Source organism: Desulfovibrio desulfuricans, assembly GCF_004801255.1.
GTDB lineage: Bacteria > Desulfobacterota > Desulfovibrionia > Desulfovibrionales > Desulfovibrionaceae > Desulfovibrio > Desulfovibrio desulfuricans_C.
Genome location: NZ_CP036295.1, coordinates 1650866 through 1708536 on the forward strand (window position 1 = coordinate 1650866; position 57671 = coordinate 1708536).

The 57671-nt window shown below is 56.9% G+C and carries 46 protein-coding genes, 1 tRNA gene and 1 pseudogene (2 of these 48 running past the window's edge); 36 read left to right on the top strand and 12 right to left on the bottom strand.

The window, feature by feature from the left end; genetic code table 11:
• The 7 genes from DDIC_RS06880 to DDIC_RS06910 all read left to right on the top strand — a co-directional run.
• A protein-coding gene (locus DDIC_RS06880) for a vWA domain-containing protein (RefSeq protein ID WP_136399759.1) crosses the window boundary here: on the top strand, nt 1-935 show its 3' end. 1042 nt of this gene lie to the left of the window's left edge; the window shows 935 of its 1977 coding nt (coding positions 1043-1977); the start codon falls outside the window, past its left edge; it ends in the stop codon at nt 933-935.
• An 84-nt stretch (nt 936-1019) separates the two neighbouring features.
• Entirely contained in the window at nt 1020-1832 is an 813-nt protein-coding gene (locus tag DDIC_RS06885) for an ABC transporter ATP-binding protein (RefSeq protein ID WP_136399760.1), read from the top strand.
• A 1-nt stretch (nt 1833) separates the two neighbouring features.
• On the top strand, nt 1834-3093 hold the full coding sequence (locus tag DDIC_RS06890; RefSeq protein WP_247647406.1) for an ABC transporter permease: 1260 nt from the start codon (nt 1834-1836) through the stop codon (nt 3091-3093).
• Nucleotides 3083-4798, top strand: a complete 1716-nt coding sequence (locus DDIC_RS06895; RefSeq protein WP_247647407.1) for a formylglycine-generating enzyme family protein — start codon at nt 3083-3085, stop codon at nt 4796-4798. The genes DDIC_RS06890 and DDIC_RS06895 overlap by 11 nt, the downstream gene beginning before the upstream one ends.
• A 17-nt stretch (nt 4799-4815) precedes the next feature.
• Complete coding sequence (locus DDIC_RS06900) at nt 4816-5721, top strand: NAD(P)-dependent oxidoreductase (RefSeq protein ID WP_136399761.1); 906 nt, start codon at nt 4816-4818, stop codon at nt 5719-5721.
• A gap of 203 nt (nt 5722-5924) precedes the next feature.
• Nucleotides 5925-7862 carry an alpha-amylase family glycosyl hydrolase gene (locus DDIC_RS06905; RefSeq protein ID WP_247647408.1) on the top strand — a complete coding sequence of 646 codons (1938 nt, stop codon included), beginning with the start codon at nt 5925-5927 and terminating at the stop codon, nt 7860-7862.
• A 54-nt stretch (nt 7863-7916) separates the two neighbouring features.
• Nucleotides 7917-7993 (top strand) — tRNA-Pro (locus DDIC_RS06910).
• Between the two features lie 153 nt (nt 7994-8146).
• Here DDIC_RS06910 and DDIC_RS14145 read toward each other — a convergent pair.
• A pseudogene (locus DDIC_RS14145) lies at nt 8147-8295 on the bottom strand (transposase); the annotation flags it as partial.
• A gap of 193 nt (nt 8296-8488) precedes the next feature.
• Between DDIC_RS14145 and DDIC_RS06920 the strand changes: the two are divergent.
• Nucleotides 8489-9169 (top strand): outer membrane protein, encoded by a 681-nt coding sequence (locus DDIC_RS06920; protein WP_136399763.1) that lies wholly within the window; start codon nt 8489-8491, stop codon nt 9167-9169.
• Nucleotides 9170-9454: 285 nt separating this feature from the next.
• Here DDIC_RS06920 and DDIC_RS06925 read toward each other — a convergent pair whose 3' ends face one another.
• Nucleotides 9455-10282: a hypothetical protein gene (locus DDIC_RS06925; protein WP_211088853.1), complete on the bottom strand. Its 828-nt coding sequence runs from the start codon at nt 10280-10282 to the stop codon at nt 9455-9457.
• 560 nt (nt 10283-10842) lie between these two features.
• Here DDIC_RS06925 and DDIC_RS06930 point away from each other — a divergent pair.
• The 17 genes from DDIC_RS06930 to DDIC_RS07005 all read left to right on the top strand — a co-directional run bounded on the left by DDIC_RS06930 (nt 10843) and on the right by DDIC_RS07005 (nt 32410).
• Complete coding sequence (locus tag DDIC_RS06930; protein ID WP_136399764.1) at nt 10843-12021, top strand: branched-chain amino acid ABC transporter substrate-binding protein; 1179 nt, start codon at nt 10843-10845, stop codon at nt 12019-12021.
• Nucleotides 12022-12096: 75 nt separating this feature from the next.
• Entirely contained in the window at nt 12097-13020 is a 924-nt protein-coding gene (locus DDIC_RS06935) for a branched-chain amino acid ABC transporter permease (RefSeq protein ID WP_211088854.1), read from the top strand.
• A 2-nt stretch (nt 13021-13022) separates the two neighbouring features.
• The gene (locus DDIC_RS06940; protein ID WP_136399765.1) at nt 13023-14180 is read left to right on the top strand and encodes a branched-chain amino acid ABC transporter permease; all 1158 of its coding nucleotides are present in this window, start codon (nt 13023-13025) and stop codon (nt 14178-14180) included.
• The gene (locus tag DDIC_RS06945) at nt 14180-14977 is read left to right on the top strand and encodes an ABC transporter ATP-binding protein (RefSeq protein WP_136399766.1); all 798 of its coding nucleotides are present in this window, start codon (nt 14180-14182) and stop codon (nt 14975-14977) included. Before DDIC_RS06940 ends, DDIC_RS06945 begins: the two co-directional genes overlap by 1 nt.
• Nucleotides 14964-15680, top strand: coding sequence for an ABC transporter ATP-binding protein (locus DDIC_RS06950; RefSeq protein WP_211088855.1), 717 nt, complete (start codon nt 14964-14966; stop codon nt 15678-15680). Before DDIC_RS06945 ends, DDIC_RS06950 begins: the two co-directional genes overlap by 14 nt.
• A gap of 49 nt (nt 15681-15729) precedes the next feature.
• Entirely contained in the window at nt 15730-16851 is a 1122-nt protein-coding gene (locus tag DDIC_RS06955; RefSeq protein WP_136399767.1) for a M20 family metallopeptidase, read from the top strand.
• Between the two features lie 126 nt (nt 16852-16977).
• The gene (locus DDIC_RS06960) at nt 16978-18297 is read left to right on the top strand and encodes an amidase (RefSeq protein WP_136399768.1); all 1320 of its coding nucleotides are present in this window, start codon (nt 16978-16980) and stop codon (nt 18295-18297) included.
• A 969-nt stretch (nt 18298-19266) separates the two neighbouring features.
• Complete coding sequence (locus DDIC_RS06965) at nt 19267-20148, top strand: hypothetical protein (protein ID WP_136399769.1); 882 nt, start codon at nt 19267-19269, stop codon at nt 20146-20148.
• A 437-nt stretch (nt 20149-20585) separates the two neighbouring features.
• Nucleotides 20586-22337 (top strand): methyl-accepting chemotaxis protein, encoded by a 1752-nt coding sequence (locus tag DDIC_RS06970; RefSeq protein ID WP_136399770.1) that lies wholly within the window; start codon nt 20586-20588, stop codon nt 22335-22337.
• A 479-nt stretch (nt 22338-22816) separates the two neighbouring features.
• On the top strand, nt 22817-23542 hold the full coding sequence (locus DDIC_RS06975; RefSeq protein WP_136399771.1) for an MIP/aquaporin family protein: 726 nt from the start codon (nt 22817-22819) through the stop codon (nt 23540-23542).
• A gap of 92 nt (nt 23543-23634) precedes the next feature.
• A complete protein-coding gene (gene glpK / locus DDIC_RS06980) occupies nt 23635-25131 on the top strand; it encodes a glycerol kinase GlpK (RefSeq protein WP_136399772.1) in 1497 nt (498 codons plus the stop codon).
• A gap of 599 nt (nt 25132-25730) precedes the next feature.
• On the top strand, nt 25731-26405 hold the full coding sequence (locus DDIC_RS06985) for an HD-GYP domain-containing protein (protein ID WP_136399773.1): 675 nt from the start codon (nt 25731-25733) through the stop codon (nt 26403-26405).
• A 471-nt stretch (nt 26406-26876) separates the two neighbouring features.
• Nucleotides 26877-28496 (top strand): peptide chain release factor 3, encoded by a 1620-nt coding sequence (locus DDIC_RS06990; protein ID WP_136399774.1) that lies wholly within the window; start codon nt 26877-26879, stop codon nt 28494-28496.
• 387 nt (nt 28497-28883) lie between these two features.
• The gene (locus DDIC_RS06995) at nt 28884-29921 is read left to right on the top strand and encodes an SGNH/GDSL hydrolase family protein (RefSeq protein WP_168732490.1); all 1038 of its coding nucleotides are present in this window, start codon (nt 28884-28886) and stop codon (nt 29919-29921) included.
• On the top strand, nt 29921-30331 hold the full coding sequence (locus tag DDIC_RS07000; protein ID WP_136399776.1) for an SxtJ family membrane protein: 411 nt from the start codon (nt 29921-29923) through the stop codon (nt 30329-30331). The genes DDIC_RS06995 and DDIC_RS07000 overlap by 1 nt, the downstream gene beginning before the upstream one ends.
• A gap of 24 nt (nt 30332-30355) precedes the next feature.
• Entirely contained in the window at nt 30356-30505 is a 150-nt protein-coding gene (locus DDIC_RS13785) for a DUF5989 family protein (protein WP_168732491.1), read from the top strand.
• A gap of 45 nt (nt 30506-30550) precedes the next feature.
• Nucleotides 30551-32410, top strand: a complete 1860-nt coding sequence (locus tag DDIC_RS07005) for a carbamoyltransferase family protein (protein WP_136399777.1) — start codon at nt 30551-30553, stop codon at nt 32408-32410.
• 113 nt (nt 32411-32523) lie between these two features.
• Here DDIC_RS07005 and brnQ read toward each other — a convergent pair whose 3' ends face one another.
• Nucleotides 32524-33822, bottom strand: a complete 1299-nt coding sequence (gene brnQ, locus DDIC_RS07010) for a branched-chain amino acid transport system II carrier protein (protein WP_136399778.1) — start codon at nt 33820-33822, stop codon at nt 32524-32526.
• Between the two features lie 270 nt (nt 33823-34092).
• The gene (locus DDIC_RS07015; RefSeq protein ID WP_136399779.1) at nt 34093-34521 is read right to left on the bottom strand and encodes a TOBE domain-containing protein; all 429 of its coding nucleotides are present in this window, start codon (nt 34519-34521) and stop codon (nt 34093-34095) included.
• Between the two features lie 452 nt (nt 34522-34973).
• Here DDIC_RS07015 and DDIC_RS07020 point away from each other — a divergent pair, with 452 nt between their 5' ends.
• Nucleotides 34974-36347 carry a dihydrolipoyl dehydrogenase family protein gene (locus DDIC_RS07020; RefSeq protein ID WP_136399780.1) on the top strand — a complete coding sequence of 458 codons (1374 nt, stop codon included), beginning with the start codon at nt 34974-34976 and terminating at the stop codon, nt 36345-36347.
• Between the two features lie 210 nt (nt 36348-36557).
• Nucleotides 36558-37907: an NADP-specific glutamate dehydrogenase gene (gene gdhA, locus DDIC_RS07025; RefSeq protein ID WP_136399781.1), complete on the top strand. Its 1350-nt coding sequence runs from the start codon at nt 36558-36560 to the stop codon at nt 37905-37907.
• Between the two features lie 99 nt (nt 37908-38006).
• Here the strand turns inward: gdhA and DDIC_RS13870 are convergent, their stop codons facing one another.
• From DDIC_RS13870 to DDIC_RS07035, 3 genes are read right to left on the bottom strand one after another with little or no spacing between them, the layout of a single operon-like run.
• Nucleotides 38007-38240 (bottom strand): GNAT family N-acetyltransferase, encoded by a 234-nt coding sequence (locus DDIC_RS13870; protein ID WP_211088856.1) that lies wholly within the window; start codon nt 38238-38240, stop codon nt 38007-38009.
• Nucleotides 38241-38248: 8 nt separating this feature from the next.
• A complete protein-coding gene (locus tag DDIC_RS13875; protein ID WP_211088857.1) occupies nt 38249-38581 on the bottom strand; it encodes a GNAT family N-acetyltransferase in 333 nt (110 codons plus the stop codon).
• A 35-nt stretch (nt 38582-38616) separates the two neighbouring features.
• Nucleotides 38617-39126 carry a nitroreductase family protein gene (locus tag DDIC_RS07035; RefSeq protein WP_136399782.1) on the bottom strand — a complete coding sequence of 170 codons (510 nt, stop codon included), beginning with the start codon at nt 39124-39126 and terminating at the stop codon, nt 38617-38619.
• A gap of 339 nt (nt 39127-39465) precedes the next feature.
• Here DDIC_RS07035 and DDIC_RS07040 point away from each other — a divergent pair, with 339 nt between their 5' ends.
• Nucleotides 39466-40020, top strand: coding sequence for a ferredoxin domain-containing protein (locus tag DDIC_RS07040; RefSeq protein WP_136399783.1), 555 nt, complete (start codon nt 39466-39468; stop codon nt 40018-40020).
• Between the two features lie 51 nt (nt 40021-40071).
• On the opposite strand, the gene DDIC_RS07045 is transcribed toward DDIC_RS07040, so the two are convergent.
• The 4 genes from DDIC_RS07045 to DDIC_RS07060 form a co-directional block, all read right to left on the bottom strand.
• Complete coding sequence (locus DDIC_RS07045; RefSeq protein ID WP_136399784.1) at nt 40072-40482, bottom strand: winged helix-turn-helix transcriptional regulator; 411 nt, start codon at nt 40480-40482, stop codon at nt 40072-40074.
• A 183-nt stretch (nt 40483-40665) separates the two neighbouring features.
• Entirely contained in the window at nt 40666-42963 is a 2298-nt protein-coding gene (locus tag DDIC_RS07050; RefSeq protein WP_136399785.1) for an FAD-dependent oxidoreductase, read from the bottom strand.
• A 20-nt stretch (nt 42964-42983) separates the two neighbouring features.
• Nucleotides 42984-44615, bottom strand: a complete 1632-nt coding sequence (locus tag DDIC_RS07055) for a glutamate synthase-related protein (RefSeq protein WP_136399786.1) — start codon at nt 44613-44615, stop codon at nt 42984-42986.
• Nucleotides 44603-45709, bottom strand: coding sequence for a glutamate synthase (locus DDIC_RS07060; RefSeq protein ID WP_136399787.1), 1107 nt, complete (start codon nt 45707-45709; stop codon nt 44603-44605). The genes DDIC_RS07055 and DDIC_RS07060 overlap by 13 nt, the downstream gene beginning before the upstream one ends.
• A 623-nt stretch (nt 45710-46332) precedes the next feature.
• Here DDIC_RS07060 and DDIC_RS07065 point away from each other — a divergent pair.
• The 4 genes from DDIC_RS07065 to DDIC_RS07080 all read left to right on the top strand — a co-directional run bounded on the left by DDIC_RS07065 (nt 46333) and on the right by DDIC_RS07080 (nt 52322).
• Nucleotides 46333-48057 carry a methyl-accepting chemotaxis protein gene (locus DDIC_RS07065; RefSeq protein ID WP_247647409.1) on the top strand — a complete coding sequence of 575 codons (1725 nt, stop codon included), beginning with the start codon at nt 46333-46335 and terminating at the stop codon, nt 48055-48057.
• A 242-nt stretch (nt 48058-48299) separates the two neighbouring features.
• Nucleotides 48300-49865, top strand: coding sequence for a carboxylesterase/lipase family protein (locus DDIC_RS07070; protein ID WP_211088858.1), 1566 nt, complete (start codon nt 48300-48302; stop codon nt 49863-49865).
• A gap of 100 nt (nt 49866-49965) precedes the next feature.
• Entirely contained in the window at nt 49966-51579 is a 1614-nt protein-coding gene (locus tag DDIC_RS07075; RefSeq protein WP_136399789.1) for an aldehyde dehydrogenase family protein, read from the top strand.
• A gap of 245 nt (nt 51580-51824) precedes the next feature.
• A complete protein-coding gene (locus tag DDIC_RS07080; RefSeq protein ID WP_136399790.1) occupies nt 51825-52322 on the top strand; it encodes an AAA family ATPase in 498 nt (165 codons plus the stop codon).
• Between the two features lie 368 nt (nt 52323-52690).
• Here the strand turns inward: DDIC_RS07080 and DDIC_RS07085 are convergent, their stop codons facing one another.
• On the bottom strand, nt 52691-53503 hold the full coding sequence (locus DDIC_RS07085) for a phosphodiesterase (protein ID WP_136399791.1): 813 nt from the start codon (nt 53501-53503) through the stop codon (nt 52691-52693).
• A gap of 242 nt (nt 53504-53745) precedes the next feature.
• On the opposite strand from DDIC_RS07085, the gene DDIC_RS07090 reads away from it, so the two are divergent.
• The 4 genes from DDIC_RS07090 to DDIC_RS07105 form a co-directional block, all read left to right on the top strand.
• The gene (locus DDIC_RS07090; RefSeq protein ID WP_136399792.1) at nt 53746-54798 is read left to right on the top strand and encodes an ABC transporter ATP-binding protein; all 1053 of its coding nucleotides are present in this window, start codon (nt 53746-53748) and stop codon (nt 54796-54798) included.
• Between the two features lie 155 nt (nt 54799-54953).
• On the top strand, nt 54954-56237 hold the full coding sequence (locus DDIC_RS07095; RefSeq protein ID WP_136399793.1) for an ABC transporter substrate-binding protein: 1284 nt from the start codon (nt 54954-54956) through the stop codon (nt 56235-56237).
• Nucleotides 56238-56312: 75 nt separating this feature from the next.
• Nucleotides 56313-57197 carry a carbohydrate ABC transporter permease gene (locus tag DDIC_RS07100; RefSeq protein ID WP_136399794.1) on the top strand — a complete coding sequence of 295 codons (885 nt, stop codon included), beginning with the start codon at nt 56313-56315 and terminating at the stop codon, nt 57195-57197.
• Nucleotides 57194-57671, top strand: the 5' portion of a protein-coding gene (locus DDIC_RS07105; RefSeq protein ID WP_136399795.1) for a carbohydrate ABC transporter permease. It continues 359 nt past the right edge of the window; only the first 478 of its 837 coding nucleotides appear in the window; its start codon is at nt 57194-57196; its stop codon lies off the right edge, out of view. The genes DDIC_RS07100 and DDIC_RS07105 overlap by 4 nt, the downstream gene beginning before the upstream one ends.

Genomic DNA, 57671 nt, shown 5'->3' on the forward strand with positions numbered 1-57671 from the left:
ATGCCGGGCCGCTCAAAAGCGGCGACAAATACGCTTCGGTGAGCATGGGGCCGAGCGAAGTCAACGACTTTGCCCGGCAAAAAGGCATCTGGATTACCGCCCTGCACCTCAAAAGCCCCGGCGGCCACGCCAATCACGCCTATGCCGAGCAAAGCTACCGCGCCCTGAGCAAGCTTTCGGGCAACCGTTCAAACTATCTGGTGGTTGCCGCGCCGACCCCGGCCAAAGGGGCGGAGCAGTTTGCCGCAATTACCAAAACCCTGGCCTCCGGCATGGTGGATATGGTCAAAAACACCGCCGAGGGCAAAATAATGACCAAGCCCAAGGACGAAAAGCCGCAAACCGCCTCGGCGGAGGATCAGGCCGCCAACATGGCGGCTACCCTTGGTTACGCCATGCAGCTGGAATATCTGGGCAAAAAACACGAAAATGCCGCGCCATCGGTGGTCAACTCGTGGATTGCCGACATGGACCTCAACCAGCTGGCCAAGAGCAGGCAGACTCCCTGCGTGGACGTGGCCGTGCTGCTGAGCAAAAACCAGCTCAACGACCTGAGCTCGCAGCTCAAAGCCATCATCGATAATGCCGAGCGCACCAAAAAGACCGACGCGCGCGATTTCTTTCAGGGCGTGCTGTCTGCCTCCACCCGCATGGCCCGCGACCCCAACATGCCCACGCAGGGAAAAAATCTGGCAGAGCTTGGCGTGCTTTCCGAATTCCTGGACGGCCTGCCGTACAAGAGCGACGTCATGCTGCTGCGCGAGGAAGACTGGTACCGCATGAGCGTGGGCGAGCAGACGGCCTTTATCAACCGGCTGAAATCCCGCCTTGCGCGTTATGAGGAATACGACCGCGACCGCGCCAACTGGGAGAGCTTTGGCCAGTCAAACTCTGGCGACTGGGTGTACCGCGTGCCGCTGAGCATGCTGCCCTAGTCTGTTGCCGACACAAATCGCGTTTTAAACCGTTGAGGTTTTGGGCGGGGCAAGGGTTAGCCTTGCCCCTGCCTGGGAGTTTTGATGTCCGACATGGTTTTCAGCCTGCACAACATCGCCAAGACCCGGCCCGGCGACGAGGGCTTTCGCCTGCGCATCGAGCAGCTTGACGTACAGCGCGGCAGCCTGCTGGCGCTGGTTGGCCCCAGCGGCTGCGGCAAAAGCACCGCGCTGGATATGCTTGCCTGCGCCCTGAGCCCCGACCTGACGCCCGAGGGCTTCGCCCTGCCCCACCATGCAAACATCCCTCAGGGCACGTTGCCTGCGGCGGCCAATGCCGCCCCCCAGTTTACCTTTTACCCCACCCAGGCAGCGCCGGTAGACATCCTGGCCGCATGGCGCACAGGCGGTACGGACGCGCTGGCCCTGCTGCGCCTGCACCATCTGGGCTATGTACTGCAAACAGGCGGGTTGTTGCCCTTTTTGACAGCGTACGAAAACATCGTTCTGCGCTGCAAAAGCCTGGGAACCCTTGCCCGGCGTCAACAGGCTGTGGATACGGTTGTGGCGCGCCTTGGCATCGGGCATCTGCTTGCGCACTACCCGGCAACGCTTTCGGTTGGCGAACGCCAGCGCGTGGCCATAGCCGGAGCACTTGCGCACGGCCCGTCGGTGGTGCTGGCGGACGAGCCCACAGCCGCCCTTGACCCCGCCCACGCGGCCAACGTGCTGCGCCTTTTTGCCGAGCTGGCCCGTCAGCTGGGCATCACCGTGGTGATGGTCACGCACAATATCGACCAGGCGCGTCAGGCGGGTTTTGCGCTGGCGCGGGTACTGGTTGGGCAGGATGCCGGCGGCAGCGTTTCGGTACTGCGCTGGTCCGGGGAGGCAGCCTGATATGTCGGCAAATACCTGGACAACCATGCTGCGGCTGGCCTGCAAGGATTACTGGCACGAATTTTTGCTCTCCGCCTGCGCGGTTCTTGGCCTGGCTGCTGTTCTTACGCCTTTGCTGGTGCTCTACGGCGTCAAGTTTGGCGTGGTGCAAACCCTCACCGAGCGCCTGCGCAACGACCCCCGCAATCTGGAAATTTCACCCGTTGTCAGTGGCCGCTACACGCCGGAGTATCTGGCCAAGCTGGCCGCGCACCCGGATGTGGCCTTTGTGCTGCCGCGCACGCGGTCCATTGCCGCCACCATGGATCTGAGCAAGGGCGAGGGAGACTCCCGTACGTTGGTTGTTGCCTCGCTTGAGCCGACAGCAGAAGGCGACCCCCTGCTGCTGCGCTTTGGCGCGGCTGCTCCGTCCATGCCGCAAAACCCGGCTACTGATGCGATTGGCATTACCCTGTCTGCCTCCGCTGCGGAAAAACTGCACGCCAAGCAGGGCGACAAACTTAATGGAAAGGTTGAAAGACGCTTTCAGGGCAAGGTGCAGACAGCGCGTGTAGCCCTGCGCGTTGCAGCCGTACTGCCGCTGGCCGCCCAGCAAAAGGATGTGGCCTATGTGCCGCTGCCGCTGATGGAAGCCACCGAGGACTACCGCGACGGCCGCGCCGTGCCGGAGCTTGGCGCGTCAAACGGCTGGCTGGGCGACCCCCGCCCGCAAGGCGAGCGCATCTACCCCGGATTTCGGCTGTATGCGCGCAGCCTCGACGACGTTACGCAGCTGCGGCAGGCCTTTGCCGCCCAAAAGCTCGACGTGTACACCCATGCGGAAGAAATCGAGCAGGTTACAGCGCTGGCGCGCGCCCTTAACCTGATATTTGCGCTTATATGCGCGGCGACGGGCATTGGCTTTCTGGCTTCCACTGTCAGCAGCGTCATGGCGGGCATCAAGCGCAAGGAGCGCATACTCGGGCTGCTGCGTCTCAACGGCTTTACCACGGGCAAGCTTTTGCTCTTCCCTCTTGCGCAGTCGCTGCTGACGGCCCTCATGGGCACGGCGCTGGCCGCCGGGGTGTACGCGGTGGCCGCCTTTGTCATCAACCGGCTGTTCAGCGCCAGCGTCACCGGCATGGAGCAGGTATGCCTGCTGCTGCCCCAGCATTTTTTGCTGGCCTTTGCCGCTGTTTCGGGGCTTGCCCTGCTGGCCGCCTTTGGCCCCGCGTTGCGGGCTGCCCGCATTGAACCTTCGGAGGTTATCCGTGAAATCTGATCTGCGCCCTTATTTTCATGCCCGCCCGCACTGGGCGTGCGCGGCTGCGGCCTGTCTGGCGCTGTTGCTGGCTCCCTGCCTCGCAGGCACGGCGCTGGCCGCTCTGGCCCGCAAGGCCGACGTAAGCGCTGCGGATGCATGCAACCCCAAGCCAGCGGATAACGACATCATACTGCCCATGCCCTGCGGGCTGAGTATGGCCTTCAAGCTTGTCGCCGTACCCGCCAAGGGCCTGCTGTGGGATATGCCCATGCGTCCCGGCGTTGACGACACGGCACATCAGGACCGCGCTTACTATGACCGTCGCTACAATACGGCGCTCTCCGGGGCGTTTACCCTTGAAGATCTGCCTGCGGCCTGGCGTAAACAGGCTCCCCAGGGTCAAAACTATTTTTATCTGGTGGCCAAGTACGAGGTCAGCAACCTGCAGTGGCACGCGGTTATGGACAATGCCTGCCCCGACACGGCCCAGCCCGGCGCGGAAGCCGCCCGCCCCGCAACCGACGTAAGCTGGTACGACGCTGTGGACTTTACCCGCCGCTACACCACGTGGCTGCTGCAAAACGCCCCCGACGCGCTGCCCCGCTTTGCCGGTGACCAGCGCAACGTGGGCTTTGTAAGGCTGCCTACCGAAACAGAGTGGGAATACGCCGCCCGCGGCGGCCAGACCGCAGGCAGCCAGCTGCTGTTGCAGGAAGACTTTTTTGCCCTGCCAGCAGGCGAAAGCAAGGCTGACTACGCCGTTTACCGGCCGGAGCAGGGCCCCCGAGCCGAGAGCATGGCCAACATAGGCTCGCGCAAGCCCAACCCTCTTGGGGTCTATGACACGGCGGGCAATGCGGCGGAGATGGTTCTGGACGCCTTTCGCTTTTCCATGGCCGGGCGTTTGCACGGCTCGGCGGGCGGCTTTGTGCGCAAGGGCGGCTCGTACCTCTCAAGCGATGCGGAGATTCTGCCTGGCCGCAGGGAAGAAGTGCCCTTCTTTCTCACCGACGGCCCGGCCCATGCCCGCGATCTGGGTTTCAGGCCCGTAATATCAGGTATCAATACCCCCGGCGGCCCCCGCCCGCAGGAGCTGACAGCGGAATGGAGCAAGGCGGGCGAAAAGCTTGCCCCGCTGGCGCAGGACGGCCAGACGGCCCGTAACCCTCTGGACGAGCTGGACCGACTGCTGGCAGCCGCACCCGACGAGGCGTCGAGAAAAAACCTGCAGGATCTGCGCAATACCATCAAAGACAACAACATCATGCTTGAACGCCAGAAGCAGCTTGAGGCGCAATCGCTGCTGCGTACCGGCGTGTATATGATTGAAACCATACGAAACTACTCAAGCAGACGTAACAGCCTAAAAACGCAAATAGAAAGCATGGGCCGTGAAAAGGCCTCCGCAAAAGGCGCTGACCTTGAAAAGCTCAAGCAGATATTAGATACTGCAAACCGGGGGCTGGTCATGCTGGATACCAGCCTGGAAAAATCCCTCACCTTCTACCGCAGCAAGGTAGAGGATGGCGCTCTGCTTGCTCCGGAAGTCTTGTCCGCCGCCTATGATTCACTGGTAAAAGATTTTAACGGCAATGATCCTTTCAATCAGAACATGCATAAAAACCTTGAGCTGTATCGGCTTCACATCGACATGCAGCGCAAAAACAAGGCTGTACCGCGTGATGCCATGCAGAAAGAAATTCTTGAACGCCGTTTTCAATAGGTAAAAGGAGAGAATCAATGTCTGACAAACTGCGCATTGGCTGGATTGGCACTGGTGTTATGGGCCTCTCCATGGCGGGGCATCTCCAGGCCGCAGGCTGGCCGCTGACCGTATATAACCGCACCAGGGCCAAAGCCGACCCCCTGATTGCCAAGGGCGCCAAGTGGGCCGATACCCCCCGCGCCGTGGCCGAAGCCTCTGACGTGGTCTTTACCATTGTGGGCTACCCCCACGACGTGGAAGAAGTAACCCTGGGCGAAAACGGCGTGCTGCGCGGCCTGGCCGCTGGCGGCATTGTGTGCGACATGAGCACCTCAAGCCCCATGCTGGCCGAGCGCATCGCCGCTGCCGCCAAAAAGCAGGGCTGCGAAGCGCTTGACGCCCCGGTTACCGGCGGCGACGTGGGCGCGCGCGATGCCAAGCTCTCCATCTTTGTGGGCGGCGACGAGGCCCCGTACAAGCGCATTCTGCCCTGCTTCAACAAGATGGGCGCCAACATACTGCACTGCGGCGGCGCTGGCTTTGGTCAAAAGGCCAAGCTTGCCAACCAGGCAGCCATTGCGGGCGTGATGATCAGCACGTGCGAGTCCTTCCTTTTTGCGCAGGAGGCAGGCCTTGACGTGGCAAAATGGATGGAGCTTGTGGTTGCCGGTTCTGGCGGCAGCTTTGCCATGAACACCCTTGGCCGCCGCATGCTCAAGGGCGACTTTGCCCCCGGCTTTTTCATCGACCACTTTATCAAGGACCTGGGCCTCTGCCTTGAGGAATGCCGCCGCATGAAGCTTGTGCTGCCCGGCATTACCCTGGCTGACCAGCTGTACCGCACCATGCAGGCCAGGGGCCAGGGCAGCAAGGGCACGCAAGCGCTGGTGGAATGCCTTGCCGAACTCTCGGCCAAAAAGTGGAAGACCTGCTGCAAATAGTTTGAAGTACGGCCCTGTGCGGCCATATGCCCGCCCGGCTGCAAAGCCGGGCGGGCAACACAGCATGACGAGCCTGAGCCCGCCTCTTTTGGGCAACCGTAAACAGGAGATCCGCCATGCCCCCCACCTGCTCCGGCAGTCCCTTAAATGACCCAGCCCTGGAGCCATACCGTCCTTTTCTGCAACGCCGCATCCGCACGTATATGGCAGAAGCAGAACGCATCCGTACCCACTACGGGTCGTTGCATGCGTATGCCGATCTGCATCTCAGCCTTGGCGCGCACCTTGTCCAGACCTCCGCAGGCTCAGTATGGCGCTGGCGCGAGTATATGCCCAATGCCGAAAGCCTGTGGCTGACCACCGACCGGCTCAATTTTCAGCGCCACGCCAAATACCGCTTTACGCGGTGCTCCGACAATATTTTTGAACTGGAGCTGCCCCACGATGCCCTCGAACACGGCACGTACGTGGAGCTGCGCCTGATTCCGTCGCAGAGCGCCGCCAAGCCCAACGGCAAGGCGCTCAAGCGCGTGCCTGCCTTTGCCGCCTGGGTGGAGCAGAACGCCGCTGTGCCGGAGCAATGGTGCGCCCGCCTGTGGTTGCCGCAGACCCCCTACCGCTTTAGGCATCCACGGCCCGCGCGTGCGCCCTTTCCGCGTATTTACGAGGCCCATGTGGGCATGGCCCAACCGGCGCAGCAACACCACGGCGACAGCATGGGCAGCTACGAGGCCTTCAGCCGCGACATCTTGCCCCGCATCAAGGCCAGCGGCTACACGGCGGTGCAGCTCATGGGCATACTGGAGCACCCCCTGTACCGGTCGTTTGGCTATCAGGTGAGCAGCTACTTTGCGCCGTCGTCGCGATACGGCACACCAGATGGCTTTAGAGCGCTTGTAGATGCCGCCCATGGTCTTGGTCTGGCCGTGCTGCTTGACGTGCCCCACGGGCACGCCAGCGCCAATACGGAGCAGGGTCTGGCACAGTACGACGGCAGCCGGTACTTTTTTACCGGGCAGCATAACCAGTGGGGTACGCCCTCCTTTGATTTCAGTCAGGAGATGACGCGGCGTTTTTTGCTCTCCAACTGCCGCTACTGGCTGGAGGAGTTTCTGGTTGACGGTTTTCGCTTTGATGCGGTCGGCAACATGCTGTACCGGGACTTTGGCGAGGACGACGATTTTTCGCACGTGGGGCGCTGCTTTTACGACCAGCACAGCGAGCCCCGCGCCAATGTGGACGGCGAGCTGTACCTTAACCTTGCCAATGCCCTGGTGCACGAAACCTGCGGCAATGCCGTAACCGTTGCTGAAGAATTTTCGGGCATGCCGGGGCTTACCTGCACGCCTGCACAGGGCGGTCTTGGCTTTGATTACCGCTTTGCCATGGGTATTCCCGACTATTGGGCCAAGTGCATAGCCGAGCCGCGCGATATGGGCAGCCTGTGGTACGAAATGACCAACCACCGGCCCTACGACCGCACCATCAGCTATGTGGAGTGCCACGACCAGCACATCAACGGCAGCGACGCCATGATCTGGCGGCTGCTGGGCAATGAAATGTACAACCGCATGGGCCTGCGGGATGAAAGCTGGAACATCTCGCGCGGGCTGGCCTATTACCGGCTTATGCGCCTGATGACGCTGTCCACGGCTGATGCGGGGTACCTCAACTTTATGGGCTGCGAATTTGGCCACCCCGAATGGCTGGACGCCGAGGCGTACGCCCACCGCCAGTGGGCGCTGGCCGACGACCCCATGCTCAAGTACCACGCGCTGGGCGACTGGGACAAAGAGCTGATGGAGCTTGTGCAGCGGCATTTGCAGGACTTTGCCCAGCCCCCGCTCTTTCGGTTTATCCATGAGGATAAACGCCTGCTGGCCTTTGAACGGGGGCAACTGCTCTTTGCCGTCAATTTTCATGAGCTGAACGCCCAGCAGGACCTGCGCTTTGCCGTTACCCCCGGAAAATATATCGAGCTTGTTTCGTCGGACGAACTGCGCTTTGCCGGGCACGGCAATCTGGCGGTCAAAAGCCCGGCAGCCGCGCATTTTACGAGCCCGCTGCCAGACAGAAACGAGGGGGATATTGCCCTCTATCTTCCGCCGCTTGTGGGACTAATTTTAAAAATTGTAAAATAATTTTTAAAAATCGTTGACAGGTCGGGTGGTTCCGCGTAGTTACTCTTCTCGCGTCGGGATGTAGCGCAGTCTGGGAGCGCACTTGAATGGGGTTCAAGGGGTCGAAGGTTCAAATCCTTTCATCCCGACCAGAGATTTAAGGGAATTCATGGAAACATGAATTCCCTTTTCTCGTTTGTGAGACCTACCCGGCTCTGCCCTACACGGGTCTACACCAAAGACAGGGGCAAGCCCCTTCAACGGGCAGTTTTCCCGACAGGTTTCTGATCAATTCACCAGCCATTTCAGCAGCACAAAACGCGTACACGCAGGCGGTAGTTTTCGAAGTTACGGAAGCCATACGCACGCCGCTGGATCAACTTCATTTTTCGGTGAAAACCTTCTGTGATGCCGTTATTCCGGATAAACGGAACATCCTGGCTACTTCTTCGCGCCCATTATGGCTCTACACAAAATCTCCGCCAAATTTCATACTTCACCCCAAGAAGTCAGATTCATCGACTGTCCTCATCTGCTTTTGACACATTCACTATATTAATCTATTTTTTACTACTATTGTTATTAAGATAAAAAGAGTTTACTTTCATCATAAAAGTTATATCTGATTTGAAACAAAGGAGAACATCATGTTTAAGCGTGCTGTGCTTGCATTAGTTCTGTCCCTGGCTCTTGCTGCCCCTGCGGCGGCGGAAACTACCGGCGTGTATGCTGGTGCAAAATTTATTGATTCTATTCAAAGCACGGGGCCTTTCTCGCTCAGCGGGGATGTAAAAGGCATTGGCATAGGCCAGTATTCACAAAATTCTGTGGGCGGCGGCATTTTTGTGGGCTATGATTTTTACCCGCAGTTTCAGGTGCCCATGCGCGCAGAACTGGAATACGCAATCAGAAGCAACGTTACCAAAACATGGGATGCCAGCGGAGCTGACGGCACAGCATCTTTTAAAGGCGAATGGGGCCTGCAAACGCTGTTTGCCAACGCTTATTGGGACTTTCACAACTCCACGGCCTTTACCCCCTACATTGGGGGCGGCCTCGGCCTCGGATTCATCAAAACCAAGTATACTGCCGACGTTGACGGCGACGGCGATTCTAGCAGCCTGACGCAGCACGATACCGTTTTTGCCTGGAATCTGGGCGCGGGCTGTTCGTATGCATTTACCGAGAATCTGTCGGCAGATCTGGCCTACCGCTATGTGGGGCTTGGGTATACAGATATCAGCAAGCATGTTGACGACAACAGGGTATCTATCGGCAATACCCCTTATGCCAATGAATTCAGCCTTGGCCTGCGTTACACCTTCTAAGCGTGACAAAAATATCTAGCGATTAGCCAAAGCCAACGGGCCGGGGATTTCTCCGGCCCTTTTATTTTGAACTGCAATACCATAGCTCATGGATATAACGGTGGATAAATTGAACGTAATGGATATATACAGCTAATAATCTATTGCGCTCGATTAGGCCTATCGCATGGAATGCAGCGCAGGATAAAACATTCTTGAATTCGTCTAAGTGAATAGTTAAATCGTTCAAACATGGAAAAATATTTAGATGTAACGCGCCACCCAGATTATCAGGTTTTGGCCCTGCTAGGAGCGTTTACGTGATAACTTTGGCTTTGCATTGACGTGATCAATGTATTCTTGCCTAAAATTACCGATCTTTCCGTTTTTACCAAGGTTTATATGCTTGTCCAGCCTGCCGCTCCCAATCAGCCAAAACAACTTGTCAACGTTGTAAGGGGAGACATTGGCGGCTTCAGCAATTCTAACTATGATCTTTTGTATCATATAGGGGCCATGCGCTTCCTCACATAGCCCTATTCCAGCAAAAATTTTGCTTATGTGGACATCCGGCTTGCCGTATTCAATAAAACCCAGTTCCTTAAGAAAATCACAGGAGAGCGGGTAACCAAGACCAACAACCTCTTCGGAAATTATCAAGGGGAGCGCTGCCATCGCCTGCTTGTTTTCGTAAAAAAGCCTTGTCCATTGATAAAATTCATCACCACTCCTGAACTGGCTAAGAAACAAGGCAGCTGACAATATGGTTTTGCAGTACATTGGCCAAATGCTTCTTGGTTCTTTTCTGACCTGTCCCCTTGGCTTAAGTTTCTTTTCTATGTCTGACAAAAGCTTTTCTGGCTTGCCCGAATATACTTCCAGGGTTCTGGCTACATCAAAATCGAATAATACTTTTCCCAGGTTATGCACATTACCTATTGATTTTCCAATAACGCCTTTTTTCATATTTGCATTCTGAGCCGACCTCAGCAACCGCTCAAAAAGTTCCGGCATATCTACTGGCTTTGCGCTGGCATCAGGCCGTTCCAGATAACTTTGCAGGATTTCTATTCGCTGTTGTGATGGAATCTTTTCAAGAAAAAACTGCTTTGCATCATTATAAATAGCCAACATAGAACTCTTCACCGTATTCGTCTCCCATTTATCATACTTATTTTATATAGTTATTTATTAATTTTTAATACTACTTCATCTTGTACCACAATGCAATATTTAAAAGTAAAAACAAGTAAATGCCATTTAAAAAATATCGATATAGTAGTAAATAAAACATTTCCGTGGAAACAGTGTGAATTTTATTAATCGCAATACGAATTACCGTGAACGAATCATTGACAGAATTGGTGAGGGGAGAAGCTGTTGCACTTCTTCGGAGCAGGCAACAGCACAACTAAGGGCAGTGGTATGGGCGATGCAGTCTTTTGGGTCTAGCCAGAGGGGGCACACCCTCTTGCCTGAGCGCTTATATATATCCGTCGGGCTTCTGCCTCGGCGTACTTACGCCATAAATTGATACAAAAATGTTTTCATAAAACCGTTAAAATAACAAATTCGTACTGCTTAAACTCCCGCATATTCAAATAAATAGTAATATATTGAGTAGTTACAAGTAAGTTTAGACATGGCACAAAACTTGCTGTTTGAGAGATCAAACAAACACGTGGAGGATTGCCATGTCCCGTATCTCGATCAACTGGCGCAAAGCGCTTACCTGCTGCGCCGCAATTTTATGCCTCGCCACCTCCGTACAGGCCCGCGAGACCGTCAAGGTTGGCTTTGTGGGTCCCCTTACCGGCGGCGTGAGCGCCATTGGTGTTGGCGGGCGCAATTCTGCCGAGCTGGCCGTCAAGGAACGCAACGAAGACCCCGACCGCAAATTCGACTACCTCTTTGTATCGTACGACGACGAATGCAAACCCAACATCGGTATTCAGGTGGCTACCAAGCTGGCCTCCGACCGCAAGGTTGCGGCTGCCGTAACCCACTACTGCTCCGCCGTGGCTCTGGGCACGGTTGATATCTATCACCGCTTTCATATGCCCGCCGTTGTCTGGGGCGCGGTGCATCCCGGCATTACCTACGGCAACGACTACAAGGAAATTTTCCGCACGCCCGGCACCATGATCAACCAGAACCAGGTTGCGGCCAAATTTATGAGCAGCCAGGGCTACAAGACCTTTGCCATCATCCATGACATCACCGACTACGGCAAATCGCACAAAGACTACTTTACCCAGTTCATCACCGAACAGGGCGGCAAGGTTATAGAAACCTTTGGCGTTACCCCCGATCAGCAGGACTTCACCGCCGAGCTGACCAAGATAAAGTCTCTGCACCCCGACGTGATCTACTTTGGCGGTCTTGTGCCCGTGGGCGTGCGCGTGCGCTCGCAGATGGAAAAACTCGGCATCGACGCCCAGTTTGAGGGCGTCTCGGGCATCAAGTCCGACGCATTTGTCACCGGCGTGGGCAACGAGGCCGCCGAGGGCACCCTGAGCTTTATTGAAGGAACCCCACTTGAAAAACTGCCCGGCGGTGATGCCTTTTTAAAGAGCTACAAGGACCACGGCTACGCCGAATCTGCCGAAGCCTACGGCCCCTTTGCCTACGCCAGCATGAAGCTTGTTCTGGATACCATTGAAAGCACCGGCCCCAACCGCGAAAAAATTGTCGAAGCGCTGAGCGCCGTTAAAGGCAAGGATACCCTGGTGGGCAAGGTTACCTTTGACGATCACGGCCAGAACATAGAACCAGCCGTCAGTACATTTGTGGTTCAGGACGGCCAGTGGGTTTTCTGGAACGACAGCGACTACGCCTCAGGCAAGCGTCAGCTCAGGCATCCCAACAAGTAGCAGGTTTCAGACATGCCGTCCGGCGGGGGTCTCCCGCCGGACGGCGACAACGCCCAGCAAGGCAAGGACTTCCGCATGGACATGTCACTCTTCATTCAATTCGTCATCAACGGCCTTATGCTGGGCATGATGTACGCATTGGTCGCCGTGGGATTCACCATATTTTTCGGCGTACTTGACGTCATCGTTTTTTCCCACGGCGACACGGTGATGCTGGGCGGTTTTTCCGGCCTCGCCATGTATATGTATCTGCAGCACGTGTTTCCAGGGCTTGCGCCGGGCTGGTCGCTGCTGTGGGTGGTGCTTACGGCGCTGACCACCATGGCCCTGCTTGGCATGCTGCTGGCCAGCACCATGATCATGCGTCTGCGCTCGGCGCCCGCACTCAACACGTTGCTGGCCACCATGATGCTGGGCACGGTGCTGCGCGAATCCATACGCCTGTTTTTTCCCAATGGCTCAAACCCGCAGCCTTTTCCGCATCTGTTGCCTGACTGGTCGCTGAATTACGGGCAGCTTTCGCTGCGGTTTGACAATCTGGTGCTGTTCAGCGCCGGTGCGGCGGCTGTGGTGCTGATACACCTGCTCATCTCGCGCACGCGCCTGGGCATGGCCATCCGCGCTGTGGCGCAGGACAGCGAAGCCGCACAGCTCATGGGCGTCAACTTTTCGCTGGTGGTGCTGACCGCCTTTGCCCTTGGCTGCGGCGTTGCCGCGCTGGCAGGCATTATGAACGGCATCTACTACAATGAAATCAACTTCAGCATGGGCCTGCTGCTGGGGGCCATCGGCTTCAGCGCCGCCGTCATAGGCGGTCTGGGCAATATTTACGGGGCTATCCTGGGCGGATTCATCTTTGCCTTTTTGCAGACTATCGGGGCGGTGGCCCTGCCGTTTTCAAGCGCGTACAAAGATGTCTTTGCCTTCAGCGTCGTTATTGTGCTTATGGCCTGGAAGCCCACGGGCCTTCTTGCCGAAAAATCCAGCCAAAGGGTCTAGCCATGTTATCCTTACGCAATACGCCTGCCGGGCCCCTTACCTGCGTGCTGACCGCAGTGGCCATAACGGCTTTTCTTGCCCTGTTTTTGCTGGCTGAAGAGCAGACCACCATTCTGCTCTATCTCGGCGCGGGGCTGATCCTGCTGCTGGGCCTCAAGGCCAGCGGCCTGCTGGATGTGCTGCTGCAGGCCGCCCGCGACAACGAATCCCTCTGGACGCGCCTGATGCTCGCCATGAGCCTTGCGCTGATATTGATCTTCCACGACGACCATTACAGCCTGTTTTTGCTGGGCACGATCATGACGTACTCTGTTGCGGTGCTTGGGCTAAACGTGCAGCTGGGCTACGCGGGCGTCATCAACTTCAGCGCGGCCTCGTTTTTTGGCGTTGGCGGCTACACGGCGGCCCTGCTCATGGCCAATGCGGGCGTACCCTCGCTGCTGGCCCTGCCGCTGGGCGGTCTGGCCTCGGCCCTCACGGGCTGCATACTGCTTTTGCCGGTGCTGCGCACGTCGGGCCACTATGCGGCCCTTGTGACCATGGCCTTTGCCCTGCTGTTCAGGGTTTTTCTTGAGGTCTGCCCCTGGTTTGGCGGCCCTCAGGGCATACCGGTGGAAGGGCTGAACGTGCTCGGCGCAAGCTTTATGGACGATATACGCATAGCCGGGCTGGATTTTTCGTTTTACGCCAAATACGACCTCTTTGCCCTGTTGATGCTCTGCCTGACCTTTGGCTTTATCCGCCGCCTGGAGCGCTCGTGGTTTGGGCTTTCCATGGACGCGGTGCGCGGCGACGAGGTGGCCTCGGCCTGCTTTGGCGTCAGCATCGCACGCTGGAAAATAACCGCCTTTACCATGGGCAACTTTATTTCAGGCATGGCGGGCGCGTTTTACGCCATGATGCTGGCCTACATCAGCCCGGCCAACTTTTCGTTTGCCGATTCGCTGCTTTTTCTTTCCATCCTGCTGTTGGGCGGCATAGGCAACAGCTGGGGGGTGCTGGTGGCTACAGCCTTTGTGGTCGCCCTGCCGGAAAAATTTCAGGTTATCCAGGAATACCGGTACCTCATCTACTCAAGCATCGTGCTGCTGATGATCATCTTTCGCCCGGCCGGGCTGCTGCCCCGCCGCGTGCGCAGCTACACGGGAGGCATGGCATAATGTGCGCCCATCTTCTTGAATGCACGGGCCTGTCCATGCGCTTTGGCGGGCTTATGGCGCTTCAGTCGCTGGATATCCATGTGGACAGCCACGAGGTCGTGGGGCTTGTAGGCCCCAACGGCTCGGGCAAAACAACGTTTTTTAATGTTGTGACAGGCATCTACCACCCCTGCGCGGGCAAGGTCATGTTCAACGGGCAGGATATCACCGGCCTCTCGCCGCAGGAGGTGTATCAGGCGGGCATTGCGCGCACGTTTCAGCGCTCTCGCCTGTGCCTCGACCTCACGGTGTTTGACAACATCATGATCGGCAGCCACAAGATCCTCGACCTGTCTTTTGTGCACAACATACTGCACCGCAAGGCTTTTTTAAAAAAATATCGTGAATATGAAGAAACCGCAGCCGCCCTGCTGCGGGCGCTCAACCCCGACCTGCCAGGCAGGCTGCACCACGCGGTCAGCGAATTGAACATGATCGACCGGCGTCGCGTCGAGCTGTGCCGCGCCCTGATCGGCAAGCCCAAGCTGCTGTTTTTGGATGAACCATCGGCGGGCATGACCCACGAGGAAACCCAGCAGCTCATGGACGAAATTGTGCGCATGGAGACCGGCGAGGCCAAACCCGCCATTGTGCTTATCGAACACGAGATGAACGTGATACGCCGCATAACCAGCCGCTGCGTGGTGCTGAACTTTGGTGAAAAACTGTGCGAAGGCAGTTATGAAAAGGTAACCGCCGACCCCATGGTGCAGGAAGCCTACCTTGGCACGGAGGTGTGCGAAGATGAACAAGTTTAAACCCCTGATGGTCGAAAACCTGCACGTTGCCTATGGCAAGGCCGATGTGCTCTGCGGTGTTTCGCTCGACATCCAGCCCGGCAAAACAACCTGCCTGCTCGGCTCAAACGGCGCGGGCAAGACAACCCTCATCCGCGCGCTGGTGGGGCTGACGCCCCCAAGGTCGGGCAACATCCAGTTTGCCGGCGTGGACATCACCGGCATGGCCCCGCACAAAATAGTGCGCATGGGCATATCGTGCATACCCGAAGGGCGGCGCGTGTTCCCCAAGATGAATGTGGAAGAAAACCTGCTCATGGGGGCGTATCAGGAGCCATCCGCCGCCAAGATACAAAACCGTCTGGCGCGGGTTTACGAAATCTTTCCCCGTCTGCGCGAAAGACGCGCGCAGTTCGCGGGCACCATGTCGGGCGGCGAGCAGGCCATGGTCTCCATCGGGCGCGGCCTGATGAACGAACCGCGCCTGCTGGTCATCGACGAGCCGTCGCTGGGCCTCTCGCCCGCGCTGGTCAGTGAAAACTTCAGGGTTATACGCTCGATCTGCGAGAGCGGCATCGCCGTTTTTTTGGTAGAGCAAAACGTGCGGCAAACCCTGGCCATAGCCCATCAGGGCTACGTGCTTTCGCAGGGGCGCATTGTGGCTGGCGGTACAGCCAAAGAACTGAAAGAAAACGCCGAAGTGCAAAAAGCCTACTTTGGCTGAACCCGGCAAGGAGGCGCCGCGCCGGCATTGACCGGCAGGCGAAACCCACATGACATACGCACCATCTTCTGTAGAGCTGGCCCAAAGCCTCGTACGCTGCAACACCATTTCTGGCGGCGACGAGCGTCAGGCACTGGAACCCCTTGCGCGGATATTGTCCGACGCGGGCTTTAGCGTTGTTTTTGACGCCTACGACCCGTCCGACCCGCAGCGTTGCAGCCTCTCTGCCCGTCTGCGGCCGGATGGCGACCAGCCGGCCCTGTGCCTGTGCGGCCATATCGACACGGTGCCTCTGGGCGCTGCGGGCTGGCGCATGCCCCCCTTTGAGGGGCGGATACAAAACGGCCTGCTTTTTGGGCGTGGCAGCAGCGACATGAAAAGCGGCGTTGCTGCCATGGTCTGTGCAGCCGCGCAAGCAGCCCCGCATATGCATGGCGATCTGGTCGTGCAGATATACGGCGGCGAAGAAACCGGCTGCGAAGGGTCCTTCCACATGGCGGCGCAGCCGCAGTTTTTGCGCAATATTGCTGCGGTTGTGGTGGCGGAGCCTACTTCATGCCGCCCGCTGTGCGGGCACAAGGGCGCGCTATGGCTTACCTGCAAAACCACAGGGGTTACGGCGCACGCATCCATGCCGCACAAGGGCGACAACGCGCTGGCAAAACTGCTGCCCTTTGCCAACGCCATGTGCTCCTTCCATCTTGAGGGCGACCACCCGCAGCTTGGGGCCGGCACATGCGTTATCTCCACGCTGCACTCTGGCTGCAACAGCAATTCCGTACCGGACAGCGCAGCCATGACTATTGATATCCGCACCGTGCCCCAGCACAATCATGACGACATACGCGCTGTTGTGGCCACCATGGCCGGGCCTGGCATCAGCACTACAACCACTCTTGACATCCCCGCCGTATGGACAGACCCCGGCCAGCCGTGGATGAGCCGCGCCTTTGACGTGCTCACCCCCCTGCTGGGGCACAGGCCGGATGTGGCCACGGTGCAGTTTTTTACCGATGCGGCCGCCCTGCGGCCCAGACTGCCAAACGTGCCCATGATGATACTGGGCCCTGGAGATCCCGCCATGGCCCACCAGGTAGATGAATACTGCGCTGTGGAGCAGATAGAACTTGCGACAAAAATGTACGCCGCCCTGCTGGCGGACTGGGCATAAACGACGGGGCAAGGCACTGAGGCAAACAGCATAATGTTTTGAGCCAATGCCGTGCAATCCACGCCTTGTCTCGTGCCGCGTCTGCGACGCTGCCGTATCCCGTCAACCGGCATCCGAGGAGGAACCATGCCCCGCTTCGCACTACCCCCCGTTCTTGGATTCGACCTGTTTCGCAAGGCCGATGCCGAAACGCTGCTGCGCCTGTACAGGGAACTGTTTTTACGCGTGGCAGCCAGCGAAGGTGAGCTGTTCATTTTTGCTGAGGGCGGTTTTCGCCCCAAAGTGGTTCTGGACGATCTGGAGGAAGCCCTGCGGCGCTGGCCCGATGTCGCGGGCAGACCACCGCTGTTTGGCGTGCCGGTGGGCATCAAGGATGTTTTTCGCACCAGCGGGTACGCCATCCGTTGCGGCTCGTTGTTGCCGTCGGCCCTCTTTGCCGGGGATGAAGCCCCGCTCGTGACCCGGCTGCGCGAGGCTGGGGCCATTGTTATGGGCATTACCGCCACTACGGAGTTCACCCATGCCGAACCGGCGGCCACGCGCAACCCCTGCAACAGGCGGCATACGCCGGGCGGCTCAAGCAGCGGCTCGGCCGCAGGGGTACGGGCCGGGTACTTTGCGCTGGCGCTTGGCACGCAGACCATGGGGTCTGTGGTCCGCCCAGCGGCTTTTTGCGGCGTGAGGGGGGTAAAACCGTCGCAAGGGCTTTTGCCGGGCCAGGGCATCATCAACTTTTCGCCCAGTCTGGACCAGCCGGGCTTTTTTTGCGCAACAACGCAGGATGCGGCGACCACGCTGTCGCTGTTTTGCGATACGCAGGCGCGGGGGCGCAAGGCCTCCACACTGTTTGTCGTGCCTGAAGGCGCGTATATGAGCGAGGTCGAACCGGGCATGCGCAGGGCTTTTGACCAGTACTGCGACCGGCTGGCCCGCCTGCCGGGGGTGCGCGTCATGAGCATGCCGGTTTTTGACGACTGGCAGGGCGTATACACCCGCCACCAGCAGCTTGCCGCGGCGGAACTGGCGCAGATGCATAATGCATGGTTTGCGGATTTTGGCCCGCTGTACCGGCCAAAAACGAGGGAATTTATCGAATTGGGGCAAACTCTCGGCGAGGGCGTCATTGAGGCGGGGCGTGCATCGTGCGCGGATCTGCGCAAAAAGCTTGATGACCTGCTGGCCGGTATGAAGGCAGACGCTTTTCTGGCCCCGGCAGCGCCTGGCGAGGCCCCCAAGGGCTTTGCCTCCACGGGTAACCCGGTCATGAATGTGCCGTGGACGCATGCGGGCCTGCCCGTACTGTGCCTGCCCATGGATACCGTGCGCGGCGGCCTGCCGCTGGGCGTACAGGCTGCTGGGCGCTTTGGCTGCGATGCGGAACTTATGGCGCTTGCGCCGCTGCTTGAAACCGCCGCCGCTCCGATGAGCAGCAACCCCCTGCCCTGACCTTGACCACAAGCCGCGCGCAGGGCCGCGCAACAGGACGTATCGCGCATCGCACGGAAGTGCGCCCTGGGGCTCTGGCCCCGTACATGGCCTTGCTGGCGCTGATCAGCATTTGCGCAAGAGATGCAGCGGCGGATGCCGCTTCCGGCTCGCCGCGCATGTCCTGCGCAAATGTCCGGCGCGCATGTCCGGCGCGCAACCCCCATGCTTGCTGTCGGCGTAACCCGTTGCCCCGCTACTGAAAAGCGGAGTCGGCAACAGTCTGCCGTATGTTTGGGCAAGCTCTGCGCCGCTAACGTACACTAAAAATTTTTCAACGACGCAAAGCCATCAAAAACTATTATTAAAAATTTCATACAAATTTAACATAATGTTTGATTTGTAGTTTTTTTTGAAGCGCAATCGCTATAACTGCAGTGCAATATTTCACTCAGGCGGTTGCAGCAGATGCAATCCATGAATAGCGCACGCTGATACACTACCAGATCATATTTTACTATGTTATGTTTTTGTATGAACAATCATGACAAATTTAATATTCCTTCAGTATGTCCGGCAGTATTCCCGAGGCTCAGCCGGGTAAACTGCTTTAAAGAGCTTAGCGGTTGCATGTCCACTTTATTCAGACAACCGATTTATATTTATGAACATTCATCAGCATATACAGCTGCGCGTTCAGGGCTTGAGTCAACCTGACTCATAAATTGTTTTAAGGAATTCAGCCAGTTGGCAATACGCATTCTACTTTTACGCAGCTTTGCACCTTGCAACGGCTGCACGCGCGCCAGTCGGTTAGCCAACACACCATTATCCATAATAAGAATCTGTTGAATTGTTTATGCCAGTCATGTAAAAAATGATCACAAAAGCACCCGCGTGCAACAAACTTATGGCAGCTAAAAACTGATGCAGCTGGTTGCGTTAGCCGTTTACCTGTTGCTATATAGCCTTGGAATAAGGGGGCGATGCATGTCATCATCAACGGAAAGCTTCTGCTATATACCTCAATCAAACAACTATGAAATTTTCAATGCTGCGCATAATGCAAAAAGCCTGGTTAAAATCACCTGCTGCGTCCCATACCAGGGCAAGCTCAAAGATATTACGTGCTATGGGCACATTAAAGGCGTTGTCGGACGCGAAGCGCAGATGGATATTGTTGAACGAGAGGTACTTAACCGCCCCTGTAAGATATATGCCAATGAGTTTGAATATTTTTTTTGCCTCGACAAAACATATCCTCAACGTATGCGCCTGGGCTACCTTGGCACCGGCAAAATACTTAATGTAAAAAAAGATACGGACAGCAACATTGCAGCAATGGACCTGCGCTTTGCCGCCAAGAGTGTTGAACGCCGCATGCGCCGCGACAGAAGAATAGACTGGAGACCAGAATATTCAAAAGTTGCGGGTGTAATCCGGCTTGATACTATCCCTGAATCCAAACTGGATCTCAAAAACCTGATCCAGCAGCACTACCGCCGGACAGGCGGCAGCGCTCAAATTATAAACATCTCTGCTGCGGGAGCCTGCGCATTGCTGCCCGACGAGGCGGAACTGAAGAGCCTGTCTACGGACACGTATCTTTTACTGTACATCATATCCGACAGGTTTGACATGATGAATGCCGCCTATGTCCTTTTGGGCAAAAAAATCGGCGTTACCAGCAGCGATGTCGGCAATATGCTGAAACTCAGGATGCAGTTCACTCACGAGCTTGACCTCACCACCAACATGTACCACCTTGATTGGGTAGATATAGCCCAGACAGGGTCTGACCATCTCGGCAGTTTTATTGAAGAATACTGCACTGGTGAAAACGGCGAGTGCGACTTTATCAACGGCTCATAGCTCGGGGCAGCAGCGCAATCTGCCTTGTATTGGTGCCAATATGCAAAGTTGCCGTTCCGCTTTATTGCCGACCGGCATTTTTTTTGCGTGCCAACCTTTTGCCTTCATTGCAGCCAATGTGTCCTTGCCCATCCCTTAAGCAAGGGGGAATCACGGTCATTTTGGCATCCAGTTAATAGAAGGCCGATTTTTCTCTGCATTATTTCTTTGCGGGCGTATGGACACATAACGCAAGGCACAGTAGGCTTTACAAACTGATTCACTCGTATTCGCCTTGAACAAATCTGAGGGCGAAACAGGTATGCGGCGGTTTTGCAATATCGGTTTTGAGCCCAGAGCATAAACATGCTCGAGTGTGCGGGCACTGCCCTGAACGCCTATGCTTTTTATTTTTTCTGCCCGGCATTTCACCCACATCCGCAAATGGGAGGAGCAGAATGCAGCTTAGAGTATCCACACGCCTGTGGCTGGTATTTGGCACCATTTTTTTTCTGATATTGCTCAGCGCCCTGTTTGTGCGGCATAGACTGAACCAGTCAAACTCCCTTGCCGACCAGACCAGCCAGCAAAGCATGCCCATGGCATTGCTGGCCGCGGATATGAAACTGCAGGCGGTGCAGGTGCAGCAGTTTCTCTCTGACGTATCCGCCACGCATAACCCTGGCGGATACAAGGAGGCCAAGGAGGCCGCCGACGCCTTTCATGCGCATGCAGATGCCTTCAAAAGCAAATTTGCGCAGGAGCGCAACGCTGAGGCCATGGAAAAGCTGGCTGCTGCCGTTAAAGCCTTTGACGCAATGTACGCCCTTGGTCGCACCATGGCCGAAACCTATGTTGCCCAAGGCGTAGAGGCTGGCAATGTGCTTATGGAAACGTTTGACGCTGCTACTGAATCTCTCACAGACTCCCTTGATCCTTTTATTGAAGAGCAGATGAGCGAGGCTGCAACCAACCTTGAGTCGTTAAAGGCAAGCCTTGTCGCAAGCCAGATGCTGCAATGGCTGCTGGCGGGCATATCCATTGCATTTGGCTCGCTGTGCGCTTTTTTTGTCATTCGTTCGCTCAGGCTGCAGCTCGGCGCCGAGCCTGCGGATGTGGCTGATGTGGCCCAAAAGATCGCCAGCGGCGATCTTGAAGTTGACATGAGCCTGCGCAACGGCCGCACGTATTGCGGCGTGTTTGCCGCCATGTGCGAGATGCGCGACAGGCTCAAGGACAACTTTGCCCAGCTGGCAGCCCGTCAGGCCGAGGCGCAGCAGCAGGCAGAGACAGCCCGCATGGCCACTGCCGAAGCAAACGAATCCAAAGCGCTGGCTGAAAAAGCCAGAGCGCAAGGCATGATGCAGGCTGCGCAGCAGCTGGAGACGGTGGTTGATACAGTCAGCTCGGTTTCCGCAAACCTTTCCACCCAGATTTCACACTCGAGCCGGGGCGCGGACGACCAGTCGGGCCGCGTACGCGAAACCGCATCCGCCATGGAACAAATGAACGCCTCGGTGCTTGAGGTTGCCAAAAGCGCCCAGCTCGCTGCGGATGTTTCTGGCAATGCAAAAAAGCAGACCCTGGAGGGCGCGCAAATCGTCAATGAGACGGTGGAGAGCATCAGGGACATCCAGGCAAAATCGCTGTCAATCAAGCATGATATGGGTGATCTCGGCAAACAGGCCGAGGCCATTGGCCAGGTCATGAACGTCATTGCCGACATCGCCGACCAGACCAACCTGCTGGCTCTCAACGCGGCCATTGAGGCCGCCCGGGCTGGCGATGCGGGCCGGGGGTTTGCCGTTGTGGCCGACGAGGTGCGCAAACTGGCGGAAAAAACCATGACCGCCACGCGCGAGGTGGGCGAGGCCATCAGCGGTATACAGCAGGGAACCCGTAAAAATATTGTCAGCGTTGAAGACGCAGGCGCGGCCATTGAACAGGCAACCGCTCTCTCTGCCCGCTCCGGCGATTCCCTGAAGCAGATTCTTGAGTTTGTTGAGCTTGTCCACGACCAGGTTCAGTCCATAGCAACGGCCAGCGAGCAGCAGTCGGCAGCCAGCGAGCAGATCAACAGGTCGGTTGAACAGGTTGCCGCAATCTCTGCCGAAACAGCGCACAGCATGGAACAGGCATCACAGGCCGTAGAAGCCCTGGCGCAACAGTCGCTGGCGCTGCAAAAGCTCATCCACGACATGAAGTCCTAGCGACGCGCAGGCGTCCTATGCAACAAGGCCGCGCAGATTCTGTGCGGCCTTGTTTTTTGTCTGTAGCTCCCCCCCTATCTGGTTGTCTGCACCCCTTCAGCAGAGAGTTAAAAATGCCCGGCGGCGATGACAGCTGCAACAGGCGCATAGTTAGCGATTCGATAATAAAAATATTTATTGTTTGTAACACTATCAATCCTCTTGCAATATTTTTTGTATCTTAATATATTTCAAAAATAGGAATGAAATTACTTATACTCGTGTAGGCAAATACTTTGCCGCTGCAAGTAATCAATACAGCGCACAGTATTTTGCAACTTGCAGAGGCAAAGCAATGCAAGTCAAGTCATAACACTCTACATTACAAAAGGATATTTGCGCCAAGCAGCCCTTCAACATTGACAAGACACCTATTGGAAAGGATGCAGCGAGCATGCAGCTTGCCCCCCCTCTGTCATCAACGCATAAAGGACCTGCCAATGACCAATCTTCTTGGTGAATTTTTTGGAACAATGATACTGATTACCTTTGGCGCCGGTGTTGTGGCCTGCGTGCTGCTCAAGGGCTCCAAGGGACAAGGCGGAGGCTGGATTGTCATCACTGCGGGCTGGGCTTTTGGCGTCATGCTGGGTGTTTTTACCGCTGTCGCTCTGGGCGCGCCGCAGGCAGACCTTAACCCTGCAGTGACCCTTGCCAAAACCATGCTCGGCGTCTACGGAACGGGGCAAGCCATCGCCACCATGCTTGCGCAGGTTGCCGGCGGCTTTACCGGCGGCGTCATTACCTGGCTTGCCTACCTGCCCCACTGGGCCCCCACTGAAGATCCTGATCTCAAGCTTGCCGTTTTCAGCACTGCGCCTGCCATCCGCAGCTTTGGGCAAAACTTTTTGTGCGAAGTAATCGGCACATTTATGCTGCTCTTTGGCATATTTGCCATCTTTCATGCCAACAACGGCACCCTGCCCGCAGGCTACGGCCCCTACATGGTTGCCATTCTTGTCTGGGCCCTGGGCCTCAGCCTTGGCGGCCCCACGGGATACGCCATCAACCCCGCCCGAGACCTTGGCCCCCGCATTGCCCATGCCGTGCTGCCCATCGCCGGCAAGGGGTCGTCTGACTGGGGCTATGCCTGGATTCCTGTTTGCGCTCCCATGACGGGCGCGGTTCTTGCCTACGTTGTCGGCAAGCTGATCGGCCTGATTTAACTTTGAGCGACTCCGTGCCGTCGGGCTGCGCTGCGGCAATCATGCCGCCTGCCGGATGACGGCAAACACCAACCATGCTTTCGGAGGATATTATGGCTCACAAATATATACTGGCTCTTGACCAGGGGACCACCAGCTCGCGCGCCATCTTGTTTGACCGCGACGCCAACATCATTCAGGTCGCCCAGCGCGAATTTACCCAGATATTTCCGCAGCCCGGCTGGGTAGAACACAACCCCAATGAAATTTTTGACACGCAGGCGCACGTGGCCAAGGAGTGCCTCAAACACGCAAATGCCCAGGGCAGCGATCTGGCCGCCATCGGCATCACCAACCAGCGTGAAACCACCATCGTGTGGGATAAATCCACCGGAGCTCCGGTGTACAACGCCATTGTGTGGCAAGACCGGCGCACCGCCGGTTTTTGCGACCAGCTGCGCGCCGAGGGCAAGGCTGAAATTATTCGCAAAAAAACGGGCCTTGTACTTGATGCATATTTTTCAGGAACCAAGGTGCGCTGGATACTCGACAACATTCCCGGCGCACGGGCAAAGGCTGAAGCGGGCGAGCTGCTTTTCGGCACGGTAGACACATGGCTTGTCTGGAATTTCAGCAAGCGCGGGGCGCATGTTACCGACCCCTCCAACGCCAGCCGCACGCTGCTTTTCAATATTCACACCGGGCAATGGGATGACGAACTGCTTGAAATTCTCGGCGTACCCCGCGCCATGCTGCCCGAAGTTGCGCCTTCGTCCAGCGTCATGGCCCAGACGCACCCCGAATTTTTTGGTCAGGCCGTGCCCATCGCGGGCGTGGCAGGCGACCAGCAGGCCGCAACCTACGGCAATGCCTGCATGACCGAAGGCATGGCCAAAAACACCTACGGCACGGGGTGCTTCCTGCTGCTCAACACCGGCACCAAACCGCGCGAAAGCAAAAACAACATGCTCACCACGGTTGCCTGGCAAACCCCCAAGGGACTCTACTATGCCCTTGAAGGCAGCGTTTTTGTTGGCGGCGCGGTGGTGCAGTGGCTGCGCGACGGCTTGGGCTTTATCCGCGATTCGTCCGAGATGGAGAGCCTCGCCATCACCGTGCCCGACAACGGGGGCGTTTACCTTGTGCCCGCCTTTGTGGGCATGGGCGCTCCGTACTGGGACCAGTACGCCAGAGGCACCATGGTTGGCATAACACGCGGAACCAACCGGGGGCACATAGCCAGGGCGGCCATAGAATCCATTGCCCTGCAAACCCTCGACATCATGGACGCCATGCAAAAGGACGCTGGCGTCCCCCTCACCACCCTGCGCGTTGACGGCGGCGCAAGCCGCAACAACATGCTTATGCAGTGCCAGGCCAACCTGACAGGCGTAGTGGTCGAACGCCCGGTCGTTACCGAAACAACAGCCCTCGGCGCTGCCTACCTCGCCGGGCTTGCGGTTGGATTTTGGGAAAGCGAAGAACAGCTCTGCGCCCAGTGGAAACTTGACCGCCGTTTTGAGCCCAACATGCCCGAAGACCGCAGGCAAGAGCTGCTGCACCAGTGGCACCGCGCCGTTGACCGCGCCAGAAGCTGGATAGAAGAATAGCCGCAAGGCGGGCTGCTGACGGCCCGGCATCATCGATAATTAATGCAAAAGGTCGCTCATTGGGCGGCCTTTTGTGTTGCGACTTTAGCCAGTTGAGCGCAACTGTGCGCGAAACAGAGAACCCCCGCTATTGGTATGACCCCCATCATGTTTTCAAAATTTAAGCCTGGTGAGGCTTTTTTACTTTGTCTACCTGATGGGGGTCATACAGTGCAGACCATATGCGGGTGGTTTTGATTGCCCATGATTATTGTCAGTAACTGCCGCTTGCATGGGCAGTTACGGCTGTCATTGTGCCCCGCCCCCTCGCCTGCTCCTACGCAGCTGCTGATGCGCGAGCTTCGTCGGCTGCGCTGTTATCGCAGCCAGCGCAAAACGGAGGCTCCATTTCTGGGCCAGATATACCACCAGCCTTGCGCAAACTTTTGCCTGTTGTCTCGCCTGAACGCCAGGCAATTTATTAAATTATGAATATTTTGACATTGAAATTAACTTTCAAATTTGTTACTTCATGTTCACGCCTTACCCGGTAACCCCTTGTACCCTAACAATCTGTGCCATGCACGGCGTATCTTGCCGCAGGCAGTAAGGATAATCTCATGTTGTGCACCTCTCGCCTCAATCTTGCCGAATGCGCCCGCAGGCAGGACCGCTCCACTCCTGACAGCAACACTGTCACCGAAATAATTCACCAGCTTGCAGAATCACTGGGCAAGGCCATCGACGCCAAGGATACATACACTCTTGCACACTCAGAAGAAGTTGCCGTTATTTCGCAGACGCTGGCCCTGTCCATGGGACTGGGGCACCAGATGGCAGACCTTATCCACGTAGCGGGGCACCTGCATGACCTTGGCAAGATAGGCGTGCCGGACGAAATTTTGGCCAAGACCTCTCCGCTTATAACCAAGGAATGGCTGGCCATACGCAAACATCCTGACATCGGCGCGGACATTCTTGCGCCCATCGCCTGCCTGCGCGAGTGCGGCATTGTAGACATGGTACGCGCCCACCACGAGCGTTTTGACGGCAAAGGCTATCCGCAGGGGCTGACTGGCGGGCACATACCTCTGGGCGCACGAATCATTGCCGTGGCAGACAGCCTTTCGGCCATGTTGCAGTCACGTCCATACCGGCAGGCAAAAACATTTGACGAAGCCTGCCGGGAGATAACGCGCGGCACGGGCAACCAGTTTGACCCTCAGGTAGTTGCTGCCTTTGCAAGGGTAAAAGACCGACTGCGCGACCTTGTCGCCATGCTGCGCGTGGCCTGAGCCAACATCGGGCAAAGCCTTGCCGGCTGCACGCACGGCATGTGGTTGCGCGGATCGACAACACGCCCGGCCGCAACCGCATAAATGTGTGCACAGCGCCAGACCTGCTGTCTGGCGGGCGCACAGTATTACAAGGCGACGGCAAAAGGGCCTACGTCAGCTTTTCTGCGGTATATCAGCCAACTTTCAGCAGTATTTCAGCCATGGTCAGCCAGCAGCATACGCCCAAAGGACCAAACTGTTTGACGGCAGCGCTGCAACAAGATATTTTAGCGTTTTGGCAAATGCTCGGCATGCCCATTTCAGAGCATTCATCCGCTCTACCCTGCAGCCCATGTCCTACAATCCCCAGGCGCAGGCGGCACGCTGTGCGCAACCCATGCAGCGCCCACGCTTTTTGCCGGTTGCCGCATGGCTCACAGCCCAATTTGCGGCGGCTCGCACCAGACCTTTGAATTTCAGGCAGTTTTTATGCAAACAAACATATCGTCGGCCATGAGCCGTGAAGCGCTCAGACGCCGTACTTTCGGCATTATTTCGCACCCTGACGCAGGCAAGACCACGCTTACCGAAAAGTTGCTGCTGTTCGGCGGAGCGATCCAGATGGCCGGCGCGGTCAAAGCCAAAAAGGCCCAGCGCCACGCCACCTCCGACTGGATGGAAGTGGAGCGCGAGCGCGGCATCTCCGTGTCGTCCTCGGTGATGAAGTTCACCTACGCCGACCACATCATCAACCTGCTTGATACCCCCGGCCACCAGGACTTTTCGGAAGACACCTACCGCGTGCTTACAGCCGTGGACTCGGCCCTGATGGTCATCGACTCGGTCAAGGGCGTCGAAAACCAGACCCGCAAGCTCATGGAAGTGTGCCGCATGCGCGACACGCCCATTTTGACCTTTATCAACAAGCTTGACCGGGAAGGGCGCGACGCATTTGATCTGTTGAGCGATATTGAGCAGACTCTGGGCATTCAGGCCGCGCCCATGACTTGGCCTATCGGTATGGGCAAGAGCTTTCAGGGCGTGTACGACATCAAACGGCAGGCGATCCGCTTTTTTGCCGAAGACGGCAAAAAAACCTCGCGTCCCAAGGAAGCCCTGGTCATCAACGGGCTCACCGACCCGCAGCTGCCCGAGCTGATTGGCGAAGACGCCGCGGAACAGCTGCGCACCGAGATTGACCTGCTTGAAGGCGCTGGCTTTCCCTTTGACAAGGAGCTGTACCTCAAGGGCAAGCAGACCCCGGTATTTTTTGGCAGCGCGGTAAACAACTTTGGCGTGCAGGAGCTGCTGGACACACTGGTGCGCCTTGCGCCCGGCCCTATCCCCAGAGTGGCGGAATGCCCCACCGGCGAGCGTGTGGTCAATCCGCTTGAAGAAGACTTTTCTGGCGTGGTCTTTAAAATTCAGGCCAACATGGACCCCGCGCACCGCGACAGAATAGCCTTTATGCGCATTTGCTCGGGCCACTTTGAGCGCGGCATGAAGGTAAAGCACCACCGCATCGGCAAAGAGGTGCAGCTTTCGCGGGCCATCACCTTTATGGCCCAGGACCGCGAAGGCGTTGAAGACGCATGGCCGGGCGACATCATCGGCCTGCACAACCACGGCACCCTCAAGATCGGCGACACGCTGACAACCTCTGAGCCGCTCAAGTTTACGGGCATCCCAAGCTTTTCACCGGAACATTTTCGCCGGGTGCAGCTGGCCGACCCTTTGCGCTCCAAGCAGCTGGTCAAGGGCCTTAAGCAGCTGGCCGAAGAAGGCGCCATCCAGGTTTTCAGGCCGCTTACAGACAGCTCGCACATTCTCGGCGCTGTGGGCGTGCTGCAGTTTGACGTTATCATCGCCCGCCTCAAGGCGGAATACGGCGTTACCGCCGTATACGAACCATCGCCCATCTCGTGTGCGCGCTGGATAACCTCAAACGACAGGGCCGCGCTCGAGTCGTTCAAGTCAGACCAGCAGTCAAGCCTGGCCTATGACGGCGACGACTGCCTCGCCATTCTTTCAACCAGCGAGTGGAAACTTTCGCGCATTATTGAAGAGTGGCCGCAAATCACATTCCACACTACGCGTGAAATCAGATAACTGTACAAAGACAGCAAAGCCAACAGCAAATAGTCAGCGCATGTGGCAATTATCCCCTGCAAGCGGAAATTGCTGCGTGCGCTGACTATTTGCATGGACTCATTACGCTGACGCGCACTATGCCAGCTGCCGGGGAATGGTCCGCAGCATGAAACCGCGCTTGAAATGTTTTCAAACCGGGCATATATGGGTTGCTGGATTATGCCGTAAGGCCAATCTTTCTGTTCGGGTGCTGCCTTCGGTGAGGAAGCCTACACGCCTGAACCCCGCAACTCCCAGTCAATCATCCATATGCTAAAAAAACTGCTGTTTTTATTGGTTATTTTTATAGCCATGCTCGAAGTGGCATCATATTTTTATATAAAATATGTAAATACAAATATTCAGATGCCATCGTACAGCCTTGTAAACGTCAACAGCAAGTTCTGGACGTTCAGCGATGAGCACTTTGGTGTTTGGCACCATCCGTCGTCGACATATCTGCACAAAAAACCCTGTTTTACACAGAGTTATGCTTCCAATGCCTACGGCATGCGCGACAAGGAGCGCACCAAGGACGCAGAGCAGCAGCGCGTGGTAGTGCTGGGAGACTCCTTTATTGAGGGCTGGGGCAACAGGTCTGAAGACAGGCTCTCCAACCAGCTTGAGGCATCAACCGGAGCGGAAGTGCTCAATTTTGGCACCTCAGGCGGATTTGGCACGATTCAGGAATGGCTGCAGTACAAATACATGGTAAAGCAGTTCAAGCATGATGTCGTTCTGCTGGGCATTTTGCCCCGCAACGATTTTGAGGACAACAGCCTTGAATTTTACTACACCCAAAAAACGGATGACTACAGGCCGTATCTTGTGGGCGACTACCCTGATTACAAGCTGTTTTACCCTGTAAAAACCTTGCCGCACCCCACCCGATTTGAGGCTTTTACCAAAAGTCTTCAACTCTCGCTGCTGGAATGGAGTTGCCTGTACCGGGTGGCCATTTACCTGAACGATTTTAAAATTGAACACATGAAGCTCGTGCCCCGTTGGGCTCCGGAGAACATCAGCGACCCCTCCGGCGGCTCCATGTATTATTCGACGCAAGAGAACGAATGGAATATCATGCGGTACTGCATTGAGCAGCTGGTGGCCGAAGCGGGCAACCGCAAGGTCATCGTGTTCACCATTCCCGCATATCAGGATTTTGAGCACTACGACGGCCAAGAGCCGCCGCTGGCCCGCAAGTTTCGCGAGCTGGCCAAGCGCACCGGGGCAACCTATGTGGACCTGATGCCCGCCATGGTCGCCAGGGGCGTCAAGTTTCCCGATCTGTACTTTAGCTGCGACAAACACTGGAATGCCTTTGGCAATGCCGTTGCCGCCGACATTCTCGAGCCTTACGTGCGTGCCGCGCTGCAATCCGCACCAACGGCAAGAGGTAACTGATGCAAGACCGCAAACTTTATTTCGGCTTTTTGCCTGCTGCCGTGAGCAACAAGGAATGCGCCGATACCGCCATGGCCATGACCCTGATATGTCTGCTGGCCGTAATGTACACCCGTTCGCTCACGTTGCTGCCGCTTGCCCTTGCACTGCTGCTGCTGGGCATGGTGTGGCCCCGCGTTTACTCTCCCCTTGCCAAGCTCTGGTTGGGGCTCTCCCTGCTGCTTGGCTCGGTCATGTCGCGCCTGGTGCTCAGCATCATTTTTTTGGTGGTTGCAACGCCGATTGCCTTGGTCATGCGCCTGTTCGGTCATGATCCCATGCGCCGCAAGGCGTGGAAAAAGGGGACAGATTCGACCTTTGTTTCGCGTGACCACCTTTTTGAAGCAAAAGACCTGGAACAGCCTTTTTAGGCTTTGTTCCGCTGGAGATAGTACATGGATTTTCTTAAAGACATGCTGCAGTTTTTTATGCAGCGCAAAAAATTCTGGCTGCTTCCCCTTGTCATCGTGCTGCTGCTGTTTGGCGTGCTTGTTGTAATGACCAGCGGCTCGGCCATTGCGCCCTTTATCTATTCCGTTTTTTAAGCGAACGCGCCGCAACCGTAGCGCCTGCACCATATGGAGTACTGCATGCCCAGAGCCATTCTTGGCATATCCGCTTATTATCACGATTCTGCCGCCGTGCTGCTTGTCGACGGCAAAATTGTAGCCGCCGCTCACGAAGAACGGTTCTCGCGCATCAAGCACGACTCCGGCTTTCCCCGTCAGGCTGCGGCCTATGTGCTGCGGGAGGGCGGCCTGAATATTGCCGATCTGGAGGCCATTGCTTTTTACGACAAGCCCTACCTCAAGTTCGAGCGGCTGCTTGAAACATACAACGGCTTTGCCCCTGCGGGCCTGCGCAGCTTTCTTTCCGCCATACCGGTGTGGATCAAGGAAAAGCTGTTTATGCGTTCCTTGCTGCGCGACGCCATAGCCGAGCTTGGCCCCGGTTCGCCCCGGATGCTCTTTCCCGAGCATCACCTTTCGCACGCTGCCAGCGCCTATTACCCCTCGCCTTTTGACAGGGCGGCCATACTGACCATCGACGGCGTGGGCGAGTGGGCGACCACGACCATCGGTCTGGGCGAAAACGCCCAGATACGCATCTTGAAAGAGCAGCAATTTCCTCATTCGCTGGGTCTGCTGTACACGGCCTTTACTGCGTACTGCGGTTTTAAGGTCAACTCGGGCGAATACAAGCTCATGGGGCTTGCGCCTTACGGCGACGGCGACATGGAGCTTGTGGCCAGACTCAAAAATGCCATTTGCGAAAACATGGTGGACGTACGCGACGACGGCTCCCTGCTGCTGAACATGGCGTACTTTGACTACGCCACCGGCCTGCGCATGTACAAACGCGCCAGGTGGGAAAAACTGCTTGGCATCCCCCCGCGTGACGCGGAGAGCGAAATCAGCCAGAAGTATATGGCTCTGGCCCTGGCTATCCAGCAGGTGACGGAAGACATCGTGCTCAAGCTGGCGCGCACGGCGCGCAAGCTGACCGGCTGCGACAACCTGGTGATGGCTGGCGGCGTGGCGCTGAACTGCGTGGCCAACGGCCTGCTGATCCGCGAGGGCATATTCAAGAACGTGTGGATTCAGCCCGCGTCGGGCGACTCCGGCGGCGCGCTGGGCGCGGCATATGCGGCATGGCATATCTGGGCTGGCAATGACCGCCCTTCGCCCAACGGCGTTGACGCCATGCAGGGGGCATATCTTGGCCCGCAGTTTTCGCGCAACGACATCATGCGGGTTGTGCGCCGTTTTGGCGCGCCCCACAAAGAGTGCGCTACTGAACAGGAACTGTATTCCACGGTGGCCCGCCACCTTGCCGACGGCGCTGTGGTGGGCTGGTTTCAGGGCCGCATGGAATATGGCCCCCGCGCTCTGGGCGACAGGTCCATTCTGGGCGACCCCAGACGGCCCGAAATGCAAAAAAAGCTGAACCTCAAAATAAAATTCCGCGAGGGATTCCGTCCCTTTGCACCGTCTGTGCTCGAAGAACACTGCGCGGAATGGTTTGACCTTGAGGCTTTGTCGCCCTACATGCTGGTCTGCGCCCCTGTGGCGCAGAAGCACCGCACCACCCTGCCCGCAAACGTCCGCGAGCTGCCGCTGTACGACAGGCTGTACCTGCAGCGCTCCACGGTTCCGGCCATTACCCATGTGGACTGGTCCGCCCGCATCCAGAGTGTCTCGCGCAGCACCAATCCACGGTACTGGGGACTTATCGATACCTTCCATCGCGAGCACGGCTGCCCCATGGTGGTCAATACAAGCTTTAACGTGCGTGGCGAGCCCATTGTCTGCACTCCGCTCGACGCTTACACCTGCTTTATGCGCACCGAGATGGATTATCTTGTGCTGGGCGACATGATTTTTGACAAACGCGAACAGCCCGAATGGCAGGAAAATGTAGACTTCAAGTCTATTTTTACCCTCGACTAGCTGCCAGCTTCCGTAACCGCAAAAAAGGGTGGGCCTCCTCAGGAGATCCACCCTTTTTTGCGGTCTGTCGGCAGATTGACCGCCCGTGCGGTCAAGTCGGATTTGTCTGCTGCCTATGCCTGCGCCCTGGGGCGCACAAGGCAGCCCGCAAGCCCAAAGATGCAGGCTGGCGCAATCCAGCCCAGCCCCACGGATTCAAAGGGCAGGCTGGCCGTTATGGACAACGGCAGGCCAAATCCCTCAAGCACGCTCAGGCCGCTGCTCAACAGCGCCCCTACAGTGGCAAAGCGAAAAATGTTGTCGTTGCGGATGTACCTGTCAAACAGCGACAGCACAATGACCACCAGCGTGCCGGGATACAGAAAGGTAAGTATGGGCGCGGCAACGGCGATGATGATGTCGAGGCCCACGTTTGAAATCACCATGCTGAAAAGCCCGGTGCACACGGCTACAGTCCGGTAGCTTACCCGGCCCTTGCTGAACTGTGAAATAAAGGTGCCGGTTGTGCCTATAAGGCCCACCGCCGTAGCCATGCACGAAATGCTCATGACCACAGCCAGCACCACCGTACTGGCACTGCCAAAAAGCCCGCCCACCAGATAGGCCGCCAGCGCGCCCTTTTCCGTATCTGCCGGGTACAGGCTCGAGCCGGTTGCCCCAAGGTAGCACAAACCGCCATAGATGACGAACAGCAGCGCACCCGCCACAAGGCTTGACAGGCCCACGGACAGGGCCTTTTGGCTGCCGCTCGTGTAGCCCTTGTTTTTCAGCGCGGTCACGATAACAAAGCCAAAAACCAGCGAGGCCATGACGTCAAGCGTCTGGTATCCGGCCAGAATGCTGTTCCAGGCCACGTTGGCGTCATGCACATCGGCATTGATGCGCCCCAGAGGCCAGGCCACAGCCGCGATCACAATAAGGATAAAACCGCCGATCTTGATGGGCGAAAGATACCGGGCAATGGCATCCACCATATTTGACTCGCGGTAGGCAAGTACGGTGGAAATGCCAAAAAACACCACGGAATAGAGCACCTTGGCCAGCGTTATTCCCTTGGAGGAATAGCCCAGCGGCGCAAACGAAATGGCAAAGGCTGTGGCCCCTGTTCGCGGTATGGCCAGCAAAGGACCTATGCACAAAATAATGGCGCTCATCATGAGCATGGCAGGCAAAGCGCCAAGCCGGTGGAACAGGCCCTCTTTGCGGTCTATGCACGATGACGCAAGCATGGCGTAGATGGTCAGCAGCGCAAGCCCCACATCGGCGGCATAGTAACACAAAAATCCCGTGAACCACTGCGTGCCCGCCGTAAGGCCAATATAGAGAGGAAAAACCACGTTTCCCGCACCAAAAAACATGGAAAACAGCGCAGCTCCGACCACAAATGAATCACGCAGAAGTTTCTTGTTCATATGTTTCCGATAATCAAGGTAGTTAAGGGGCAGCAGTATGCGCCTCGGCGCACGGCCAAAACGTCAACCGCCGCCTCAAATATCAAAATGTAGGGCGGTAAGCCATATACTTGCGTTGTCTTTTTTTGCCAGACTACGCAACAAGCGGTAATCTTGGCATAAATACAAAAAAACGCTGGGCGCAAAACGGCCCGGCTGTCCGCAAGCAGACAGTCGGGCCGCAAGCAGGCGGGTCAGTCGCAGACGCCCTGCCGTACTATATCTGGCTGGCTATTTCGGCACGGCAAGAATAACCTGCGAGGCCTTGACAATGGCGGTGACCTTTTTGCCGGGCGCAAGGCCAAGCTTGGCAATGCTGCCCATGGTCACGATGGAAGCAATGGACGCGCCGCCGGGCAGGTCTACGATGACTTCCGCATTGACCGCGCCGGGCGTGACCTTGCTCACCGTGCCGGCAAACTGGTTGCGGGTGGAAAGCAGATACTTTTCTGCATCATTCATCAGCAGCACAAAGCTGGCCTTGATAAGTGCCAGGGCCTCAGCACCGGGCTTGAGGCCAAGATTGTTGGTGCTCACTTTGGTGATGGAGGCGACAATAGAAAGCCCGCCTTCAACAGCAAGTTCCACTTCGTCATTTACAGCGCCAGAATTAACCTTGACAACCTTGCCGCAAAAAACATTTCTTGCACTGGTTTCCATATCATTCTCCTTGAGTTGTGCGGAGTAAGTATCAGTCATTTATGGGGGGAGTTATCTCCGCTTTTGACGATCCAACATTACAAGCATTGCCAATAAATAGCCAACCCCACACACCATGGCGTGATTTATTAAAAAAAATTCATCATTTCATCATGTTGCATTATCACTATTTTAATCAATACCGTGATTTTAAAAATATTTTTTACACAGTGCTCAAATATTCGGCACAAACACGCAAATGACCTCATATGGCTTGCTCTCCAGAGCACCGACGCAGGATGACAATCCGTGCAAGACGCCGTACCATGCCTTGCCTATGTCGGGGCGGCTACACCGACGACTCGCCAGTCAGCTGCCTTTGCACCCACGCGGCGCGGCAAATGCAGGCGGCGATGTCAGCTGGCAACAGCTCCGACAACAATTCAGACCTATGCCAATATCTGGAGAATCACATGAATACATTTGATGTTGTCATCATCGGCGGCGGGCCTGGCGGCGCCAAGGCCGCGGGCATACTTGCCCGTGGGGGAAAATCCGTCGCTCTGGTCGAGAGCGGTCAAATGGGCGGCGTCTGCCTCAATTGCGGCTGCATCCCCACCAAACTGCTGCTCGGCGCGACCGCGCCCAAGGGACTTTTGCGCGGGCTTGAGCGGCAGCGCGTGGCCAAGGGCAACATTGATGTGGATTACGACGCTCTGCAAAAACGCATCCAGCGTTTTGTAAAGGGCACGTCGCAGGCTCTGGTCAAAAACCTGCAACAGCTTGGAGTAACCATCATTGAAGGCTGCGCCGTATGCACCGGCCCGGCGCAAGTTACCGTCGCCACGGCGGACGGCGGCAGCCAGAGCCTGCAGGCGGGGCGCATCATACTGGCGGGCGGCTCGCGCTCGGCGGCGTTTCCTGGCATGACGCCCGACCACGATGCGGTTTTGGACAGCACCGATATGTTGCGCGTGCCCGCAGTGCCGGAAAGTCTGATTGTGGTGGGCGCTGGGGCCATTGGCCTTGAAATGGCCGACTTTTTCAGCGCTATGGGCAGCAAGGTAACCATTGTGGAAGCCGCGCCCCACCTCGCCCCCACGGAGGATGCCGACGTGGGGCAGGAGCTGGCAAAACTGCTGGGCAAAACCGGCATCACCGGCATCACCGGGGTCAAGGCCACATCGCTTAAAACCAGCAACGGCATGGCCGTGCTGGCGCTTGAAGACGGCAGAGAGATTACGGCGGCCAAGGCTCTTGTGGCTGTGGGCAGAACGCCCAACACCGACGGCCTTGGCGCGCAGGCTGCGGGCTGCAGGCTGCAGGCAAGGGGATATGTAGCCGTTGACCAGTGCCTGATGGCCGCACCCACGGTGTACGCCATTGGCGACATCAACGGACAAACCCTGCTGGCCCATGCGGCGGAGCATCAGGGAGCCTACGTGGCACGGCACATACTGGCGACGGACACGGCTCCGTACGCTTCCGGCCCTGTACCCTCCTGCGTGTACGGCAGCCTTGAAATCATGCGAGTGGGCCTTACGGCAAAACAGGCTCTGGCAAACGGCGGGCCGGTGGAGGTCTCAAAGGCGCAGCTCATGGGCAATGCCATTGCCCAGGCTGGCGGCGATGCCGCCGGCTTTGTGAAGGTTGTGTGGCGCAATGGCGCTCTGGCAGGCATTGCCGCATTGGGGCACGGGGTATCGCATCTGGTGACCGCAGCCCAGCTGTTGCTGCTGGGGCAGTATCACGGCGAGGCTCTCAACTCCTTTATGTTTGCCCACCCTACACTTGATGAAGCCCTGCACGCGGCGCTGGAAGCCCCCAGAGAAGTCATCAGCGCCTAGATGTTCGGCCCCACCATTGCTTAATGTTACCCCGGTCAGCGCCATGCCGACCGGGGTTTTTCTTGCTTTTGCCAATTTTTACATATCAGATTAAGTATTATGTAAAATTCTTGTCAAACTGTAGTATCTTGTCTATCATGGAAATGTTTGTGTTAAGTTTATGCGAAATTTTTTTTGTGCAATCCTCATCCCCCCTATCAGGAGAGCAACATGGCCTATGTGGAACAAGTGTTAAATAACCTTAACGAAACATATCCTCATGAACCTGTCTTTCTGCAGGCGGTGCAGGAAGTGTTGCAAAGTTTGCAGCCCATCCTGTGCAAAAAACCAGAATACGCAAAAATGAAAATCCTTGAGCGAATTACGGAGCCTGAGCGCTGCGTCTCCTTTCGCGTGCAATGGATGGACGATTGCGGGCAGGTTCAGGTCAACCGAGGCTACCGGGTGCAGTTCAATTCGGCCCTTGGACCGTTTAAAGGCGGCCTGCGTTTTCATCCCAGCGTAAATCAGGGGCTGCTGAAATTTCTGGGTTTTGAGCAGATTTTTAAAAATTCGCTCACCGGCCTTGCCATCGGCGGCGCAAAGGGCGGCTCTGATTTCAATCCCAAGGGCAAGTCCAAGATGGAAATCATGCGCTTTTGCCAGGCGTTTATGACCGAGCTGTGCAGCTATATTGGGGCAACCGTTGATGTGCCCGCTGGCGACATCGGCGTGGGCAGTCAGGAGATCAGCTTTCTTTTTGGGCAGTACAAGCGCCTTACCCGTCGCTATGAGGGCGTGCTTACCGGCAAGAACCTTCTTTTTGGCGGTTCACTGGCGCGGCCAGAAGCCACCGGCTACGGCGCCGTGTACTTTGCGCAAGCCATGCTTGAGGCGCGCGGCCAAAGCCTTGAAGGCAAGGTCTGCACGGTTTCCGGCGCGGGCAACGTGGCCATCCACTGCTGCGAAAAGCTCACGCAGGTGGGCGCAAAACCGGTCACGGTTTCCGACTCGCGCGGCATGATTTACGACCCCGACGGCATCAGGCTGGATGTGCTCAAACAGGTCAAGGAAATTGAGCGCGGGCCGCTCACCCGTTATGCGGAGCTGGTTTCTACCGCAACATATACGCCCGTCACGGCCTACCCCGAGGCACGCAATGCCGTGTGGAGCGTGCCCTGCTTTGCGGCCTTTCCGTGCGCGACGCAAAACGAGCTGAACCTTGCTGACGCCAAAACCCTGCTTGCCAACAGCTGCGCCTGCGTGGCCGAAGGGGCAAACATGCCATCAACGCTCGAGGCAATGCACGCCTTTATCGCCTCGGGTATTGCATTTGGCCCCGCCAAGGCCGCCAATGCGGGCGGAGTATCGGTAAGCCAGCTTGAAATGGCCCAAAATGCCAGCATGCAGCGCTGGACCTTTGAACGGGTGGACAACCAGCTCAGGCATATCATGTACGATATCCACCACAATGCAGCCGCAACCGCCGCCGAATTCGGCCACGCCGGCAACCTGGTGATGGGCGCGAACATTGCAGGTTTCCGCAAGGTGGCTGACGCCATGCTTGCTCTGGGGCTGTAGCGTTCGCATTTCCTGAGCTAGTAGTATATTAACAGCCCGTTGCGCTGCGGAACGCCTGTCGAGGCCCACTCTGCAGCGCAACGTTTTTTTGATCTGTCGTTACATGTCGCTGCCGCAGGGGCATGAGGCATCCCCTTGCCCAAGAGAGCGCTGCATAAGCATGATGTCTACCCATTGTCCCAGCTTGAATCCCACGCTGCGCAGTGCGCCCATGCGCTCAAACCCCAGGCTGGCGTGCAGGGCAATGGAGCCAGTGTTGCCGCTGTGCCCCACTACCGCCACCATCTGCCGCCAGGGGCCCTGCCCGCAGCGGGCAATAAGGGCCTGCAGCAAGGCGCGCCCTACACCGCGCCCATGGCAGCGCGCATTATATAGATGGAATCTTCAAGGCAGTAGCGAAAGGCGGACCGCGAGCCATAAAGGCCAGCATAGCAATAGCCTATCACTGCGCCCCCCTGCCTCGCCACCAGATACGGCAACCCAAGAGCAAGCACGGCCTCGCGCCGACGGGCCATTTCGGCCACATCCGGGGGCAGCTCTTCAAAGGTGCCCAGCCCCTGCAGCACATACGGGGCATAGATGGCCTGCACTGCGGGCATGTCCCCAGGCTGGGCGTCGTCCACAATAACCTGCGGGCAACGCCCAGCTCCATCAGACTGAATTGGCAACTCCATTGCTCTGTTCCTGTCGGACGGACAAAAGACCCGGCCTACCAGCCGTTGAGATGAATCTTGTCCTTGCTGAAGCGGTCTGCTTCGGCAAAGGGTTGCGCCGGATGCCCCATGACCACAAGGCCAAGCATGTTGATCTGTGCCGGAACCTTGAGCAGGTCGCGTATTGGCTCAACGCGGTCTTCAAAGGGGTACATGCCGCACCAGACCGTGCCAAGATTGAGCCCGCGAGCGGCAATCAGCATGTTTTCAAGGGCCGCGCTGCAATCCTGCTGCCAGTAACCGGGGGCTTTGGCCTCTGCGGGGTTGGCGCAAACAACAATAACGACCTGAGCATCCGCCGCCATCTTGGCATAGGGATGGCGCTCGGCAATAGAGGCCAGCAGGGCCGTGTCGCGCACCACCACAAAATGCCATGGCTGTTTATTGTGGGCGCTGGGGGCGCACATGGCGGCCTTGAGCACAAGCTGCAAATCGTCATCGCTCACAGGCTCGGCAGTAAACTTGCGGATACTGCGGCGAGTAAACAGGGCTTCAAAAACGTCCATCAGCATCTTCTCCTCTATTGTCAAAATATAGAAATATCAGTGCGTTGCTGGCACAATCCAAGCCAGCTGCGCTGCCAATTTATAGGGCAGCATGCCATAACCGACGATAAAACAAAAGACTACTCTGGCTTAGTTGTGCACAAATCACACTACACTACTGCAAACATATCTGCAAAATCTATTAATATATCTGTAATTCATCATATTTCATTCATGATAATATTTCAATAAAAGCAATCTAAGTATACATAATGATACTATGTAACAAAATTGTGCGTACTTGCATATCTGTAATGCTTGCCTATATTCATGCAAATCACTTTCTCAAAGGAGCTATTTATGATCATCGAAAGTAATGTGGCAGAAAATGAAACCGTAGTTCAGGTAGCGAAACAAATGGCTGTTGCAGCCAGAACAGCACCAAAAACAAGGGGGATTGACAGTATTGTGATAAAAATTATGACTGGTGATGCGGTTCAGCAACTAGCGACGCAGATGGCTGAGCTTGGGAAGGATATGGATGAACAGTTTCGCGCAAGAAACATGCGCGACGCACAAAGTATAAAAAATTCGCACGCTGTTGTCCTTATTGGAACACAATCAAAACCGCGGGGGGTAACATCATGCGGATTTTGCGGTTTTACAGATTGCAGGGAATCGCAGCAGAAAGGTGGGCATTGCGCTTTTGACGACATTGATCTGGGCATTGCGCTGGGAAGCGCTGTTTCCATTGCGGCAGATAACCGCGTTGATAACAGGATAATGTTTTCTATAGGCAAGACTGCCAAGATTCTGAGGCTACTTGGTGACGGAGTAACGAAAATACTTGGCATTCCCTTGTCGGCAACAGGAAAAAACAAATACTTTGACCTTGGGGCCTTCCACAAGTTTTAACAGCCCCTGCCCCACAAACGCTGCTGTCCCCACAGCCATGTCTCAAACGGGTCATTCCGCAGCATCAACCCCACTTGTGTTTGAGGCATGGCCAGGGGCAGCAACAGGCGAGGGCGGGCGATCACCAGCACAGTTCGGCTGCGAAGAAAAGCAACTGCGCGCCCAATCTGACAATGAACCCAGCACAGGTAACAGGCTTTTGCCAGCATCCGTCAACGAATACTCCACCTTGGGCATTCCCTGAGAAAAAACCTTGCGGCTCACAAGCCCATCCGTTTCCAGCTCTCTGAGCTGCAGGGTGAGCATCCGCTGGGTTATCTTGGGGAGTTTTCTTTTCAGCTCGTTAAACCGCAGAGCGCTGACACCCAGATACCAGATAATAAGGCATTTCCACTTTCCACCGATCACGGACAGCGTAAACTCCATAGAACACTGATAAGAAACACCTTTATACTCAACCATGCCACTGCCCCTATAATTTGCAGACCAGTCAGGGACAACATGCAGCATGTCCCCTTACACTGGCGGATAATCAGGGTTTTTCATGAAAAACTGACCCGCCTCAACCTGGTACAGGCTGAAACGGGTCAGATATATTCTACCAAGATGTCAGGCCGTTAGCCAGCCATCTATCACATCTGGCGGCTAGCTCATGTCCCAGTTTGGGTACATGGTCCAGATGCCGCAGGGGCAGATGCCCGAGCAGATGCCGCAACCGATGCAGCGGGCGGGGTCAGAAACATACTCAAACCCGCCGCCAGTGGTTTCCTTACGGTCAATGGCCTTTTCGGGGCACGACTTGAGGCACATCTTGCAGTCGCGGCACGTGCCGCAGCTTACGCAGCGTGAGAACTCATCCTGCGGCGAGGGCAGGTCGCGCTCGTGGCACTTGGCAAAGTAGGCCGTGTGCAGCCGGGTAGAAGGCACAAGCTGCTTCTTTTCGGGGGCGTAGGTTTCGCCCTTGACCCAGGCGTCGGCGGCAAAGGCCGCGTCCCGGCCCGTGCCGATGGCGTGCACCAGCAGGCCAGGCTTGATAACGTCGCCCACCGCAAACACGCCGTCCATGATGCTGAGATCGGCCTTGGGCACGATCCATTCGCGGAACTTTTCCAGCCCTTCCGGCAGGAAGGAAAGGTCAGGCGATTCACCAATGGTGATGATGACCATCTTGCCGGGAATAAGCGTGCCTTCCTGACTGATGATGCCGTGGTCGGTTACTTCCTTGGTCTGCACGGGCCAGACAAGCTTGCCGCCAAGGGCTTCCACATGTTCGATCTCGTGGGCAAAGGCGGCGGGTTTCTGCACGTCTATGCAGGTCACCTGCTTGGCGCCCATGGCGTATGCGCCCACGGCGGCGTCCATACCCGCGTTGCCGCAGCCGATAACAATCACGCTGTCAGGCACGGCGGGCTTTTCGCCCTTGTTGATAGCCTTCAAAAAGTCAATACCGGCCACGATCTTTTCGTGCCCCGGCCAGGGGAAGATGCGCGGCACATGACCACCGGTGGCGACCACCACGGCGGCGTGCTTTTTGCGCAGCTCCGCAAACTTTTGGGCGTCCACATGGCAGTTGTTGACAAAGGTCACGCCCATGTCCTCAATGCGCTTGAGTTCCTTGCGCAGCAAGTCATGGTTGAGGCGCGCACGCGGTATAACCTGCTCAAGCTTGCCGCCCATGACGGAATCAGCTTCGTACACGGTCACATCGTGGCCCATGCGGGCCAGCTGCCAGGCAGCCGTAAGGCCGCCCACGCCGCCGCCGATAACGCCAATATGCTTGCCGGTGCGGGTCTTGGGCTTTGCTACCTTGATGTCGGCAGAACAGGAGCCAAGCTTGCCGATCTGCACAGGGCTGTCGAGGTCGGTACGCGTGCAGCTTTGCATGCAGGGGTTGGGGCACACGCTGCCGCAGACAGAACCAGGAAACGGCGTGTAATCCAGCACCATGTGGTAGGCCTCGTCCACATTGCCTTCACGCAGAAGGTTAAGTCTGCGCTGGGTGGGGATGGAGGCCGGGCAATTGAATTCGCAGGGCGCGGCAAAGGCGGCGTTTTGCCACATGGGCACACGCAGGCGATAATCGCCACGCGCCACCAGCCCGTTGACCATAAAGTCGTCGGGCGCAACGTCGCTGAAGATGCCGCTGGGTATCCACTCTTTGCCGCGGAACTGACCAAGGCTCACAACTTCCTTCTGGCCACGTTCCTCAAACGGCAGAGGAGTGATTTTGCGCCACTGGCTCCAGTCGCACAGTTCGTTGCGCAGGCTGGGCTGGTCAATGGCCATCAAAAAGTCATCAAGGCCGGAATCGATCCAGGCGATGTCTTCTTCATCCAGTTCGTTAACGCGTACGTCAGTGGGCAACTGCCCTATCGAACCGCGAAAGTACACCGCGCCGCCCACCATGCCCACGCACGGGCGTTCGCCCATGACAGAAGCAAGGCCCTGACAGTCGTGTCCGCAGACAACGGCCTTGCCGCCGCCCATAAACTCAAAGGAAAAGCTGCCCACGGTCTTGAGCACCCACAGTTCCGGGGCGTCATAAAGGGGGTCGTGCTTCATGAGCGAGCCTGTGCGCGTGCCTGCGCGGCCGCCCACATACACGGTACCCGCCGCAGCGCAATGGGCCGCAGTGTCGCCCGCGTCTCCGCGCACAACAATGCGCCCGCCCGCGTTCAGCCAGCCCACGTCCGCCGAGGCGGAGCCTTCAACCAGTATCTCGGTATTGGGCAGGCACATGGAGCCCACCCGCTGACCGGGGTTTTTCACCTTGAAGGTGAGCTTTTTGCCTTCTCTGTTCCAAAGGGGGCCGCCAATATCGTGCTGGCCCGATGCCTCAATATAAAAGTCAGTCTCGCCCTTCTCCACCGCGGCTTCAATAGCCAGCAGCAGGTCCTGGGTGGACATGCGATTGTGTTCGTCTACCGTGCTAACGCGCAGCATGTTCTGCTCCTCGCCAATGTCTAACAGGCGTACTGGATATCCAGCTTGTCGGCCACAGCCTTGTCCGTGGTAACCAGGGCGTCGGAACGCCCAACCGGCAGGGAGCTGTTGCCCACAGGGGCCAGCAGCTTGCGCAGTTCGGAGTCAAAGGCCAGCATGTAGTCCACAATGTTCTGTGCGCCCCTGTCCACATCAAGCCTTTTGACCAGACGGGGATCCTGGGTGCATATGCCCGTGGGACATTTGCCGGTATTGCAGGAATTGCAGCGGCCATGTTCATTACCGACGCAGCCCAGCAGCTGAATAAGAATCTTGCCGATGATAACGCCGTTGGCGCCCAGGCAAATCATCTTGAAGGCATCCGCTGCCGCGTTGCCGGTCAGGCCGATGCCGCCGCCGACCCAAAGGGGAATCTGCCCCTGCAGGCCATGGGCCACAGCCGCCATGTAGCAGTCACGCAGCTTGGAAACAATGGGATGCCCCGTATGCTCGAGCGAAACCTCGTTGGCCGCGCCGGTGCCGCCCTGGATGCCGTCCATGAAGAACCCGCCGCAGATCTTGTAGGGGTCGCGCAGCAGGTTGTTGTACACAGACACCGAGGTCGCCGACGCTGCGCACTTGATGGCGACCGGCACGCGGAAGCCAAAGGCGGCGTTGAGCGAAAGGTGCATCTTCTGCACCGACTCTTCAATGGAGTACAGCCCCTGATGGTTCGGCGGCGAATGCAGGGTCGCCTTGGGTACGCCGCGGATGGCCTGAATGTGCGGGGCCACCTTGGCGGCGGGCAACAGGCCTCCGTCGCCGGGCTTTGCGCCCTGACCGATTTTGATCAGCACGCCCGCCGGGTCGGTTTTCATGCGGGGCATGGCCTTGATGATGCGGTTCCAGCCAAAGTGGCCGGAGGCGATCTGCAAGATCATGTACTTGAGCTGTTCAGACTCCAGCAGCTTGATGGGCATGCCGCCCTCGCCCGAGCACATGCGCACGGGCATGCCGCACTTTTCGTTAAGATAGGCGGCAGCAAGGGCAATGGCCTCCCACGCGCGGGTGGAGAGCGCGCCAATGCTCATGTCGCTGAAGATGGCGGGGTAAATCCAGTGCACAGGCGGCGTACGGTCGGTCAGCACGAGGCTGTCGCCGTCAACACGCAGGGGCAGCTCCTTGGCAAGCATAACGCGGCCAAGGGGCGAACGGATGTCAAAGGTATGGCGCTCGGAATCCAGCGCGGGGTCTGTCATCTGGCTGATGCGGCCCACAAAGATGGAATCGAGCGTACGCGGAGGGTTCAGGTTGGTGCGCCCGCCCCGTTTGACCGGGCCATGGTGGCGCGCCAGCAAGGGAAACCGCGTATCCTGGTTGCGCACAGGCTTGATAGCCGAGTTGGGGCATATTTTTTCGCACATGCCGCAGCCGACGCAGGCGTTGGGAATGCTGGCCTTTTGCATGATGACCGGCCGCGCGGAGTGCTCCTGCGTCGGGTCGGGAAAGGCCTTGCGCGAAAGCGTGATACTGCGGCGCATCATGCCCACTTCAATGGCGCCGAATGTACACGCCGCCACGCACGAGCCGCACATGGTGCACAAATCGGGGCGGTATTCTATCTTCCAGCGCAGGTCGTTAATGCTAACGTCCTGAGTTCTTACTGATTCCATCTCTGCACCGCCAGGTCGTTGTCAATAACAACCATCTCCCGCTCGTTGGGGTAGATGTCTTTGGAAAGGTCGCGTTCAGGCATGATGGCGTTCAGACCGCACACCTCGGAGGCGATGGCCACCATGTCCGAGGTGCCGCCCACAACAACGGGCCGCAGCTTTTTTGAGTCGCAGCAGGTAATCATCTTGCCGTCGGGCAGAAGGCCGATGATGGTGTTGGGGCCGTTGATCTCAAGATGCGCAAGCGATTCACGTATAAGGTTCAGCACCTTGCGGTCGGCGCGCTTTTCGACCTCCACAAAGGGCAGAGGCGTGATGACGTGCTTGTAATATTTGATGGGCCAGCGCAACTCATGCAGCACGTAGTGCAGCGTGTACAAAAAGTTTTGCGAGTCGGATTCAAACCCCACATACCCTCTGTGCAACGACTTCTGAAACTCTTTGTTCTTGGTAAAAAACGTGTTTTCACCGTTGGCGCACACGGTGTACCCCTGCAAAAAGAAGGGATGCGCGGCATAACGCACGATGGCGTAGTTGGTGTTTTGGCGGCACTGGGTCACAATATTGCGTGCAGTCAGGCGGCCATCGTTGTTCCATAGTCGAAAATAGACAGCTATGTCGGCAGGATCGCCAATTTCTTTAAGGGTCAGCACATCAGGCCAAAAGGAATAGACAAAGCCATTCTGCTTCTCGGCCAACAAAGCCCTCAGCTCAAGACGCGTGTCCAGCAGCAGGTCTTCGCGTTCTTTCTGACTACGCGTGCGGTATTCCTCGGGGTAGTCGTAGTTGCGAAAGACATAACGGGGCATGGCATTGATCTTTAGATCTGGGCGCTTGTCCACTTCGGGGACCCATTGAGCCACCTGAACAAAAGCCCTTTCTTCCATGTAATCATTGACCAGCTGCACGCCCTCGGGGGTGCAGGCCAATGAAAGCAGGGGCTTGTCCTTGTAGTGGCTGAACACGCCTTCCAGATCCTGCATAACCATTGCAAAACCTGAATTGTCATGCCCTTCCTGCTGTGGCAGCATAAGATTGAGCGCCATAGAGGGGGGCACAGGCGTCTTGCTCTTGATGGAACCAATTCTGCACATAGCTGATAACCTCAGGAAAATGCGTCAGTTGAAGACCAGCCCGCAAACAAGGCTACAACGACGCGATGAACCCTCTTGGGGGGTGCAAAGTTGACAGACCTTTTGGCTTTGTCGGAAGACGTGGCCAAAACGCACCACAGGCGAAGCATAAGACTGCCAAACGACAGCCTCTGCGCTCCAACCGGCGGGCCCACACTGGCGGTTGCGTTCGGCCTCTGGCGCAGGGGGGAAATTGAGTTTGCTACAAACCCTTGCGATGGGCAAGAATAAAATGGGTTGAATCTGTAAAAAATTCGGCAGCATCGGCATAGTGCAGAAAACAGTAGTGAATAAAATTTTTATCTGTAAAAACAGATGTTTTTATTTTATCGTCGCAATATGTACACTTTTTTTTACAAAATTGACATATTGTCATAACAAAATATTGGCATTGTCCGATATTTTATTTAAAATCAGTGCAGTATCTCAAATAAAGAAAAACAGTTACCGGCGCTACAGTCGCGTTCACAATAGATTAAGTCAATAGCTATGCGAGGTTAAAGATGAATGTCAGGATGTGGCTTGTTACCATTTGCTGTGGTTTTGTCGTGGGCATGGCAACCCTTTTTTTCACAAACTCGCACATGACCACACTTGTTTTTACTGAAGTAACAATCCCCCAACTTTCCGATGCGTTACACTCAAAATATGAGTATGGCCTTAAAAGCGTCGTTGACGTGGCGACGCAGGACATTACGGACAGGCTGAAGGGCGTCAACGACCCCAAGGAACAGTACGCGCTCATTGAAAAGTACACCGACTATCAGCGTTTTTTCCCCAATGACGAGGGGTACTTCTTTACCTACAAAATCGACGGCACGCGCATAAACGTGCCCACCAACAAATCTCAAAACGGCAAAAATGTCATTGATCTCAAAGACACTGACGGCGTTTTCTTTATTCGCGAGCTTATCGAAACCGCCAAAAAAGGCGGCGGTTTTGTATCTTACCGTTTTGACAAGCCGGGCGCTGGCGTGCAGCCCAAGCTGGCCTATACGCGCATAATCCCCGGTACTGACGTCATCATCGGCACCGGCGTGTACATTGACAGCGTAGAGGCCGAACGCGCGCGTATCGCCAACCTTGTTTCAGAAAAAAACAATCATTACGATCATCTTGAAATGCTCATCTGCGCGGGCATTCTTGCCGCCATTTTGTGCTTTGTCTGGGTTGTGGCCCGCATTATCTGCCGGCCGCTGCACCAGATCACCGTTGAGGCAGAAACCATCGCCAAGGGCGAAGAAGCCGTACGGCCCAAGCTCAAGGCAAGCTGTCCGCTCGAAATACGCAGGCTCAACGGCGCTCTTGGCATCATGATTCAAAACCTGCACGGGCGCATTAAAGAAGCAGCCGACAAATCCCGTCAGGCTGACGAGGCCCTGAACAAGGCCAAAGTAGCGCAGGCCGCTGCGGAAGAAGCCTCCGCGAGGGCAGAATCGGCCCGCAAGGAAGGCATGCTGGCGGCAGCAAAACAGCTGGAATCCATCGCTCAGGCGCTCTCCTCCGCCTCTGCCGAGCTTTCGCTCCAGATCAAGCGCTCGGACCAAGGCGCGGAGGAATCGTCCAAGCGCCTCGCTGGCGCGGCGACCGCCATGAACGAGATGAACGCCACCGTGCAGGACGTTGCCCGCAACGCCGGTCTGGCTTCGGGCGCGTCGCTTGAAACGCGCGACAAGGCCCTTGCCGGTGCAAAGGTCGTGCAGGATGCCGTAAACAGCATCAACGACGTGCAGCAGCATTCGCTGTCGCTCAAGGAAGACATGACCCGGCTGAGCGAGCACGCGCAGGCCATTAACCAGATAATGGGCGTTATTTCCGACATTGCCGACCAGACCAACCTGCTTGCGCTCAACGCCGCGATCGAAGCGGCCCGCGCCGGCGATGCAGGCCGGGGCTTTGCCGTTGTGGCAGACGAGGTACGCAAGCTGGCCGAAAAAACCATGATTTCGACCAGCGACGTGGCCAAGGCCATTCAGGCCATTCAGGACAGCACCGCCAAGAGCATGACGGGGGTGGAAAATGCGGTGAATTCCATCGGCGTTGCCACCGAGCTTGCCGGGCAATCGGGCGAAGCGCTGCGGGGCATTGTGGAGGTCGTCACCGCTACGGCTGATCAGGTCAACGCCATTGCCGCCGCCAGCGAAGAGCAGTCGGCAGCCAGCGAAGAGATCAATCGCAGCATTGTTGAAGTCAACGAGGTGTCGCAGCTTACGGCCGAAGCCATGAATCAGGCCTCCTCCGCCGTTGCCGACCTCACCGAGCAGGCCAAAAAACTTGCAGCGCTTATTGAAGAGTTGCAAAAGAGCTAGCCGCGCCACTACGCGGCCCTCGTACATGTAATGGGCAGTACCCGGTTTGTGCCAGTGCGCGGACCGGGTACTTTTTTATGCGGCCCGCAGTCATCCCTTTTGCCGCAATACAAGCCAGATGCGTCTTGCATTTTGGTGCGCATAAGGCCAGATTTGAGCACTATGCAGTTTACGGCAGCCCCGCGCGCGGGCAGGTGCTGTATCCGCAACAATTTGTCCGGCCTGTCTCATGGGAAACCTCTATGAAAAACCGTATCCTCATCCTGGTGGTAATGCTCTTGTGTGCTTGCGCCCGACCCATCTCACAGCATGAATCATCCACTGACACCCTTGCTGCCACCAAGTACGGCGAGGTGCAGGGCTTTGTTGCCTCTGGCGTAAAAACGTGGCTGGGCATCCCCTATGCCGCGCCGCCCGTGGGCGAGCTGCGCTTTCGCCGCAACCAGCCGCCGCAACCGTGGCAGGGCGTAAAAAAATGCGTGGCCTTTGGCAACAAGCCCATCCAGTACATGAACATGTTTGGGCTTGAGCGGTCGCGGCTTCCTGCCAGCGAGGACTGCCTGTACCTCAACGTATGGACGCCGCAGACCGCTGGCAGAGACGCCAATCTGCCCGTATTTGTATGGATATACGGCGGCGCGTACCACATGGGCGAGGGCAGCGACCCCATGTACGACGGCGCTTCCTTTGCCAGAGACGGGGTGGTCTTTGTCAATTTCAACTATCGGGTGGGGCCGCTGGGTTTTTACGATTTTTCCATGTACGGCAGCCGGTTTGAATCAAACTGCGGCGTGTCCGACCAGATCGCGGCCCTGCGCTGGGTGCGCGACAACATCGCCGCGTTTGGCGGCGACCCAAACAACGTGACCATAGCTGGCGAATCCGCCGGGGGCACGGGCGTGTACAACATGCTGGCCTCGCCCGCCGCCAGGGGCCTGTTCCAAAAGGCCATTGCCGAAAGCGGCGTCACCGGAAATACCGAATCCCGCCGCATGGTCGAGATGAACAATGCCATCTTTTTTGAAAAACTGGGCGTCAACCCGCGCACCGACATAAACAAACTGCTGGATATGCCCGCGCAGGACATGCTTGCTGCAGCCGCATATACCCTCAAGGAGGGGCCGCGCCGCCATCCCGGCATATTCATGCCCGGCCCGGTCAAGGATGATCTGCTGCCCCTGCACCCATGGGAGGCCATGGCGCAGGGCAATGCCAGGGGGGTCAACGTCATCCTTGGCACAAACCGCAACGAAGGCACGCTGTTTGCCCTGCTGGGCCTGCTGCCCAAAGACTGGGGGCAGGTGGAAAAAATGCTGCGCGACAATGGCACTGCCGACAGTATCCCCGCTGTGACGGATCTTTACGCGGCGGAAAACGGCACAAAAAAAATGACCTCTCTGGCGGGCGACCGCGCATTTGTGGTCGATATGGTCAAAAGCGCAGATGCGCAAAGCGTCTTTGGCAATACCTATGTGTACCGCTTTGACTACGCGCCTCTGCTGCCAGGCCTGCTGGCGCTGGGCGCCGCCCATTCTGCGGAAATTTCCACGGCTCTCGCCACCAACGATCACCCTTTCTGGCTGCTCACGCCCGCGGCGCGGCGCAAGGAGCTTACGCAGGCCATGCACGGCGCATGGCTGAACTTTGTCAAGACAGGCAATCCCAACGGCCCCGGCGTTTCGCCGGCATGGCCGCAATATGATCCGGAGCGGCGGCTCACCTACATCTTTGACCAGAGCAATTCGGTAGAAGCCAACCCGCACAACAGGGTCTATGAAGTGTGGAAGGATATTCAACTGTACCAGTAGGTTGAATCATCCGCACGTTGACACTCCCGGTGAGGATTCTTACCCTCCACGCGACAAAACAACTATACGACGTTCATACGCCGAAGGTCAGGAGAAACACATGCAAGATGCAAACAGCCAGACCGGCGCTGATTTTTCGCCGGATGTTGACAGCATACCAGCAGACAGCGCCCTTGAAGAGCTTGAAGAACGCCGCTACCTCATAGGCGGCCAGCTGCGCCGCTGGACCGGCCCCATGCGCACGGTTTTTTCGCCGCTGTACGTCAACGGCCAGCAGCGCGTCATCGGCTCGTGCCCGGAGCTGACCGAGGCGGAATCCCTGGAGGCCGTGGAAGCTGTAAGCGCCGCGTGGGACAATGGCCGTGGCGCATGGCCCACCATGAGGGTTGAAGACCGCATAGCCCATGTTGAGGAGTTTGCCCGCCGCATGATGGACGTGCGCGATCAGGTGGTGCGCCTGATGGTCTGGGAAATCTGCAAGCCGCTTAATGACTGCCGTGCCGAATTTGACCGCACCATCGACTATATCCGCGCCACTGTGGACGCCCTTAAAGACCTGGACCGCGCCTCGTCGCGCTTTGCCATCGAAAGCGGCATCTACGCCCAGATACGCCGCGCGCCCCTTGGGCCGGTGCTGTGCATGGGGCCGTACAACTACCCCCTCAACGAAACCTTTACCACGCTTATTCCCGCGCTGATCATGGGCAACCCGGTCATCGTCAAGACGCCGCGCATCGGCAAGCTGCTGTACGCGCCGCTGCTTGAAGCCTTTGCCGAGTGCTTCCCCGCCGGCGTGGTGAACATACTCTTTGGCGACAGGCGCGTGGCTATTCCCGCGCTGGAATCGGGCCGCATCAGCGTGCTGGCGTTTATTGGCTCAAGCAAGGCCGCAGATGCGTTGCGCCGTCACCACCCCCTGCCCCACCGGCTGCGCTGCGTGCTTGGGCTGGACGCCAAAAATGCCGGTATCGTGCTGCCCTGCGCCGATATGGATTTGACCGTCTCCGAGGCGGTAACCGGGGCGCTGAGTTTTAACGGCCAGCGCTGCACCGCGCTCAAGATTTTTTATGTGCACGCCTCGCGCACCGAGGAGTTTCTGGCAAAATTCAGCCAGGCCATTGCCGCCCTGCCCATGGGCCTGCCGTGGAAACCGGGCGTCAAGATCACCCCGCTGCCGGTTCCCGGCAAGGTGGACGAACTGCGCGGTCTGGTGGACGAGGCCGTTGCCAAGGGAGCGCGCATAGCCAACCCGCGCGGCGGCACCTACGACCGCACGCTGTATTACCCCACCCTCATGGCGGGCATCACCGCCGACATGCGCCTGCATACAGAAGAGCAGTTTGCACCGGTTGTGCCTGTGGTTTCCTACACCGATGTTGCCGAAGCCGCAGCGGCCGTCATTGCCTCGCCCTTTGGCCAGCAGGCCAGCATATTCGGCACCGACCCCGATGCCGTGGCCTCGCTCATCGACCCCATGGTCAATCAGGTGTGCCGCGTCAATATCAACAGCCAGTGCCAGCGCGGGCCGGATACCTTCCCCTTTACCGGCCGCAAAGACTCCGCCGAAGGCACGCTCTCGGTCAGCGACGCGCTGCGGGCCTTCTCCATCCGCACGCTGGTGGCGGCCAAGGGATCCGCCCCCAACAAACAGCTGATTTCAGACATCGTGCGCTACCGCAAATCCAACTTCCTTTCCACGGATTTTCTATTCTAGGCTGTGAAATTGCTGGATAACACAAGGCTAAAGTAAAGCTTGAAGGGCCGCGCAAGCGGCCCTTCATGGCATGCAGCCCCCGCCAGGCGCGGTCATGCAACGTAAAACTTGTAGGTCTGCAAGACTCTTTCCGATCTGTTCCAGATATTCATGGGCCAGCAACGGCAAGCGCAACAACTCAGAAGGAATTGATGTTATATAAAAGTATTAAATAGAAAAAATGGAATTCATATGTGAGGTATGGAATGAAAAACATTTTTTTGATTGGTGGCACAATGGGCGTTGGAAAAACTACTACGTGCCAGATTTTAAAGAAGAAATTGAACAATAGTGTTTTTCTTGATGGAGATTGGTGCTGGGATATGCATCCATTTCAAGTTACTGAAGAAACAAAGCAGATGGTCATGGAAAACATCTGCTTTGTTCTGAATAATTACATTAAATGCTCTGCTTATGAAAATATTATATTCTGCTGGGTTATGCATGAGCAAAAAATTATCGACAATATTCTTTCACACCTTGATACTACACGATGCAATATACATATTATATCTTTAATTTGCGATAAATATGAGTTAAAAAAAAGAATAATAGACGACATAAATAACGGAATACGAACTGAAGATGCAGTCAACATGAGCATTGATCGCATCAATTTGTATGCAAAACTTAATACCTATAAAGTAGATGTGTCTAACATTACACCAGAAGAAGCAGCAATTCTTGTCTTAAATAATTGTTGAAATTTTACACAACGATTAATGTCTAACTGCAATATCATTCTTCACTATTCACAGATGTCCTGTCTGCTTATGAAAGATGACGGTAACTTTCTTTTACTCATTGCAAACTACTATCTTCTTTCCCGCCTTTTCAAATGACATTGTGCTCTCCGGCGGCAATGCTATTTCCATGGCAACATTGCTCAACCGCATAATATCATTACACCCCACTCCGTAACACCGCGTACCAATAGGCAGGCTTCCGCCTTCTCCCACAATCAGACAGGCCGAGTGCCACACGGCTGGTAGGGGAGCTCCACAGGCCCATATTCCCCGGTTAATTGAGGGATAGTCGTTAAAATACCCACGCCATGCAAGGTGCCGTAGCCCTATTCCGGCGGCCTTGAAAAGCTGAACGGCCCACGCGCGGCAAATTCACCTGGCACGCGGCAATAGTGGGTGTTTACCCGGCCATCTGTAAAGTGGTGCAGCAAAAAGGCCGGGGCCTCGTCGGTAAAGGCATCGCCGCCGGTGGGGCAAAAGTCGGGCACTATATGCATGCACACCGGCGGCGCAGTGAGCGCCGCAACTCCATGCCACACGGTAAACATATACCTGTGCAGATGCCCGCAGCAAAGGCGCACGTTGGAGAATTTTTGCAATATGCGGCCAAGCTCGCCCGCGTTTTCGTAGGGCTCGTCCATCACGCCCAGGGCTGTGGCAAAGGGCGGATGGTGCGTAAACACCAGCGTGGGTCTCTCCGGCTGCGCTGCCAGCGTAGCTTCAAGCCATGCCGCCACTGGCGCGTCAAAATGGCCGGAATGCGAACCGGGGCGGGTTCCGTCAAAAAATACCAGCCGAAGCGGATACTCTTCGACCGTATAGCACAGATACGGCGCAACAGCTGGGTCTGCGGGGCAAAACCGGGCAAGCCCGGCCATGAAGTTTTCACGTCTGTCATGGTTGCCGGGTATGGTGTAAACGGGCATTGCAAGCGTGCCCAGCGCTGCGGCCGCAAGCTCATACCCGCCAGTCTGCCCGTTAACCGATATATCGCCGCTCACCACAACGCAGTCAGGCTTTTGCGGCAAGGCGGCCAGATGCGCCACGGTCTTTTCGAGCAGCAGCGCGCCATCGGCGACATTGAATGCCAGCCCGCGCCCGGCCGCCACATGCAGGTCAGATATTTGCGCTACAAACATGCCAGCCCTCCAGCTTGCTATAATTGATTATTTTTAATCACCCCACACGCTTGTGGTCAAGCCTGCCTTGTAACAAAACTGTAACATATTCGACGGCAACGTAATAATCTGTAATGCTAGTCTTCTTGCCACAGAACGCAATTAGTGGTAATTAATCTCAAATTTATACCAGAATTTGGCGATGCGGATTTGTGTCGCCAAGATTTTCCGCCTGGCTTTTTCCGTCACATAAGGAGCCGAAATTGTCCGCAATACGTCTTGAAAACGTATGTAAACAGTGGGGCGCCACCCACGCTGTGCAAAATGTTTCCTTTGAGGTCAATGAAGGCTCGCTTCTTGTGTTGCTGGGGCCGTCCGGCTGCGGTAAATCAACGACCCTGCGGCTTATTGCCGGGCTTGAGAGCGTTACCGGCGGGCGCATCTACATAGGCGACCGCGACGTCACCGACCTGCCCCCGGCGGAACGCCATCTGGCCATGGTTTTTCAGTCGTACGCCCTTTTTCCGCACCTTACGGTGAGAGAAAACATCCTCTTTGGCCTCAAGGTACGCAAAGTGCCCGAGGCCGACCAAAACAGACGGCTGGACAACGCGGTGGAAATTCTTGGGCTTTCCGGCCTGCTGCAACGAAAGCCATCGGCCCTCTCCGGCGGGCAGCAGCAGCGCGTAGCCCTTGGCCGGGCCCTGGTCGCCGAGGCCTCCGTGTGCCTTATGGACGAGCCGCTCTCCAACCTGGACGCCAAGCTGCGCCTTGAGATGCGCCGCGAAATCCGCGAGCTGCAGCAGCGCCTTGGCATGACCATGGTTTACGTCACCCACGACCAGACTGAGGCCATGAGCATGGCAGACAACATCATCCTGATGCAGCACGGGCATATTGTGCAAAACGACGCGCCCGTGGCCATGTACTCCCGCCCGGCCACCACCTTTGCCGCCAGCTTTATCGGCACCCCGCCCATGAACCTTTTGCGCGTAGCCATGCAGGATGGGCAGCCTGTCATTGCCGGCAGCAGCGGCTGCCGCGTGCCCGGCCCTGTGTCGGGCGACTGCACGCTGGGCATACGGCCCGAACATGTGCAGGTGACGGAAGACGGCCCATGGGAGGCCGAAGTGCTGAGCATGGAGTATCTTGGTGCGGATTCCGTGCTGGCGTGCAGTCTGGGGCAGCAGCAGCTTGCCGTTCAGGTTGCGGGCAACCCCGGTTTTAAACCCGGCCACAAGCTGCGCCTGACCTTCAGCAGCGATGCCCTGCACTATTTTGACGCCAAGGCCGGCGCGCGCATGGAATGGGCGTAGCCCGGTATTTTTTCGGCAATGCCGGGCAGCAGCTGACCATATCCAGGCATGATCCGACAGGGACGGCGCATATTTTCGTTACGCGTTTGTCCCCGGTCGGTAACATTCAGGCGATAGTACGAGTGCAGCCCCCAAACCCCTTTGAGGAGAAATTCATGAAACGTATTCGCACGTTATTTATGACGCTTTTATGTTTTTGCCTGTGCGCTGGCAGCGCGCTGGCGGGCCAGACAAACCTGACGTTTTACTTTCCTGTTTCTGTTGGCGGCCCCATCACCAAGATTGTTGAGGGCATGACCCAGGAATTTATGAAAGAAAACCCCGATATCAAGATTACGCCTGTATATTCGGGCAACTACCGCGACACGCTCACCAAGGCACTTACCGCCCAGCGCGGCGGCGAGCCGCCGCATGTGGCAGTGCTGCTCTCCACCGACATGTTTACCCTTATTGATGAAAACGCCATCGTCTCCTACGACGAAATCGTGGGCAAGGACAACATGGCCTTTACCAAGGATTACTTTCCCGGTTTTTTGCGCAACAGCCAGACTGACGGCAAGACCTGGGGCATCCCCTTTCAGCGCTCGACCATCGTGATGTACTGGAACAAGGAAATGTTCAAGGAAGCCGGTCTTGACCCTGAAAAGGCCCCTGCCACCTGGCAGGAACTGGTAGACATGGGCAAAAAGCTCACCAAAAAGGACGAATCCGGCAAGGTCTCGCAGTGGGGCGTGGCTATCCCCAGCACGGGGTACGCCTACTGGATGCTGCAGGCGCTGGCCATCACCAACGGCGTGGAGCTGATGAACGACGCTGGCAACAAGGTGTTTTTTGACGACCCCAAAAACGTCGAAGCCCTCAAGTTTCTTACCGATCTGGCCTACAAGTACGAGGTCTCGCCCAAGGGAACCATCGACTGGTCAACGACCCCGCGCGATTTTTTTGAGCGCAAAACCGCCATCATGTGGACCACCACCGGCAACCTCACCAATGTGCGCACCAATGCCAAGTTTCCCTTCGGCGTAGCCATGCTGCCCGCCAATACGCGCCTTGGCTCGCCCACCGGCGGCGGCAACTTTTATATTTTCAAAAACTCCTCGCCTGACGAACGCAAGGCAGCCGTCAAGTTTGTGCAGTGGATGACCACCGCCGAGCGCGCCGCCCAGTGGGGCATCGACACCGGCTATGTGGCGGTGCGCCCCGACGCGTGGAAGACCGAGCGCATGGAAGCCTACGTCAAGGGCTTTCCTTACGCGGCAGTGGCCCGCGACCAGCTGGCCCATGCCGTGCCCGAGCTCTCCACCCACGAAAACCAGCGCGTAACCAAGGCGCTGGACGATGCCATCCAGGCTGCCGTCAACGGCTCCAAAAAGCCTGACGACGCGCTCAAGGATGCCCAGCGCGAAGCTGACCGCATTCTGCGCCGCTACCAGAAGTAAACAGCACGCTGCCAGAGGGGGAGCCTCCTCTGGCAGCGTCTTTTTCGGTTACATCTGATTCAAGAGAGCAGCCCTATGTTCAAACCGGAAACCATGCGGCAAATCAACGCATGGCTGCTTTTGCTCCCCGGCTTTGCCCTGGTGGTGACGTTTACGCACTTTCCTGCTGTAAGCACGTTTATCCACAGTTTTTTTATGGATGGCCGGGGCGGTGCGCCCGCCCAGTTTGTGGGGCTTGAGCAGTATCGTTATCTGCTGGATGATGAGGTTTTTCTCAAATCGCTGCGCAATAACATCATCTTTGCCTGCTGCACCATCCCCTGCTCCATGTCCATGGCCATGCTCATGGCCTTTCTGGTCAATGCGCGCCTCAGGGGGCAGGCATTTTTGCGCCTGTGCTACTTTGTGCCCACGGTACTGCCCATGATTGCCGTGGCCAACATCTGGCTGTTTTTTTACACGCCCGATTACGGCCTGCTTGAACAGCTGCGCTACTTTTTGGGTGCGACCACAGGCATAAACTGGCTGGGCAGCGAAGACACCGCCCTGTTTTGCGTTATCTCTGTTGCGGTGTGGAAGGATGCGGGATTTTTTATGATTTTTTATCTCGCGGCCCTGCAGCAAATTCCGCCCAGTCTGGGCGAGGCTGCCATGCTCGAGGGCGCCTCGCGCGCCTATTATTACCGCCGCGTGGTTATTCCGCTGCTTATGCCCACCACGCTTTTTGTGCTCATCAACGCCACCATCAACGCCTTCCGCATGGTGGATCATCTGTTTGTGCTCACCCAGGGCGGCCCCAACAACGCGACCTCGCTGCTGCTCTACTATATTTACGAGACCAGCTTCAAATTTTGGGACACGGGCTACGGGGCCACGCTGACCATGGTGCTGCTGGGCTTTTTGGGGTTTGCCGCCTTTGTGCAGTTTGGCATCATAGAAAAAAGGGTGCACTACAGATGAAAACACAGTGCAACATGTACGACAGCAGGGGCTTTTCGCGCGTGCTGGACACAACTGCCGCCTGGATGCTCGCCATCCTGTGGGCGCTGCCGCTCTTTTACGCCATCTGGACGGCCTTTCACCCGGCGGAATTTTCCACCCGTTTCAGCCTGACCGCACCGCTGACGCTGGAGAACTTCGTCAACGCCTGGAAGGCCGCGCCCTTTGCACGCTATTTTGTCAACACCATCATGCTGGTCACGCTGACCACAGGCATGCAGCTTGTGCTCTGCACGCTGGCGGCTTACGCCTTTGCACGCTACGACTTCAAGGGCAAGGGCATTGCCTTTGCGCTTATACTCATGCAGCTCATGATCATGCCCGACGTGCTGGTGGTCGAAAACTACACCACCATGTCCCGCATCGGCGTGCTCGATTCCACCCTTGCCATCAGCCTGCCCTATATGGCCTCGGCCTTTGGCATCTTTTTGCTGC

Excerpts from the sequence above, each read along its gene's own strand:
- DDIC_RS06885 (WP_136399760.1), top strand. The coding sequence starts at position 1,020 with ATGTCCGACATGGTTTTCAGCCTGCACAACATCGCCAAGACCCGGCCC.
- DDIC_RS06890 (WP_247647406.1), top strand. The coding sequence starts at position 1,834 with ATGTCGGCAAATACCTGGACAACCATGCTGCGGCTGGCCTGCAAGGAT.
- DDIC_RS06900 (WP_136399761.1), top strand. The coding sequence starts at position 4,816 with ATGTCTGACAAACTGCGCATTGGCTGGATTGGCACTGGTGTTATGGGC.
- DDIC_RS06905 (WP_247647408.1), top strand. The coding sequence starts at position 5,925 with ATGGCAGAAGCAGAACGCATCCGTACCCACTACGGGTCGTTGCATGCG.
- DDIC_RS06920 (WP_136399763.1), top strand. The coding sequence starts at position 8,489 with ATGTTTAAGCGTGCTGTGCTTGCATTAGTTCTGTCCCTGGCTCTTGCT.
- DDIC_RS06925 (WP_211088853.1), bottom strand. The coding sequence starts at position 10,282 with ATGTTGGCTATTTATAATGATGCAAAGCAGTTTTTTCTTGAAAAGATT.
- DDIC_RS06930 (WP_136399764.1), top strand. The coding sequence starts at position 10,843 with ATGTCCCGTATCTCGATCAACTGGCGCAAAGCGCTTACCTGCTGCGCC.
- DDIC_RS06935 (WP_211088854.1), top strand. The coding sequence starts at position 12,097 with ATGGACATGTCACTCTTCATTCAATTCGTCATCAACGGCCTTATGCTG.
- DDIC_RS06940 (WP_136399765.1), top strand. The coding sequence starts at position 13,023 with ATGTTATCCTTACGCAATACGCCTGCCGGGCCCCTTACCTGCGTGCTG.
- DDIC_RS06945 (WP_136399766.1), top strand. The coding sequence starts at position 14,180 with ATGTGCGCCCATCTTCTTGAATGCACGGGCCTGTCCATGCGCTTTGGC.
- DDIC_RS06950 (WP_211088855.1), top strand. The coding sequence starts at position 14,964 with ATGAACAAGTTTAAACCCCTGATGGTCGAAAACCTGCACGTTGCCTAT.
- DDIC_RS06955 (WP_136399767.1), top strand. The coding sequence starts at position 15,730 with ATGACATACGCACCATCTTCTGTAGAGCTGGCCCAAAGCCTCGTACGC.
- DDIC_RS06960 (WP_136399768.1), top strand. The coding sequence starts at position 16,978 with ATGCCCCGCTTCGCACTACCCCCCGTTCTTGGATTCGACCTGTTTCGC.
- DDIC_RS06965 (WP_136399769.1), top strand. The coding sequence starts at position 19,267 with ATGTCATCATCAACGGAAAGCTTCTGCTATATACCTCAATCAAACAAC.
- DDIC_RS06970 (WP_136399770.1), top strand. The coding sequence starts at position 20,586 with ATGCAGCTTAGAGTATCCACACGCCTGTGGCTGGTATTTGGCACCATT.
- DDIC_RS06975 (WP_136399771.1), top strand. The coding sequence starts at position 22,817 with ATGACCAATCTTCTTGGTGAATTTTTTGGAACAATGATACTGATTACC.
- glpK (WP_136399772.1), top strand. The coding sequence starts at position 23,635 with ATGGCTCACAAATATATACTGGCTCTTGACCAGGGGACCACCAGCTCG.
- DDIC_RS06985 (WP_136399773.1), top strand. The coding sequence starts at position 25,731 with ATGTTGTGCACCTCTCGCCTCAATCTTGCCGAATGCGCCCGCAGGCAG.
- DDIC_RS06990 (WP_136399774.1), top strand. The coding sequence starts at position 26,877 with ATGCAAACAAACATATCGTCGGCCATGAGCCGTGAAGCGCTCAGACGC.
- DDIC_RS06995 (WP_168732490.1), top strand. The coding sequence starts at position 28,884 with ATGCCATCGTACAGCCTTGTAAACGTCAACAGCAAGTTCTGGACGTTC.
- DDIC_RS07000 (WP_136399776.1), top strand. The coding sequence starts at position 29,921 with ATGCAAGACCGCAAACTTTATTTCGGCTTTTTGCCTGCTGCCGTGAGC.
- DDIC_RS13785 (WP_168732491.1), top strand. The coding sequence starts at position 30,356 with ATGGATTTTCTTAAAGACATGCTGCAGTTTTTTATGCAGCGCAAAAAA.
- DDIC_RS07005 (WP_136399777.1), top strand. The coding sequence starts at position 30,551 with ATGCCCAGAGCCATTCTTGGCATATCCGCTTATTATCACGATTCTGCC.
- brnQ (WP_136399778.1), bottom strand. The coding sequence starts at position 33,822 with ATGAACAAGAAACTTCTGCGTGATTCATTTGTGGTCGGAGCTGCGCTG.
- DDIC_RS07015 (WP_136399779.1), bottom strand. The coding sequence starts at position 34,521 with ATGGAAACCAGTGCAAGAAATGTTTTTTGCGGCAAGGTTGTCAAGGTT.
- DDIC_RS07020 (WP_136399780.1), top strand. The coding sequence starts at position 34,974 with ATGAATACATTTGATGTTGTCATCATCGGCGGCGGGCCTGGCGGCGCC.
- gdhA (WP_136399781.1), top strand. The coding sequence starts at position 36,558 with ATGGCCTATGTGGAACAAGTGTTAAATAACCTTAACGAAACATATCCT.
- DDIC_RS13875 (WP_211088857.1), bottom strand. The coding sequence starts at position 38,581 with ATGGAGTTGCCAATTCAGTCTGATGGAGCTGGGCGTTGCCCGCAGGTT.
- DDIC_RS07035 (WP_136399782.1), bottom strand. The coding sequence starts at position 39,126 with ATGGACGTTTTTGAAGCCCTGTTTACTCGCCGCAGTATCCGCAAGTTT.
- DDIC_RS07040 (WP_136399783.1), top strand. The coding sequence starts at position 39,466 with ATGATCATCGAAAGTAATGTGGCAGAAAATGAAACCGTAGTTCAGGTA.
- DDIC_RS07045 (WP_136399784.1), bottom strand. The coding sequence starts at position 40,482 with ATGGTTGAGTATAAAGGTGTTTCTTATCAGTGTTCTATGGAGTTTACG.
- DDIC_RS07050 (WP_136399785.1), bottom strand. The coding sequence starts at position 42,963 with ATGCTGCGCGTTAGCACGGTAGACGAACACAATCGCATGTCCACCCAG.
- DDIC_RS07055 (WP_136399786.1), bottom strand. The coding sequence starts at position 44,615 with ATGGAATCAGTAAGAACTCAGGACGTTAGCATTAACGACCTGCGCTGG.
- DDIC_RS07060 (WP_136399787.1), bottom strand. The coding sequence starts at position 45,709 with ATGTGCAGAATTGGTTCCATCAAGAGCAAGACGCCTGTGCCCCCCTCT.
- DDIC_RS07065 (WP_247647409.1), top strand. The coding sequence starts at position 46,333 with ATGACCACACTTGTTTTTACTGAAGTAACAATCCCCCAACTTTCCGAT.
- DDIC_RS07070 (WP_211088858.1), top strand. The coding sequence starts at position 48,300 with ATGAAAAACCGTATCCTCATCCTGGTGGTAATGCTCTTGTGTGCTTGC.
- DDIC_RS07075 (WP_136399789.1), top strand. The coding sequence starts at position 49,966 with ATGCAAGATGCAAACAGCCAGACCGGCGCTGATTTTTCGCCGGATGTT.
- DDIC_RS07080 (WP_136399790.1), top strand. The coding sequence starts at position 51,825 with ATGAAAAACATTTTTTTGATTGGTGGCACAATGGGCGTTGGAAAAACT.
- DDIC_RS07085 (WP_136399791.1), bottom strand. The coding sequence starts at position 53,503 with ATGTTTGTAGCGCAAATATCTGACCTGCATGTGGCGGCCGGGCGCGGG.
- DDIC_RS07095 (WP_136399793.1), top strand. The coding sequence starts at position 54,954 with ATGAAACGTATTCGCACGTTATTTATGACGCTTTTATGTTTTTGCCTG.
- DDIC_RS07100 (WP_136399794.1), top strand. The coding sequence starts at position 56,313 with ATGTTCAAACCGGAAACCATGCGGCAAATCAACGCATGGCTGCTTTTG.